General features: G+C 74.0%; 49 protein-coding genes, 2 pseudogenes and 1 riboswitch (2 of these 52 only partly in view). Of the genes and pseudogenes, 37 read left to right on the forward strand and 14 right to left on the reverse strand.

Going from position 1 to position 56,667, the window contains the following annotated elements:
* Positions 1–2,017, forward strand: partial view of a primosomal protein N' gene (locus ACZ3KJ_RS15765; RefSeq protein ID WP_467527322.1) — the 3' portion only. The gene continues 152 nt to the left of window position 1, outside the view; 2,017 of the gene's 2,169 nt are visible here — the last part of the coding sequence; its start codon lies off the left edge, out of view; its stop codon occupies positions 2,015–2,017.
* A gap of 178 nt (positions 2,018–2,195) precedes the next feature.
* Here the strand turns inward: ACZ3KJ_RS15765 and ACZ3KJ_RS15770 are convergent, their stop codons facing one another.
* Complete coding sequence (locus tag ACZ3KJ_RS15770) at positions 2,196–2,738, reverse strand: hypothetical protein (RefSeq protein ID WP_467527323.1); 543 nt, start codon at positions 2,736–2,738, stop codon at positions 2,196–2,198.
* Between the two features lie 694 nt (positions 2,739–3,432).
* Here ACZ3KJ_RS15770 and fmt point away from each other — a divergent pair.
* The 8 genes from fmt to ACZ3KJ_RS15810 all read left to right on the forward strand — a co-directional run bounded on the left by fmt (position 3,433) and on the right by ACZ3KJ_RS15810 (position 12,368).
* Positions 3,433–4,365 (forward strand): methionyl-tRNA formyltransferase, encoded by a 933-nt coding sequence (gene fmt, locus ACZ3KJ_RS15775; RefSeq protein WP_467527325.1) that lies wholly within the window; start codon positions 3,433–3,435, stop codon positions 4,363–4,365.
* Positions 4,366–4,441: 76 nt separating this feature from the next.
* The gene (locus ACZ3KJ_RS15780; RefSeq protein ID WP_467527327.1) at positions 4,442–5,866 is read left to right on the forward strand and encodes an RsmB/NOP family class I SAM-dependent RNA methyltransferase; all 1,425 of its coding nucleotides are present in this window, start codon (positions 4,442–4,444) and stop codon (positions 5,864–5,866) included.
* A gap of 429 nt (positions 5,867–6,295) precedes the next feature.
* On the forward strand, positions 6,296–6,982 hold the full coding sequence (rpe, locus tag ACZ3KJ_RS15785) for a ribulose-phosphate 3-epimerase (protein ID WP_467527329.1): 687 nt from the start codon (positions 6,296–6,298) through the stop codon (positions 6,980–6,982).
* 78 nt (positions 6,983–7,060) lie between these two features.
* Positions 7,061–8,104: a sugar-binding transcriptional regulator gene (locus ACZ3KJ_RS15790; RefSeq protein WP_389519549.1), complete on the forward strand. Its 1,044-nt coding sequence runs from the start codon at positions 7,061–7,063 to the stop codon at positions 8,102–8,104.
* 118 nt (positions 8,105–8,222) lie between these two features.
* On the forward strand, positions 8,223–8,528 hold the full coding sequence (locus ACZ3KJ_RS15795) for a barstar family protein (protein ID WP_389519547.1): 306 nt from the start codon (positions 8,223–8,225) through the stop codon (positions 8,526–8,528).
* Positions 8,529–8,659: 131 nt separating this feature from the next.
* Entirely contained in the window at positions 8,660–10,099 is a 1,440-nt protein-coding gene (locus ACZ3KJ_RS15800; RefSeq protein WP_467527445.1) for a GuaB1 family IMP dehydrogenase-related protein, read from the forward strand.
* 336 nt (positions 10,100–10,435) lie between these two features.
* Complete coding sequence (locus ACZ3KJ_RS15805) at positions 10,436–11,905, forward strand: amino acid permease (RefSeq protein ID WP_467527331.1); 1,470 nt, start codon at positions 10,436–10,438, stop codon at positions 11,903–11,905.
* 10 nt (positions 11,906–11,915) lie between these two features.
* The gene (locus ACZ3KJ_RS15810; RefSeq protein ID WP_401690953.1) at positions 11,916–12,368 is read left to right on the forward strand and encodes an Lrp/AsnC family transcriptional regulator; all 453 of its coding nucleotides are present in this window, start codon (positions 11,916–11,918) and stop codon (positions 12,366–12,368) included.
* A gap of 130 nt (positions 12,369–12,498) precedes the next feature.
* Here ACZ3KJ_RS15810 and ACZ3KJ_RS15815 read toward each other — a convergent pair whose 3' ends face one another.
* The gene (locus tag ACZ3KJ_RS15815) at positions 12,499–12,996 is read right to left on the reverse strand and encodes a hypothetical protein (RefSeq protein ID WP_467527333.1); all 498 of its coding nucleotides are present in this window, start codon (positions 12,994–12,996) and stop codon (positions 12,499–12,501) included.
* A gap of 93 nt (positions 12,997–13,089) precedes the next feature.
* Here ACZ3KJ_RS15815 and ACZ3KJ_RS15820 point away from each other — a divergent pair, with 93 nt between their 5' ends.
* From ACZ3KJ_RS15820 to ACZ3KJ_RS15830, 3 genes are all read left to right on the forward strand, one after another.
* Entirely contained in the window at positions 13,090–14,268 is a 1,179-nt protein-coding gene (locus ACZ3KJ_RS15820; RefSeq protein ID WP_467527335.1) for an MFS transporter, read from the forward strand.
* Positions 14,269–14,414: 146 nt separating this feature from the next.
* On the forward strand, positions 14,415–15,203 hold the full coding sequence (locus tag ACZ3KJ_RS15825) for a carbon-nitrogen hydrolase family protein (RefSeq protein ID WP_467527337.1): 789 nt from the start codon (positions 14,415–14,417) through the stop codon (positions 15,201–15,203).
* A gap of 48 nt (positions 15,204–15,251) precedes the next feature.
* The gene (locus ACZ3KJ_RS15830; RefSeq protein WP_467527339.1) at positions 15,252–16,964 is read left to right on the forward strand and encodes a flavin monoamine oxidase family protein; all 1,713 of its coding nucleotides are present in this window, start codon (positions 15,252–15,254) and stop codon (positions 16,962–16,964) included.
* Between the two features lie 6 nt (positions 16,965–16,970).
* Here ACZ3KJ_RS15830 and ACZ3KJ_RS15835 read toward each other — a convergent pair whose 3' ends face one another.
* The gene (locus ACZ3KJ_RS15835) at positions 16,971–17,687 is read right to left on the reverse strand and encodes a DUF5995 family protein (RefSeq protein WP_467527341.1); all 717 of its coding nucleotides are present in this window, start codon (positions 17,685–17,687) and stop codon (positions 16,971–16,973) included.
* A 142-nt stretch (positions 17,688–17,829) separates the two neighbouring features.
* Here ACZ3KJ_RS15835 and ACZ3KJ_RS15840 point away from each other — a divergent pair, with 142 nt between their 5' ends.
* Positions 17,830–18,975 carry a glycoside hydrolase family 6 protein gene (locus ACZ3KJ_RS15840; protein WP_467527447.1) on the forward strand — a complete coding sequence of 382 codons (1,146 nt, stop codon included), beginning with the start codon at positions 17,830–17,832 and terminating at the stop codon, positions 18,973–18,975.
* Here the strand turns inward: ACZ3KJ_RS15840 and ACZ3KJ_RS15845 are convergent.
* On the reverse strand, positions 18,957–20,375 hold the full coding sequence (locus tag ACZ3KJ_RS15845; RefSeq protein WP_467527342.1) for a uracil-xanthine permease family protein: 1,419 nt from the start codon (positions 20,373–20,375) through the stop codon (positions 18,957–18,959). The genes ACZ3KJ_RS15840 and ACZ3KJ_RS15845 overlap by 19 nt on opposite strands.
* 143 nt (positions 20,376–20,518) lie before the next feature.
* Between ACZ3KJ_RS15845 and ACZ3KJ_RS15850 the strand changes: the two genes are divergently transcribed.
* On the forward strand, positions 20,519–20,977 hold the full coding sequence (locus ACZ3KJ_RS15850) for an acyl-CoA thioesterase (RefSeq protein ID WP_467527344.1): 459 nt from the start codon (positions 20,519–20,521) through the stop codon (positions 20,975–20,977).
* On the opposite strand, the gene ACZ3KJ_RS15855 is transcribed toward ACZ3KJ_RS15850, so the two are convergent.
* Positions 20,937–22,145: an MFS transporter gene (locus ACZ3KJ_RS15855; protein WP_467527346.1), complete on the reverse strand. Its 1,209-nt coding sequence runs from the start codon at positions 22,143–22,145 to the stop codon at positions 20,937–20,939. The two genes, ACZ3KJ_RS15850 and ACZ3KJ_RS15855, sit on opposite strands and share 41 nt — an antisense overlap.
* 112 nt (positions 22,146–22,257) lie before the next feature.
* Here ACZ3KJ_RS15855 and ACZ3KJ_RS15860 point away from each other — a divergent pair, with 112 nt between their 5' ends.
* From ACZ3KJ_RS15860 to ACZ3KJ_RS15905, 10 genes are all read left to right on the forward strand, one after another.
* Entirely contained in the window at positions 22,258–23,523 is a 1,266-nt protein-coding gene (locus ACZ3KJ_RS15860) for an ROK family transcriptional regulator (protein ID WP_467527348.1), read from the forward strand.
* 257 nt (positions 23,524–23,780) lie between these two features.
* Positions 23,781–23,911: riboswitch (FMN riboswitch) on the forward strand.
* 148 nt (positions 23,912–24,059) lie between these two features.
* A complete protein-coding gene (locus tag ACZ3KJ_RS15865) occupies positions 24,060–24,665 on the forward strand; it encodes a riboflavin synthase (RefSeq protein WP_467527350.1) in 606 nt (201 codons plus the stop codon).
* Positions 24,662–25,306 carry a nicotinamide mononucleotide transporter family protein gene (locus ACZ3KJ_RS15870; RefSeq protein ID WP_467527352.1) on the forward strand — a complete coding sequence of 215 codons (645 nt, stop codon included), beginning with the start codon at positions 24,662–24,664 and terminating at the stop codon, positions 25,304–25,306. The genes ACZ3KJ_RS15865 and ACZ3KJ_RS15870 overlap by 4 nt, the downstream gene beginning before the upstream one ends.
* Positions 25,303–26,592, forward strand: a complete 1,290-nt coding sequence (locus ACZ3KJ_RS15875; RefSeq protein ID WP_467527354.1) for a bifunctional 3,4-dihydroxy-2-butanone-4-phosphate synthase/GTP cyclohydrolase II — start codon at positions 25,303–25,305, stop codon at positions 26,590–26,592. The genes ACZ3KJ_RS15870 and ACZ3KJ_RS15875 overlap by 4 nt, the downstream gene beginning before the upstream one ends.
* A 60-nt stretch (positions 26,593–26,652) precedes the next feature.
* Positions 26,653–27,138, forward strand: a complete 486-nt coding sequence (gene ribH, locus ACZ3KJ_RS15880; RefSeq protein WP_389519518.1) for a 6,7-dimethyl-8-ribityllumazine synthase — start codon at positions 26,653–26,655, stop codon at positions 27,136–27,138.
* A 34-nt stretch (positions 27,139–27,172) separates the two neighbouring features.
* Positions 27,173–27,445, forward strand: a complete 273-nt coding sequence (locus tag ACZ3KJ_RS15885) for a phosphoribosyl-ATP diphosphatase (protein WP_389519516.1) — start codon at positions 27,173–27,175, stop codon at positions 27,443–27,445.
* Positions 27,446–27,512: 67 nt separating this feature from the next.
* The gene (gene hisG, locus ACZ3KJ_RS15890; RefSeq protein ID WP_389519514.1) at positions 27,513–28,361 is read left to right on the forward strand and encodes an ATP phosphoribosyltransferase; all 849 of its coding nucleotides are present in this window, start codon (positions 27,513–27,515) and stop codon (positions 28,359–28,361) included.
* A gap of 14 nt (positions 28,362–28,375) precedes the next feature.
* Positions 28,376–28,831, forward strand: a complete 456-nt coding sequence (locus ACZ3KJ_RS15895) for a PH domain-containing protein (RefSeq protein WP_467527356.1) — start codon at positions 28,376–28,378, stop codon at positions 28,829–28,831.
* 200 nt (positions 28,832–29,031) lie between these two features.
* Entirely contained in the window at positions 29,032–30,357 is a 1,326-nt protein-coding gene (locus tag ACZ3KJ_RS15900; protein WP_389519510.1) for a hemolysin family protein, read from the forward strand.
* A complete protein-coding gene (locus ACZ3KJ_RS15905; protein ID WP_389519508.1) occupies positions 30,354–31,400 on the forward strand; it encodes a hemolysin family protein in 1,047 nt (348 codons plus the stop codon). Before ACZ3KJ_RS15900 ends, ACZ3KJ_RS15905 begins: the two co-directional genes overlap by 4 nt.
* A gap of 84 nt (positions 31,401–31,484) precedes the next feature.
* Here ACZ3KJ_RS15905 and ACZ3KJ_RS15910 read toward each other — a convergent pair whose 3' ends face one another.
* On the reverse strand, positions 31,485–33,350 hold the full coding sequence (locus ACZ3KJ_RS15910) for an AAA family ATPase (RefSeq protein ID WP_467527359.1): 1,866 nt from the start codon (positions 33,348–33,350) through the stop codon (positions 31,485–31,487).
* A 491-nt stretch (positions 33,351–33,841) separates the two neighbouring features.
* Positions 33,842–34,414 carry a uridine kinase family protein gene (locus ACZ3KJ_RS15915; RefSeq protein ID WP_467527449.1) on the reverse strand — a complete coding sequence of 191 codons (573 nt, stop codon included), beginning with the start codon at positions 34,412–34,414 and terminating at the stop codon, positions 33,842–33,844.
* 585 nt (positions 34,415–34,999) lie between these two features.
* Between ACZ3KJ_RS15915 and ACZ3KJ_RS15920 the strand changes: the two genes are divergently transcribed.
* From ACZ3KJ_RS15920 to ACZ3KJ_RS15935, 4 genes are all read left to right on the forward strand, one after another.
* Positions 35,000–36,484, forward strand: coding sequence for a peptidase C39 family protein (locus ACZ3KJ_RS15920; RefSeq protein WP_467527361.1), 1,485 nt, complete (start codon positions 35,000–35,002; stop codon positions 36,482–36,484).
* 118 nt (positions 36,485–36,602) lie between these two features.
* The gene (locus ACZ3KJ_RS15925; RefSeq protein WP_467527363.1) at positions 36,603–36,743 is read left to right on the forward strand and encodes an SCO1431 family membrane protein; all 141 of its coding nucleotides are present in this window, start codon (positions 36,603–36,605) and stop codon (positions 36,741–36,743) included.
* A 94-nt stretch (positions 36,744–36,837) separates the two neighbouring features.
* Complete coding sequence (locus ACZ3KJ_RS15930) at positions 36,838–37,497, forward strand: TetR/AcrR family transcriptional regulator (RefSeq protein ID WP_467527364.1); 660 nt, start codon at positions 36,838–36,840, stop codon at positions 37,495–37,497.
* 313 nt (positions 37,498–37,810) lie between these two features.
* A complete protein-coding gene (locus tag ACZ3KJ_RS15935) occupies positions 37,811–38,983 on the forward strand; it encodes an acyl-CoA dehydrogenase family protein (RefSeq protein ID WP_467527365.1) in 1,173 nt (390 codons plus the stop codon).
* Positions 38,984–39,527: 544 nt separating this feature from the next.
* Here the strand turns inward: ACZ3KJ_RS15935 and ACZ3KJ_RS15940 are convergent.
* Entirely contained in the window at positions 39,528–39,986 is a 459-nt protein-coding gene (locus ACZ3KJ_RS15940; RefSeq protein ID WP_467527366.1) for a hypothetical protein, read from the reverse strand.
* Positions 39,987–40,250: 264 nt separating this feature from the next.
* Here ACZ3KJ_RS15940 and ACZ3KJ_RS15945 point away from each other — a divergent pair, with 264 nt between their 5' ends.
* From ACZ3KJ_RS15945 to fxsA, 4 genes and pseudogenes are all read left to right on the forward strand, one after another.
* On the forward strand, positions 40,251–40,691 hold the full coding sequence (locus ACZ3KJ_RS15945) for an Lrp/AsnC family transcriptional regulator (RefSeq protein ID WP_385067172.1): 441 nt from the start codon (positions 40,251–40,253) through the stop codon (positions 40,689–40,691).
* A gap of 46 nt (positions 40,692–40,737) precedes the next feature.
* A complete protein-coding gene (locus ACZ3KJ_RS15950; RefSeq protein WP_467527369.1) occupies positions 40,738–42,351 on the forward strand; it encodes an amidohydrolase in 1,614 nt (537 codons plus the stop codon).
* A 583-nt stretch (positions 42,352–42,934) separates the two neighbouring features.
* Positions 42,935–43,723, forward strand: a pseudogene (locus tag ACZ3KJ_RS15955) (polyprenol monophosphomannose synthase); the annotation flags it as partial.
* A 364-nt stretch (positions 43,724–44,087) separates the two neighbouring features.
* Positions 44,088–44,654 carry an FxsA family membrane protein gene (gene fxsA / locus ACZ3KJ_RS15960; protein ID WP_467527370.1) on the forward strand — a complete coding sequence of 189 codons (567 nt, stop codon included), beginning with the start codon at positions 44,088–44,090 and terminating at the stop codon, positions 44,652–44,654.
* A 240-nt stretch (positions 44,655–44,894) separates the two neighbouring features.
* On the opposite strand, the gene ACZ3KJ_RS15965 is transcribed toward fxsA, so the two are convergent.
* The 4 genes from ACZ3KJ_RS15965 to yczE all read right to left on the reverse strand — a co-directional run bounded on the left by ACZ3KJ_RS15965 (position 44,895) and on the right by yczE (position 48,376).
* Positions 44,895–45,269 (reverse strand): RNA polymerase-binding protein RbpA, encoded by a 375-nt coding sequence (locus tag ACZ3KJ_RS15965; protein WP_010357981.1) that lies wholly within the window; start codon positions 45,267–45,269, stop codon positions 44,895–44,897.
* A gap of 278 nt (positions 45,270–45,547) precedes the next feature.
* Positions 45,548–46,891, reverse strand: coding sequence for an MFS transporter (locus ACZ3KJ_RS15970; RefSeq protein ID WP_467527372.1), 1,344 nt, complete (start codon positions 46,889–46,891; stop codon positions 45,548–45,550).
* A gap of 64 nt (positions 46,892–46,955) precedes the next feature.
* Positions 46,956–47,723, reverse strand: coding sequence for a glycerophosphodiester phosphodiesterase family protein (locus tag ACZ3KJ_RS15975; protein WP_389519488.1), 768 nt, complete (start codon positions 47,721–47,723; stop codon positions 46,956–46,958).
* Complete coding sequence (yczE, locus tag ACZ3KJ_RS15980; RefSeq protein ID WP_467527374.1) at positions 47,720–48,376, reverse strand: membrane protein YczE; 657 nt, start codon at positions 48,374–48,376, stop codon at positions 47,720–47,722. The genes ACZ3KJ_RS15975 and yczE overlap by 4 nt, the downstream gene beginning before the upstream one ends.
* Positions 48,377–48,480: 104 nt before the next feature.
* Here yczE and ACZ3KJ_RS15985 point away from each other — a divergent pair, with 104 nt between their 5' ends.
* Positions 48,481–49,998 (forward strand): SCO1417 family PLP biosynthesis transcription factor, encoded by a 1,518-nt coding sequence (locus ACZ3KJ_RS15985; protein WP_467527376.1) that lies wholly within the window; start codon positions 48,481–48,483, stop codon positions 49,996–49,998.
* A gap of 498 nt (positions 49,999–50,496) precedes the next feature.
* Here ACZ3KJ_RS15985 and ACZ3KJ_RS15990 read toward each other — a convergent pair whose 3' ends face one another.
* On the reverse strand, positions 50,497–52,065 hold the full coding sequence (locus ACZ3KJ_RS15990) for an ATP-binding cassette domain-containing protein (protein ID WP_467527378.1): 1,569 nt from the start codon (positions 52,063–52,065) through the stop codon (positions 50,497–50,499).
* A gap of 91 nt (positions 52,066–52,156) precedes the next feature.
* Positions 52,157–52,351, reverse strand: a complete 195-nt coding sequence (locus tag ACZ3KJ_RS15995) for a hypothetical protein (protein WP_385067198.1) — start codon at positions 52,349–52,351, stop codon at positions 52,157–52,159.
* Between the two features lie 262 nt (positions 52,352–52,613).
* Here ACZ3KJ_RS15995 and ACZ3KJ_RS16000 point away from each other — a divergent pair, with 262 nt between their 5' ends.
* The 4 genes and pseudogenes from ACZ3KJ_RS16000 to ACZ3KJ_RS16015 form a co-directional block, all read left to right on the forward strand.
* The gene (locus ACZ3KJ_RS16000) at positions 52,614–53,006 is read left to right on the forward strand and encodes an ankyrin repeat domain-containing protein (protein ID WP_467527380.1); all 393 of its coding nucleotides are present in this window, start codon (positions 52,614–52,616) and stop codon (positions 53,004–53,006) included.
* Positions 53,007–53,341: 335 nt separating this feature from the next.
* Positions 53,342–54,763, forward strand: coding sequence for a HEAT repeat domain-containing protein (locus ACZ3KJ_RS16005; protein WP_467527381.1), 1,422 nt, complete (start codon positions 53,342–53,344; stop codon positions 54,761–54,763).
* 170 nt (positions 54,764–54,933) lie between these two features.
* On the forward strand, positions 54,934–56,061 hold the full coding sequence (locus ACZ3KJ_RS16010; protein WP_467527383.1) for a glycosyltransferase family 4 protein: 1,128 nt from the start codon (positions 54,934–54,936) through the stop codon (positions 56,059–56,061).
* Positions 56,058–56,667 (forward strand): annotated as a pseudogene (locus ACZ3KJ_RS16015) (glycosyltransferase); its annotated part runs 530 nt beyond the window's last position; the annotation flags it as partial. The gene ACZ3KJ_RS16010 and the pseudogene ACZ3KJ_RS16015, both read left to right, overlap by 4 nt.

Consider the following 56,667-nt stretch of genomic DNA (forward strand, 5'->3'; position numbering starts at 1 on the left):
GCCGGTCGCCCGGGTGCTGGTCGACAAGGGGGTGCTGCACCTCGACCGGTACTTCGACTACGCGGTGCCGGCCGAGCTGGACGCCGACGCCCAGCCCGGTGTGCGCGTGCGGGTCCGGTTCGGCGCCGGGCGCGGGCGGGTGCGCGAGGGACGGCGTGAGGGCGGCGGGCTCGTCGACGGCTTCCTGGTCGAGCGGCTCGCCGAGTCGGACTACGCGGGGCCGCTGGCCGCCCTCGCCCAGGTGGTGTCGCCGGAGCGCGTCCTGAGCGCGGAGCTGCTCGGGCTGGCGCGGGCCGTCGCCGACCGGTACGCGGGGAGCCTGGCGGACGTGCTGCAACTGGCCGTGCCGCCGCGCAGCGCCCGGGCGGAGCAGCGGCCCTCGCCCGCGCCGCTGCCCCCGCCGCCGGCGCCGGAGACCGGGTCCTGGGCCCGCTACGAACACGGGGCCGCCTTCCTGGGGGCGCTGGCGTCCGGGGCGTCCCCGCGCGCCGTGTGGAACGCGCTGCCGGGGCCCGGCTGGAGCGAGGAGGTGGCGCGGGCCGTCGCCGCGACGCTGGCCTCCGGACGCGGCGCCCTCGTCGTCGTCCCGGACGGGCGGGCCGCCGCCCGGGTGGACGCCGCGCTGACCGGCGTGCTGGGGGAGGGACGGCACGCGCTCCTCACCGCCGACGCCGGGCCGGAGAAGCGGTACGGGCAGTGGCTCGCCGTGCGACGGGGTGCGGTCCGGGCGGTCGTCGGGACGCGGGCCGCCATGTTCGCCCCGGTGCGCGACCTCGGACTGCTGGTGATCTGGGACGACGGCGACGACAGCCACAGCGAGCAGCACGCGCCGCAGCCGCATGCGCGGGACGTGCTGCTGCTGCGGGCCGCCCAGGACGGGTGCGCCTTCCTGATGGGCGGATGGAGCTGCACCGTCGAGGGTGCGCAGCTCGTCCAGAGCGGCTGGGCGCGGCCGCTGGCCGCCGCGCGGGAGCAGGTGCGGCGGGCGGCGCCGCTGGTGCGGACCGTGGGGGACCAGGACCTCGCGCGGGACGAGGCCGCCCGGGCGGCCCGGTTGCCGACGCTCGCCTGGCAGGCCGTCCGGGAGGGACTGCGGCACGGGCCGGTGCTCGTCCAGGTGCCGCGGCGGGGGTACGTGCCGCGGATGGCGTGCGCCGCCTGCCGGGCGCCGGCGCGGTGCCGGCACTGCTCCGGCCCGCTGGAGGCGCGCGACGGCGGCGAGCTGTCGTGCGGGTGGTGCGGGCGGGAGGAGAGCGCCTGGCACTGCCCCGAGTGCGGGGGGTTCCGGCTGCGGGCGCAGGTCGTCGGGGCGCGGCGGACCGCCGAGGAACTGGGGCGGGCGTTCCCCGCCGTCCCCGTGCGCACGTCCGGGCGTGAGCAGGTGCTGGACACCGTGCCGGGGACGCCCGCGCTCGTCGTCAGCACCCCGGGCGCCGAGCCCGTCGCCGAGGGCGGCTACGCGGCGGCCCTGCTGCTGGACGGCTGGGCCATGCTCGGGCGGCCCGACCTGCGGGCCGGGGAGGACGCCCTGCGGCGGTGGATCGCGGCCGCCTCGCTGGTCCGGCCGCAGGGGGACGGCGGCACCGTGGTCGTCGTCGCCGAACCGACCCTGCGGCCGGTGCAGGCGCTGGTGCGCTGGGACCCGGTCGGGCACGCGGTGCGGGAACTCGCCGAGCGGGCCGAACTGGGATTCCCGCCGGTGTCCCGGATGGCGGCGGTGGCGGGCACGGGGGAGGCGGTGGCCGCGTTCCTGGACGCCGTGGAACTGCCCCCGGAGGCCGAGGTGCTGGGACCCGTCCCGCTGCCGGTCACCCCTGCGGGGCGGGCACGGCGGCCGGGGGCGCCGCCGCCCGGGGAGCAGTGGGAGAGGGCACTGGTCCGGGTGCCGCCGGGGCGGGGGTCCGCACTGGCCTCCGCGCTGAAGACCGCGCAGGCGGCCCGGATGGCCCGCGGCGGGAACGGGGGAGGCGCGTCGGCGGCGGTGTGGGTGCGGATCGACCCGCCCGACATCGGCTGACGGCACGGACGGGGACCGGCACGGACGGGGACCGGGTCGGACGGGGACCGGGCACGGACGGGGACCGGGCTCCTGGACGGCTCTCGATGGCGTACTGCCGTTGTCCCGGGGCGCGCCCGGATGCGCCGCTGCCCCCTCGGGAGCGGGCGCCGAGAGGGCAGCGGGGACGCGGCGTGCGTCAGCCGTTGCGCGGGCCGGGGAAGGCCGTCGGTCTGGCCTCGTCGCGCAGGGCGGGGCTGCCGGCCGTCGGCTGGGTCGGCATCGAACGGGCCGCGGGAACCGTCGGGACCGCCGGGATGCCGGTGCCCACGTTGACCGTACGGGTCCCCGACGGCTCCGTCGCTCGGTCGGCCTCCGTGGTGGCCTGGGCGCTGGCGCGGCGGGAGCCGTAACGGCGGTGGACGGCCTGTTTGGTGACGCCGAGCGCGGAGCCCACCGCGTCCCACGAGAAGCCGAGCGAGCGGTCGAAGTCGACCGCCGCGGTGACCAGGGTCTCGACGCTGTCCCGCAGTTCCTGCGCGAGGCGGACCGTGGGGGCGGGGGCGCGTCCGTAGACGACGAAGCCCGTGGACGGGCCGGAGCGGCGCGGGCGGTAGACGTTGCCCAACTGGGCGGTCAGGGTGCGCAGCGCGTCCACCTGCCGGCGGACCCGCTCGATGTCCCGCACCAACAAGTGCAGGCTGGCCCGGGCCTGGGCGTCGTGGGTTGCGTGGTCGGCCATGAACAAGCCTCTCGAACCGGCGTTGCGGAGATATGGGGCGGGCCGCCGCGGAGAGCGGTCCGGTGTGGTCAACTCTTTCTTGACCAACGCGGGTTCGCTCCGCTGGTCACGGTGTGGGGGCGTATGGGCATCTGCGTACGCCCCCGTCGCGGGGCCCGCGCGGTGCGGCCCCCGGCCTGCGCCGATCGGTCCCCGGCCTGCGCGGGATCGGTCCCCGTCCTGTGCTGGATCCGTCCCGGGCCTGCGCCGGATCGGTCCCGTCCTGCGGCGATCCATTCCATTCCGCGGTGACTGGTCACGTTCTGCGGTGACTGTTCCCGTTCTGCGGTGACCGGTCCCGTTCCGTGTCGATCGGTCCCCGTTCTGCGCCGACCGGTCCCGTCCCACGCCGAGCGGTCCCCGTTCCGCGCACGGCGGGCCCGCTCTCCGGTTCCGGGCACCGCACGGGCCGTTCCCCGCATGGGCCGTTCCCCGGCCGGACCGCTCCCGGGGAGGCCGCCCCTGGGAAGGCTCCGGGGAAGGCGGCACCGGGGAGGGCCGCTCCGGGGAAGGCCGCTCCGGGGAAGGCCGCTCCTTGGTAGGCGGCTCCAGCCCGCGGGCGTGGGTCCAGGGGGCGTCGCCGGTTCACGTTCCGCTTCCTGGTCATAAACTTGTGCGCTGCCCCGTACCCCGTCCGAGAGGCCCGTGCCCACCCATGAAGCTCGTCTTCGCCGGTACCCCCGAGGTCGCCGTCCCCGCGCTGGACGCCCTGATCGCCTCCGGGCGGCACGAAGTGGCCGCCGTCGTCACGCGGCCCGACGCTCCCGCGGGGCGGGGGCGCCGCCTGGTCGCGTCCCCCGTGGCGCAGCGCGCCGAGGAGGCCGGTATCGAGGTGCTGAAGCCGGCCCGGCCGCGGGAGCCGGAGTTCCTGGAGCGGCTGCGGGAGATCGCCCCGGACTGCTGCCCCGTCGTCGCCTACGGCGCCCTGCTGCCCAGGCCGGCCCTCGACATCCCGGCCCACGGCTGGGTCAACCTGCACTTCTCGCTGCTGCCCGCCTGGCGGGGGGCCGCGCCCGTGCAGCACGCCGTCATGGCGGGCGACGGGATCACCGGCGCCACCACCTTCCTCATCGAGGAGGGGCTGGACTCCGGGCCCGTCTACGGGACGGTGACGGAGGAGGTCCGTCCCACCGACACCAGCGGGGACCTGCTGACCCGGCTGGCGTTCGCGGGCGCCGGGCTGCTCGCCGCCACCATGGACGGCATCGAGGACGGCACGCTGAAGGCCGTACCGCAGCCGGCCGACGGCGTCACCCTCGCCCCGAAGATCACCGTCGAGGACGCGCGGGTCGACTGGAGCGCCCCGGCGCTGCGCGTGGACCGGGTGGTGCGCGGATGCACGCCGGCCCCCGGCGCCTGGACCACCTTCCGGGGCGAGCGGCTGAAGCTGGTCCAGGTGCGGCCGTCGCCGGGGCGCGACGACCTCGCCCCCGGCGCGCTCGCCGTCGGCAAGAACAGCGTGCACGTCGGCACCGGGTCGTACGCCGTCGAGCTGCTGTGGGTGCAGGCGCAGGGCAAGAAGCCGATGCGGGCGGCGGACTGGGCCCGCGGGGTGCGCATCGCGGACGGCGAGCGCGTCGGGGCGTGACGCTCCCGCACGGCTCCCGGCCCGCCCGACGTAGGCTGACAGCGTCGTCCTTCCTGCAATCCGGAGCACCTTTTTCGTGAGCGATCAGCCCCGCCGTCCCCGTTCCCGTCCCGCCGGCAAGCCCTACCGGCGGCCCCAGAAGGACCCCGTCCGCATCCTCGCCTTCGAGGCGCTGCGGGCCGTGGACGAGCGGGACGCGTACGCCAACCTCGTGCTGCCGCCGCTGCTGCGCAAGGCGCGCGAGGGCGGGGACTTCGACGGGCGGGACGCCGCGCTCGCCACCGAGCTGGTGTACGGGACGCTGCGGCGGCAGGGGACGTACGACGCGATCATCGCCGCGTGCGTCGACCGCCCCCTGCGGGAGGTCGACCCGCCGGTCCTCGACGTGCTCGGACTCGGGGCGCACCAATTGCTCGGGACGCGGATCCCGAGCCATGCCGCCGTCTCCGCCACCGTCGACCTGGCGCGGGTGGTGCTCGGCGACGGGCGGGCCAAGTTCGTCAACGCCGTGCTGCGCAAGATCGCCCAGCGCGACTTCGACGCGTGGGTCGAGCAGGTCGCCCCGCCCTACGACGACGATCCCGAGGACCACCTCGCCGTCGTCCACTCGCACCCGCGCTGGGTCGTCTCCGCGCTGTGGGACTCCCTAGGCGGCGGGCGGGCCGGCATCGAGGACCTGCTGGAGGCCGACAACGAGCGGCCCGAGGTGACGCTGGTCGCCCGGCCGGGCCGGGCCACGGTCGACGAGCTGCTGCGCGAGGAGGCCGCCGAACCGGGGCGCTGGTCGCCGTACGCGGTACGGCTCACCGAGGGCGGTGAGCCGGGCGCCGTCGACGCCGTACGGGAGGGCCGCGCGGGCGTGCAGGACGAGGGGAGCCAGCTCGTGGCGCTCGCGCTCGCCCACGCGCCGCTGGACGGACCCGACGAACGGTGGCTCGACGGCTGTGCGGGCCCCGGGGGCAAGGCCGCGCTGCTGGCGGCCCTCGCCGCCGAGCGGGGCGCCGTGCTGCTCGCCTCCGAGAAGCAGCCGCACCGGGCGGGGCTCGTGGCCCGCGCCCTCGACGGCAATCCGGGGCCGTACCAGGTGATCGCCGCGGACGGGACGCGCCCGCCGTGGCGTCCGGGGGCCTTCGACCGGGTGCTGGTGGACGTGCCCTGCACCGGGCTCGGCGCCCTGCGGCGGCGGCCCGAGGCGCGGTGGCGGCGCCGGCCGGAGGACCTCGACGGCTTCGCCCCGCTCCAGCGCGGGCTGCTGCGGACCGCGCTGGAGTCCGTACGGGTCGGGGGCGTCGTCGGGTACGCCACCTGCTCGCCCCACCTCGCGGAGACCCGGGCCGTGGTCTCCGACCTGCTCAAGCAGTACCCGCCGACCGAGCTGATCGACGCCCGCCCCCTGCTGCCGGGCGTGCCGGCCCTGGGCGACGGGCCCGACATCCAGCTGTGGCCGCATCTCCACGGCACCGACGCGATGTACCTGGCCCTGCTACGCCGCACCGGCTGACGCCCGCACGCCCCCGGAGCGAGCGCCGCCTCGGCCGAGGCCGGCATGCGGGGCGCCCACACGACATGGGGCTCGGCGCACTCGGGCAAGGGGCGCGGGGAACTGCGCGAGCAACCCCGAACGGCCCGCGCCGTCCGCACGACGGCCTCGGCCCGGGCCGGGATGCGGGGCGCCGCAGAGCACGGGGCGCGGCGTACCCGGCTGGGGGCGCGGGGAACTGCGCGAGCAACCCCGAACGGCCCGCGCCGTCCGCACGACGGCCTCGGCCCGGGCCGGGATGCGGGGCGCCGCAGAGCACGGGGCGCGGCGTACCCGGCTGGGGGCGCGGGGAACTGCGCGACCGGCCCCGGACGGCCCGCGCCGTCCATACCGCCCTCCGCCCCGGGGACCGATGCCACCCACCCCCGGAGGGCATGGCAGGCTTGGGGCATGGCCGCGCAGATCAACCCCAGCATCCTGTCCGCCGACTTCGCCCGCCTAGCGGACGAGGCCCGGGCGGTGGAGGGAGCCGACTGGCTCCACGTCGACGTCATGGACAACCATTTCGTCCCGAACCTCACCCTCGGCGTCCCGGTCGTAGAGTCACTGGCCCGCGCGACGGACACCCCGCTGGACTGCCATCTGATGATCGAGGCTCCCGATCGGTGGGCCCCGCAGTACGTCGAGGCGGGTGCCTCGTCCGTGACCTTCCACGTCGAGGCGGCCGCCGCGCCCGTGCGACTCGCCCGCGAGATCCGCGCGAAGGGCGCCCGCGCCTCCATGGCGCTCAGGCCCGCGACGCCGATCGAGCCGTACGAGGACCTGCTGCCCGAACTCGACATGCTGCTGATCATGACGGTCGAACCGGGTTTCGGCGGCCAGGCGTTCCTCGACATCATGCTGCCGAAGATCCGCCGCACCCGCGAGCTGATCAGCAAGCACGGCCTCCAGCTGTGGCTCCAGGTCGACGGCGGCGTCTCGGCCGCGACGATCGAGCAGTGCGCCGACGCGGGCGCGGACGTCTTCGTGGCCGGGTCCGCGGTGTACGGCGCCGAGGACCCGGCGGAGGCGGTCCGCGCCCTGCGCGCACAGGCGGAAGCGGCCACCGTCAAGGCCTCGTGGGCATGCGACCACTGAGCCACAGCTACGTGAACGGCTCTCATCAGGGCTGATCGAGTCCGCCGGATCTGCGAGGATGAACGGCGAATCCAGAGTGTGAACAGCAGTGAGGAGATCGCCGTGTCGGGTATGTCGGCGGGCCGGTCAGCCATGCGGATGGGACCCGCTGAGCTGGTGCAGGCGGCGGCCATGGCCCGCCGCTTCTACCTCGAGGGCAAATCCAAGATCCAGATCGCCGAGGAGTTCGGCGTCAGCCGCTTCAAGGTGGCCAGGGTCCTGGAAACCGCTCTCGAACGGGATCTCGTACGCATCGAGATCCGCGTGCCGGCCGAACTGGACGCCGAGCGCTCGGACGCGCTCCGCGCCCGCTACGGCCTTCGGCACGCCGTCGTGGTCGAGTCCCCGGCCGATGCCGAGGAGACGCCCGACCCGGAGAACCTGGGAGAAGTGGCCGCCGACCTGCTCGGCGAACTCGTGAACGAAGGTGATGTGCTGGGCCTGGCCTGGGGCCGTTCCACGATCCACATGGCGGCGGCGCTGGACCGGCTGCCGCCCTGCACGGTGGTGCAGCTGACGGGCGTGTACGACGCCGGGACCGCCGAGCGCGGCTCCGTCGAGGCCGTCCGCCGCGCCGCCCAGGTGTCCGGCGGCGACGCCCACCCCATCTACGCGCCGATGCTGCTGCCGGACGCGGCCACCGCGGCCGCGCTGCGGCACCAGACCGGGATCGCCCGGGCCTTCGAGTACTTCGACAAGGTCACGGTCGCCTGCGTCTCCATCGGCTCCTGGGAGCCGGGCATCTCCACGGTGCACGACATGCTCAGCGACGAGGAACGCTCGCACTACGCCTCGCTCGGCGTCGCCGCCGAGATGTCCGCGCACCTCTTCGACGGGGACGGCCGCAGGGTCGGGCGGGACCTGGGCGAGCGGTGCATCACCGTCAAGGCCGACCAGCTCCGCCGTATCCCCGAGGTCGTGGCGATCGCGGGCGGGCAGCGGAAGGCGGCCGCGATCGACGCGGTGCTGCGGTCCGGGCTCGTCACCAGCCTGGTGACGGACACCTCGGCCGCGGACTACCTGATGACGGCCGGGTCTCCGCCGAAACCGGCGCTCAACAGGGCGGACCCGGACGGGTCCTGACGGCGAGTCAGGACCCAGGGGGGTCTGTACCGGGGGAGTACCGGGGGGTCAGTACCGGGGGCGGCTGCCCTGCCGCCCCCGGACACCGGACAACACGACGCGTTCAGGCGGTGCCGAGATGACGGAACACGTACTCACGCTCGACCTCGACGGAATCGGCGGCAAGGCGGACCTGATGGACCGCTGCGCCCGCGACCTGGAGCTGCCCGACTGGTTCCCCCGCAACTGGGACGCCCTCGCCGACAGCCTCACCGGCCTCCCGGACCGGCCCGAGTCGGGGCCGGTCCTGGTCGTCGTACGCAACTGGCGGCCGTACGCGAAGGCGCAGCCGGACGAGTGGGAGATCGCGCAGGAGGTGTTCACGTCCGCGGTGGACCAGGCGCCCGCGCTCTCCGTGGTGCTCGCCCTCGGAGGAACCTCCTAAACGCCCCTGAGCTGCTTGGACGTTCTGTCCGGGCACCGCACCGCGGTCGTCATGGGACAATGAAGTACGTGCTTTTCCCCCTGACCGACCTGTCCGGGGGCCACCTCTGACCGACATGGGATGTGCAGCACGTGCGTTTCCTCAACGACATCCAGCCCGCCTACGACCTGACGTACGACGACGTCTTCATGGTGCCGAGCCGCAGCGCGGTCGGATCGCGTCAGGGCGTGGACCTCAGCTCCCCGGACGGCACGGGCACCACCATCCCGCTGGTCGTCGCCAACATGACCGCCGTCGCCGGCCGCCGCATGGCCGAGACCGTGGCCCGGCGCGGCGGACTCGTGGTGATCCCCCAGGACATCCCGATCGATGTCGTCACCGACGTCATCTCCTGGGTCAAGAGCCGCCACCTCGTGCTGGACACCCCGATCGTGCTCGCCCCGCACCAGACCGTCGCCGACGCGCTGGCCCTGCTGCCCAAGCGGGCGCACGAAGCGGGCGTCGTGGTGGACGAGGACCACCGGCCGGTCGGCGTCGTCACCGACCGGGACCTCACCGGCGTCGACCGTTTCACCCAGCTCTCCGAGGTCATGTCCCGGGACCTGCTGCTCATCGACGCGGACATAGAACCGCGCGAGGCCTTCAACAAGCTCGACGCGGCCAACCGGCGCTACGCCCCCGCCGTCGACGCGGACGGCAGGCTGGCCGGCATCCTCACCCGCAAGGGCGCCCTGCGCGCCACGCTGTACACGCCGGCCACCGACGAGCGGGGCCGGCTGCGGATCGCCGCCGCCGTCGGCATCAACGGCGACTTCGCGGCCAAGGCCAAGCTGCTGCTCGACGCGGGCGTCGACACGCTCGTCATCGACACGGCGCACGGCCACCAGGAGTCGATGATCAGCGCGATCAGGCTGGTCCGCGACCTCGACCCGCAGGTCCCGATCGTCGCCGGCAACATCGTCTCCGCCGAGGGCGTCAAGGACCTGATCGACGCGGGCGCCGACATCATCAAGGTCGGCGTCGGCCCCGGCGCCATGTGCACCACCCGCATGATGACCGGCGTCGGCCGCCCCCAGTTCTCCGCCGTCCTGGAGTGCGCCGCCGAGGCCCGCAGGTACGGCAGGCACGTATGGGCCGACGGCGGTGTCCGCCACCCCCGCGACGTCGCCATGGCCCTCGCGGCCGGCGCGTCCAACGTGATGATCGGCTCCTGGTTCGCCGGCACGTACGAGTCGCCGGGCGACCTCCAGCACGACGCGAGCGGCCGTGCCTACAAGGAGTCGTTCGGCATGGCGTCGGCGCGCGCCGTGCGCAACCGCACGTCCGAGGAGTCGGCGTACGACCGCGCCCGCAAGGGACTGTTCGAGGAGGGCATCTCCACCTCCCGCATGTTCCTGGACCCGGACCGCCCCGGCGTCGAGGACCTCATCGACTCGATCATCGCGGGCGTCCGCTCCTCCTGCACCTACGCCGGCGCCGCCTCCCTGGAGGAGTTCGCCGAGAAGGCCATCGTCGGCGTCCAGAGCGCCGCCGGCTACGCGGAGGGCAAGCCGCTGCACGCCAGCTGGTAGGTCCCACCGCACCGCGGGCCCACCGGGCCGGGCCGGGCCGGCGACGGCCGCGGGCCCGCCGTCGCCGGTCGCGCCCCCCGCCGCGTAGCCGCACCTCGACATCGCCCCGCGCGGGGCGCGTTCAGCCGGCCCGCAACGAACACGCGCCCCTGGCGCGATGAACGCAACAATCTTGCGTGTATGTGCAAGGTTGCTGCATTACGCCTGCGATGCCCCGGCTCGTAGGGTCATGCGCTGTACGTGGCGTGGCGGGGACCCCGCTCGGTGGGTCCCTGCCCAGGCAGGTGTGTCCCCGGTCCCCCTCGCGTCGAGAGGCAGCGACGAAGGAGTCAGCGCGTGCTCGACCAAGGCGCACCCCCGAAGGACCGCACCCAGGCCGCCCCGCCGTCCCCCGGGCTCGGCGCGCGCCTCATGCGGCGCAAGCCCGTGGAACGCCTGGTCGCCGAGGGGGGCCAGGGCGAGGGAGGGGCCCTGAGGCGCTCCCTGGGGCTGTGGCAGCTCACCATGATCAGCATCGGCGCGACGCTCGGCACGGGCATCTTCGTCGTCCTCGGGGAGGCGGTGCCGAAGGCCGGCCCGGCCGTCACCCTCTCCTTCGTGATCGCCGGACTGACGGCGCTCTTCTCGGCCCTCTCCTACGCCGAGCTGGCCGGCACCATCCCGGTCTCCGGCTCCTCGTACTCGTACGCCTACGCGACGATGGGCGAGCTGATCGCCTGGGTGTGCGGCTGGTGCCTGGTCCTGGAGTACGGCGTGTCGGTGGCCGCCGTGGCCGTCGGCTGGGGCGAGTACCTCAACGAACTCCTCGCCGGGACCGTCGGCGTCACCATCCCGGACGCGCTGTCCGCCCCGCCCGGCGACGGAGGCGTCTTCAACCTGCCCGCGCTGATCGTCGTCCTCCTCGCCATGGCCTTCCTGCTCGGCGGGGCCCGCGAGTCCGCCCGCGCCAACACCGTCATGGTCGTCGTGAAGATCGCCGCGCTGGTGCTGTTCTGCGCGATCGGCGTCCAGGGCTTCCGCTCCGGCAACTACGCGAACTTCATGCCGCTCGGCATGACGGGCGTCAGCGCCGCCGGGGCGACGCTCTTCTTCTCGTACATCGGCTTCGACGCCGCCTCCACCGCCGGGGAGGAGGCGAAGAACGCCCAGCGCGACCTGCCCCGCGCGATCATGCTGTCGCTCGTCATCGTGACGGCGCTGTACGTCCTCGTCGCCGCCGTCGCCGTCGGGGCCCGTCCCTGGGAGGGGTTCGCCGACTCCGAGGCCGCGCTCGCCCAGATCATGCGCGAGGTCACCGGGCAGACGTTCTGGGGCACGCTGCTGGCGTTCTGCGCCGTCATCGCCATCGCCAGCGTCGTCCTGACCGTGCTCTACGGCCAGACCCGCATCCTGTTCGCCATGTCCCGGGACGGGCTCGTGCCCAAGGTGTTCTCCCGCGTCCACCCCAGGACCGGCGCGCCCCGCGCCAACACGCTGATCGTGTCCCTGTTCTGCGGTGTCCTGGCCGCCGCCGTCCCGCTCGGCCGGCTCGCCGACGCCACCAGCATCGGCACCCTCTTCGCGTTCGCGCTGGTCAACGTGGCCGTCGTGGTGCTGCGCCGGACCCGGCCCGAGATGCCCCGCACCTTCCGCGTGCCGCTGTCGCCGGTGCTGCCCGCGCTCGGCTTCGCCTTCTGCGTGTGGATGACGGTCAGCCTGTCCGCCGTCACCTGGGTGGTCTTCGGGGTCTGGATGGCGGTGGGGCTCGTGGTCTACTTCCTGTACGGCCACCGCCGCTCCCGACTCGCCCCGTCCGAAGTGAAGTGAACCGCCCGCAGTGCTGAACGACCTCGACGAACGCATCGTGCACGCCCTGGCCGAGGACGCCCGCCGCTCCTACGCCGACATCGGGCAGCTGGTCGGCCTGTCCGCGCCCGCCGTCAAACGGCGGGTGGACCGGCTGCGCGCCACCGGCGCCATCACCGGGTTCACGGTGCGCGTCGACCCGGCGGCCCTCGGCTGGGAGACCGAGGGGTTCGTCGAGATCCACTGCCGCCGCAACACCTCGCCGGAGACCATCCAGCGGGGCCTGGAGCGCTACCAGGAGGTCGTCGCCGCCTCCACCGTCACCGGGGAGGCGGACGCGATCGCCCAGGTCTTCGCCGCCGACATGCGCCACTTCGAGCGGGTGCTGGAGCGGATCGCGGGGGAGCCGTTCGTGGAGCGCACGAAGTCCGTGCTGGTGCTCTCCCCGCTGCTGCGCCGTTTCTCGTCGGGCTCGCCCGCCTAGATCACCCGTCGGGCTCGCCCGCCTGGATCACTCGCCCGCCGGGACCGGCGGCTGCGGCCTGACGTCGCCTGATCGCGGGCCTTTGGCCCGGTGTCGCCCGCTCACAGGCCCTCCGCCCGGCGGCGCCCGCTCACAGGCCCTCCGCCCGGCGGCCGATCGACGACAGCAGCCGTCCGGTGAGGAGGGCGTGCGCGCCCGTGCGGAGGACGAGCAGCCGGTAGAGGGCGCCGCCCGGGCCGGGGAACCTGGCCCGGGTCTCCGCCCGCAGCCGGGTGCGGCCCGCGCCGGCCTCGTCGAGGCGGAAGACCAGGGCGTACGTCGAGAAGTGGTGCCGCCCCGTCAGGACCAGCTCCCGGACCGGGGTCGCGGCCTCCGCCCGGAAACCGGGCCACACCGAGCCCTCGGCCGGTGGCCGGGGACCGGACGCCGTCCGGTGCGGGCAGCCCACCAGGCGCGCGTACCCGGGGCCGAAGGCACCGTCCAGGACGTCACCGACGGCGCGCCAGACGGCGTCGGCGTCCGCCGCGACGAGCTCCGTCCGCTCGTCGACGTACGGCAGCGCGGTGATCTCCATCGAGTCCTCGTTCCCCTGCGCGGCGGGACCGGACCCGCCTACCATCAGATCCATGACCTGGCGACATTGATACACCCGCCGTGCCTCCCGAGGGCCGCCTCGGACGCCGTACCCCCGACGTCCGAACCGCCCGCCCGGGAAGGCCTCATGACACTCTCACCCGCGCCCGTGCCCGCCACCGGCGTCCGCCGGCTGACGGCCACGCTGTACGGCTACGCGTTCCTCGACGACTTCGTGCTGCTCTACCCGGTGTACGCGCTGCTCTTCGCCGACACCGGCCTCGCGCTCTGGCAGATCTCCTCCCTCTTCGCCCTCTGGTCGATCACCGGCGTACTGCTGGAGGTCCCCTCCGGCGTCTGGGCCGACGCCGTCTCGCGCCGGCTGCTGCTGTGGCTCGGCCCGTTGCTCACCGCCGTCGGCTTCGCCCTGTGGGTGGCCGTGCCCTCGTACGGGTCCTTCGCCCTCGGTTTCGTCCTGTGGGGCGCGGGCGGGGCGCTCGGCTCCGGTGCGCTGGAGGCGCTGGTGTACGACGAGCTGGACCGGCTCGGCGCCGCCGACCGGTACGCGCGGGTCATGGGCCGCTCACGCGCGGCACGACTGCTGGCCACCCTCGGCTCGGCGGGACTCGCCGGCCCCGTCCTGGCGACGGGCGGCCACACGGCCGTCGGCGCGGCGAGCGTCGCGGCCTGTCTGCTGGCCGCGGCGACGGCGGCCCGGTTCCCGGAGCACCGGACGCGGCCGGGGGCCGGCGCGGACGGCTGGGCGACGACCCTGCGCACCGGGCTCGCCGAAGTCCGCCGCGACCGCTCCGTACGCGGCGCCCTGCTGCTCGTCCCCGCCGTGGCCGCCGTGTGGGGAGCGCTCGACGAGTACACGCCCCTGCTCGTCCGCGACCTCGGGGTGCCCGAGGCGACGGTGCCGCACCTGGTCCTGCTGATCTGGGCCGGGGTCACGGTCGCGAGCCTGCTGACCGGACCGGCCGAACGCCTCGGCACGACCGGCCTCGCGGCCCTGCTCGCGGGCTCCGCACTCGCCCTGGCCGCGGGAGCCCTCGCCGGGAGCCCGGCCGGCATCGCCCTGGTGGGCCTCGCCTTCGGAGGCTTCCAGCTCGCCGAGGTCCTCGCCGACGTCCGGCTCCAGCACCGCCTCGACGCGTCCCGCCGGGCCACCCTCACCTCCGTCGCCGGCCTGGGCACCGAACTGGTCACGGTCGCCACGTTCGGCGCGTACGCGGTGCTCGGCGCACGAGCCGCCCACAGCACGGTCTTCGCGGTGCTGGCGGTGCCCTACCTCCTGACGGCACTGGTCCTGCGCGGCCGCCGCTGACCCGTGCAACGAATCGCCGCCGGCCCGCCGCCGCACGCAACGAACCGCTCACCGGAGCGCAACGGCTGCTCCTTGTCCGCCCTGGTCAGGCGCCCGTACCGTCTACGTGGCCCCCCGAACCCCCTCCGTACGGTGAGGAAACACCCATGCGCACCGCCCTGCTCCAGAGCTCCGGCCGCCCCGGCTCGGTCACCGGGAACCTCCAGGTTCTCGACGAGGCCGCGGGCCGGGCCGCCGCCGCGGGCGCCGGGCTGCTCGTCGCGCCGGAGATGTTCCTCACCGGGTACGCGATCGGCGACGACATCGCCCGCCTCGCCGAGCCCGCCGACGGCGACTCCGCGGACGCCGTCGCGGACATCGCGTCCCGGCACGGGCTGGCGCTCGCCTACGGCTACCCCGAGCGGGACGGCGGGACGGTCTACAACGCCGTCCAGCTGATCTCCGCCGACGGCACCCGCTTGGCCGGCTACCGCAAGACCCACCTCTTCGGCTGCTTCGAACGCGACCACTTCACGCCGGGCGAACAGCCGGTCGTCCAGGCCGAGCTGAACGGCCTCACCGTCGGCCTGGTGATCTGCTACGACGTCGAGTTCCCGGAGAACGTCCGCGCCCACGCCCTGGCCGGCACCGACCTGCTGGTGGTGCCGACGGCGCAGATGCACCCCTTCCAGTTCGTCGCCGAGTCGGTGATCCCGGTGCGCGCCTTCGAGAACCAGATGTACGTCGCGTACGTCAACCGGGTCGGCGCGGAGGGCGAGTTCGAGTTCGTCGGACTCTCCACCCTGGCCGGTCCCGACGGGGTCGCCCGCGCCCGCGCCGGACGCGGTGAGGAACTCGTCCTCGCCGACGCCGACCCCGCGTTCCTCGCCGCCTCCCGCGCGGCGAACCCGTACCTGCTGGACCGCCGCCCCGGCCTGTACGGGTCCCTGGTCTGACCCCCGATCCATCTCGCCTCTTCCCGTGCCGCAAGGAGTCCGTACCCCATGACGTCCACCGTGCCCAACGCCGTAGAGCACGCCGACGAGCGGCAGCCGCCGATCACCATGTTCGGCCCGGACTTCCCGTACGCCTACGACGACTTCCTCGCCCACCCGGCCGGGCTCGGCCAGGTCCCGGCGACCGAGCACGGCACCGAGGTGGCGGTCGTCGGCGGCGGCCTGTCCGGGATCGTGACCGCGTACGAGCTGATGAAGATGGGCCTGAGGCCCGTGGTCTACGAGGCCGACCGGATCGGCGGCCGGCTGCGGACCGTCGGCTTCGAGGGCTGCGACCCGTCCCTGACCGCCGAGATGGGCGCCATGCGCTTCCCGCCGTCGTCCACGGCGCTCCAGCACTACATCGACCTGGTGGGCCTTCGGACCCGGCCCTTCCCCAACCCGCTCGCCGAGGCGACCCCGTCGACCGTCGTCGACCTCAAGGGCGAGACCCACTACGCCGAGACGCCCGACGACCTCCCGCAGGTCTACCGCGACGTCGCCGACGCCTGGAACCGGTGCCTCGAAGAGGGCGCCGACTTCTCCGACATGAACCGCGCCCTGCGCGAGCGGGACGTGCCGCGCATCCGGGAGATCTGGGCGAGGCTCGTCGAGAAGCTCGACAACCAGACCTTCTACGGCTTCCTCTGCGACTCCGAGGCCTTCCGCTCCTTCCGCCACCGCGAGATCTTCGGCCAGGTCGGCTTCGGCACGGGCGGCTGGGACACCGACTTCCCGAACTCGATCCTGGAGATCCTGCGGGTCGTCTACACCGAGGCCGACGACCACCACCGCGGCATCGTCGGCGGCTCCCAGCAGCTCCCGCTGCGCCTGTGGGAGCGCGAGCCGGAGAAGATCGTGCACTGGCCGTACGGCACCTCGCTGGCCGCGCTGCACGAGGGCGGCCGGCCCCGCCCGGCGGTGACCCGGCTGAACCGCACCGCGGGCAACGGCATCACGGTGACCGACGCGAACGGCGACATCCGCACCTACCGGGCGGCCGTCTTCACCGCCCAGTCGTGGATGCTGCTGTCGAAGATCGCCTGCGACGACTCGCTCTTCCCGATCGACCACTGGACCGCGATCGAGCGGACCCACTACATGGAGAGCTCCAAGCTCTTCGTGCCGGTGGACCGGCCGTTCTGGCGGGACGAGGCCGTCGACGACCGGGGGAACCCGACCGGGCGTGACGTGATGTCGATGACGCTCACCGACCGCATGACCCGCGGCACCTACCTGCTCGACGACGGTCCCGACAAGCCGGCCGTGATCTGCCTGTCGTACACCTGGTGCGACGACAGCCTGAAGTGGCTGCCGCTGTCCGCGAACGAGCGGATGGAGGTCATGCTGAAGTCGCTCGGCGAGATCTACCCGAACGTCGACATCAGGAAGCACGTCATCGGCAACCCGGTGACGGTCTCCTGGGAGAACGAGCCGTACTTCATGGGGGCGTTCAAGGCCAACCTGCCCGGCCACTACCGCTACCAGCGGCGCCTGTTCACCCACTTCATGCAGGACCGGCTGCCCGAGGACAAGCGGGGCGTCTTCCTCGCCGGCGACGACATCTCCTGGACGGCCGGCTGGGCCGAGGGCGCCGTGCAGACCGCGCTGAACGCCGTCTGGGGGGTCATGCACCACTTCGGCGGATCGACGGACGCGGCCAACCCGGGTCCCGGCGACGTGTTCGACGAGATCGCGCCGGTGGAACTGCCGGAGGACTGACGGCGGTCACGCCGGCCGGGCGGGCAGCGGCGTCAGCAGCATGCGGCCCGCGAAGCCGACCGCCGCGTCGAGGCGGTCGGTGAACTCCTCGGCGAGATCCGGGAGCCGGCGCAGCGCCCACAGGGCGCGGGCCGCGGACCAGGTGGCGTCGCGGGCGCGCTCCAGGCTCCAGGCGCCGAGGAGGTGGGTGAGCGGGTCCGCGATCTGGAGCAGGTCGGGACCCGGCATCAGCTCTTCGCGGATCCGCTCCTCCAGCGCGACGAGGAGATCGCCCACGCGGTCGAACTCGTCCTCCAGGTCGGCCGGTTCGCAGCCGAGGCTACGACAGGCGTCCACGACGGCGAGCGCGAGGTCGTGGCCGATGTGCGCGTTGATGCCCGCGAGCGCGAACTGAAGCGGCCGTACGCCGGGATGGCGGCGGAGCTGGAACAGCGGGCGCCAGCAGGCCGGCGGACGACGGTCACCGGCGGCCGCGTCGACGGCCGCGAGGTAGCGCTCGGCGAAGCGTACGTCCAGCGTGATCGCGGCCCGCGCGTCCGGGAACCGGCCCGCCTCGATCCGCCGGCCGACCTCCTCCGTGACGGCGAGGTAGACCCGGTTGAAGACCGCGACCCCGTCCCGGGCCGGCAGGGCGGCGTCGAGGGCGCGCATCCGGCGGAGGACCCCGCCGAGGGCGGTGCCGGGAGTGTCCAGGGGTGGGGCGAACTGTTCCGAGTGCGGCATGGGGGAAGGGTGACAGCCCTAGGCTGGCCCGCGGGCCGACGGCACCGGTGCTTCCCCGGAACGGGGGAACGGGGCCGTCGCGCGGGAGGGGGAACAGCACGTGCGGTACTCGCGCGACGGGAAGACCGTCCGGCGGGGCGTCATGGTGGCCGTCGCCTCGGCGGTGGTCGCCCTGGCCACGGCGGCCGGGATGGTCACGGCGCTGGGCGACGCCGGTGACGGGGGCGGCGGACGGGACGCCGAACGGGCCCGGCCCCGGGCCGCCGCCCACGCGTCGACGCCGTCACCGGCGCCGCCCTCGCCGGTGTCCTCGCCCACCGTGTCCCGCTCCGCCTCGCCGCCCGCGCCGGCGCGGACCCCGGCCCCGGCGGTCCGGACGACGGCGTCCTCGGCCGCCGCCGCGGGCGGGCAGCGGCGGACCGCCGGCCTGTACGTCCACCCGGACTCCCAGGTACGCGACTGGCTCCGGGCCCACCCCGACGACGCGCGCCGGTCCGTCATCGAGTCCCGCGTCGCGAGCCGGCCGGCCGCGGTGTGGTTCGCCGACTACGCGCCCGCGACGATCACCTCCCGGGTCCGCGCGGTCACCTCGGGGGCGGCCGCCCAGGGCCGGGTGCCGGTCCTGGTGCCGTACGCGATCCCGGACCGCGACTGCGGCGGGGCCTCCGAGGGAGGGGCGCCCGACCTCGGCGCCTACGGCGCCTGGATCGACCGGTTCGCCGCCGGGCTCGGCTCGGGGGAGGTCGTGGTCGTCCTGGAGCCCGACTCGATCGCCCAGACCGACTGCCTGTCCGAGGCACAGCGGGCCGCCCGGTTCACCGCGCTGGCCCGGGCCGGCCGCGTCCTGACGGCGGCGAACCCGAGGGCGCGCGTCTACTACGACGCCGGACACTCGCACTGGCACGCCCCCGCGCACCAGGCCGCCCTGCTGCACCGGGCCGGGGCCGGCTCCGCCGCCTCGGCGGGGATCTTCAGCAACGTCTCCAACTTCCGCGCCACGGCCGACGAGATCGCCTACGACCGGCGGGTCCTCGACGCGCTCGGCGCCCTGGGCGGGCGCGCGGGCCTGGGCGCCGTGGTCGACACCAGCCGCAACGGCAACGGCCCGCCCGCCGACGGCCAGTGGTGCGACCCCGACGGGCGCAGGATCGGCCGCGCCCCCACCCTCGACACCGGCGAGGCCCGCGTCGACGCCTACCTCTGGGTGAAGCTCCCCGGCGAGTCCGACGGCTGCAAGGGGGCGCCGGGCGCCTTCAGCCCGTCGTACGCCTACGAACTCGCCCGCTGACCGCCGCCCGGCCGGTCCTGCGGCAGGTCCTCGGTGTCGTACGACGACGTGCCCTCGTCCAGCAGGGGCTCCTGCGGCTTGAGATGGGCGGGGGCGAAGGCGCGCAGGGAGTGGTAGCCGGTGATGACGACGAGGGTGCCGAGGGCGATGCCGCTGAGGGAGAAGGTGTCGGTGAACTCCATGGTGACGTTGCCGACGCCGATGATGATGCCCGCGGCGGCGGGGACCAGGTTGAGCGGGTTGCGCAGATCGACCCCCGCGGTGATCCAGATCTGCGCGCCGAGCAGGCCGATCATGCCGTACAGGATGACGGTGATGCCGCCGAGGACCCCGCCGGGGATCGCGGCCACCACCGCGCCGAACTTGGGGCAGACACCGAACAGCAGCGCGAAGCCGGCGGCGGCCCAGTAGGCGGCGGTGGAGTAGACCCGGGTCGCGGCCATCACGCCGATGTTCTCGGAGTACGTGGTGTTGGGCGGGCCGCCGACCGCGGTGGACAGCACCGAGCCGACGCCGTCGGCCGCGATCGCCGTGCCCAGCTTGTCGTCGAGCCGCTTGCCGGTCATCTCGCCGACCGCCTTGACGTGTCCCGCGTTCTCCGCGACCAGGGCGATGACGACCGGGAGCGCGACCAGGATCGCCGACCACTCGAAGGACGGGCCGTGGAAGGAGGGCAGGCCGATCCAGTCGGCCCGGTCGACGCCGGAGAGGTCGAGCCGCCAGTGGTCGGTGACCTTGCCGCTCGCGTCCGCGGCGTGGATCCGGCCGAAGACCTGGTCGAACAGCCAGGAGATGCCGTAGCCGAAGACCAGGCCCAGGAAGATCGCGATGCGGGACCAGAAACCGCGCAGGCAGACCACGGCCAGACCGGTGAACAGCATGACCAGCAGGGCCGTCCACTGGTCCTGCGGCCAGTAGGTGCTGGCGGTGACCGGGGCGAGGTTGAAGCCGATCAGCATCACGACCGCGCCCGTCACGATCGGCGGCATCGCGGCGTGGATGATCCGCGCGCCGAAGCGCTGCACGGCCAGTCCCACGAGGAACAGGGCCACGCCGACGACGAGGACCGCGCCGGTGACGGTGGCGCTCGTGCCGCCCTGCGCGCGGATGACGGCGGCGACGCCCACGAAGGACAGGGAGCAGCCGAGGTAGCTGGGCACCCGGCCGCGGGTGGCGAGGAGGAAGATGACGGTCGCGACGCCCGACATCATGATCGCCAGGTTGGGGTCGAGGCCCATCAGGACGGGGGCGACGAAACTCGCCCCGAACATGGCCACCACGTGCTGTGCGCCGAGCCCGACCGTACGGGGCCAGGAGAGCCGTTCGTCGGGGCGGACGACCGCGCCGGGCGCCGGCGTGCGTCCGTCGCCGTGCAGTTTCCAGCGGACGCCAAGATCCATGGTGCGGTTTCGCTTTCGTTCGTATGGTGCGGGTGCGCGGCCATTGTCGCGTGAAAACGGAGGGTGAGCGGCCGCTTAGGATGAGGACGGTTGTCCCGTACACCCATCCGTCCCCGCCGTCCCGCACCCCAGGAGCCCCACCCGTGACCGCCGAAGCCCCGACCGCCCCCGCCCTGTCGTACGGCCGGATGGTCCCCGTCACCGTCCACTTCGACGACCTGGACGCGCTCGGACTGCTGCACAACGCCCGCTACCCGCTGCTGGTCGAGCGCGCCTGGACCGAGCTGTGGCAGGGCCACGGGGTGCGCTTCGAGGGCGACTGGGCCGCGGCCGGGGACGCCTGCAACGCGGTCAGGGAACTGCGCGTCACCTACGAGGCCCCGGTGACCCGGCCGGGCGCGTACGCCGTCCACCTGTGGCTGGAACGGCTCGGCACCACCGGTCTGACCTACGGCTTCCGGTTCTGCTCGCCCGACGGCGCGGTGACGTACGCCCACGGCACCCGGGTCCTCGTCCGGCTGGACGCGGCGACCATGCGGCCGGCGCCGTGGAGCGCGACGCTCAGGGACGCGGGCCGGGAACTGCTGCGTCCGGCCGGCTGACCCGCGGCCGGTCGCGCTCGCCCGCGCGCAGGACCGTGGCGAACACCACCAGCCCGGCGACCAGCGTCGTCACCAGCGCGAACGACACCGTCAGACTGGTCGCCTGGGCCAGCCCGCCGATGGCGCTCGGCGCGATCAGTCCCGAGGTGTACGTGATCGTGGCGACGCCCGCGATGGCCTGACTCGGGTTGGGGCCGCTGCGGCCCGCCGCCGCGAAGCAGAGCGGGACGACGACGGCGATGCCCAGGCCCAGGAGCGCGAACCCGCCGATCGCGACGGCGGGATGGCCCGCCAGGACGATGAGCAGGCCGCCCGCGACGCCGAGGACGCCACCGGCGCGGACCGTCCGTACGGCCCCGTACCGGTCCACGACCCGGTCGCCGGCGATCCGCGCGAGCGCCATGGTGAGCGTGAAGCCCGTCGTGCACGCGGCGGCGAGCCCGGCCGAGGAGTCGAGCCGGTCGCGGAGGTAGACCGCCGACCAGTCCAGGCTCGCGCCCTCCGCGAACACCGCGCAGAAGCCCACGGCACCGATGAGCAGCGCCGACCTCGGCGGCAGGGCGAACCGCGGAGGCGGCTCCTCGTCCTCGGCGGGTTGCAGGTCGAGCACCCAGCCGCACGCCGCCACCCCCACCGCGGTCAGCACCGCCGCCGCCAGCAGGTGGTGCAGGCGGGCGTCCGAGCCGAGGTGCGCGGCGAGCGTCCCGCCGGCCGAGCCGAGCAGGGCGCCCGCGCTCCACATGCCGTGCAGACCGGACATGATCGACCGGCCGAGGCGGTTCTCGACCTCCACGCCGAGCGCGTTCATCGCCACGTCGGCCATGCCCGCCGCCGCGCCGTAGGTGAACAGGGCCAGGCACAGGGTCGCCAGGTTCGGCGCGAGGGACGGCAGGACCAGGGACAGCGTCCACAGGGCGATCAGTCCGCGCAGCGCGTTGCGGGCGCCGAACCGGTGGCTGAGGCGGCCGGCGAGCGGCATCGCGACCGACGCGCCGAACGCGGGGAAGGCGAGCGCGAGGCCGAGCTGACCGGCGCTGACCGAGGCGTGGTCCTGGATCCACGGCACCCGGGTGGCGAACGAGCCGGTGACCGCGCCGTGCACGGTGAACACGGCCGCCACGGCGTACCGGGCCCGCCTCACCTCGGGTCGGCCCTTCACGTCGCTCATCCTCCACCCTCCCTGATTCCCATCCGGAGCCGTAAACTATCAGGAACCCTGCCTGATAAATAGGGGGGGCGGCCGGCGTGACGTCCCGGCGCCCCGTGGGAGGATTCGCCGCATGCCCGCATCCCCGAGCACCGCCCGGGCCATCAACGACCGGCTCGCCCTGCGGTTGATGCAGGAGCGGGGCCCGCTGACGGCGGGGCAGCTCAAGCAGCTCACCGGCCTGTCCCGGCCCACCGTCGCCGACCTCGTCGAACGCCTCACCGCCTCCGGCCTGATCGCGGTCGCCGGCGAGGCCGGCGAACAGCGCCGCGGCCCGAACGCCAAGCTCTACGGCATCGTCGCCGACCGCGCCCACCTCGCCGCCCTGGACGTGCGCACCGAGGGCGTCGCGGTCCTCGTGTCCGACCTGGTCGGCCGGGTACGCGCCGAGGCGTCCGTGCCGATCGGCGGCGACACCGGCACCGGTCCCGCCGTGGAGCAGGCGGTGACGCTGGTCGAGCGGGCGGTCAAGGAGGCCGGCGCCGACCGGCTGCACACCGTCGGCATCGGCGCGCCCGGCCTGATCGACCCCGCCGGCGGCGAACTGCGCGACTCCCGCGGCCTGCCCGCCTGGCACCGCCGCCTGGTCGCCGCCCTCCAGGAACGGCTGCCCGAGGCCCGCGTCAGCATCGAGAACGAGACCAATCTCGCCGCCCTCGCCGAACAGCGCGAGGGCGCCGCCCGGGACCGCGACACCTTCGCCCTGCTCTGGCTCGGGCACGGCACGGGCGGCGCCGTCGTCCTCGACGGCGCCCTGCGCCGGGGCGCCTCCGGCGGCACCGGGGAGATCGGCTTCCTCCCCGTACCCGGCACGGGCGGCCTGCCCTCGGCGAAGGACAGCGAGGGCGGCTTCCACTCCCTGGCCGGATCGGCGGCGATCGTCGCGCTGGCGGGGGAGCACGGGCTGGGCGCGCGGCCCGAGGGCAGCGAACCGGCGGGGGCCGCGGTGGTACGGGCCGCGGTACGGGCGGTGGAGGAGGCCCGCGGCGACGGGGTGGACCGCGGGGACGGCGGGTGTCCCGCGTTGCCCCCCGCGGCGGTCCGGCCGGAGGTGCCCGCCCGTGTGGCCGCCGGCTTCCTCGACGCGCTCGCCGACCGCCTGGCCCTGGCAGCCGCCTGTGTCGTCGCCGTCCTCGACCCCGGGTGCGTCGTCCTCGGGGGCGAGATCGGGCAGGCCGGCGGGCAGGCGCTCGCGGGCCGGGTGGAGGAACGGCTGCGGCGGATGACCCCGCTGCCGGCCGAGGTCCGGCCGAGCGGCCTGGGCGGGGGCGCGGTGCTGCGCGGTGCGCTCCTCACGGCCAGGCAGTCCGCGCAGGAGGAACTGTTCGGCAGGCCGTGAGGGGCGAGCCGTCGGCGGCGCTGACGGGCAGGCCGCAGGGACCCTGACGGGCAGGCCGCAGGGACCCTGACGGGCAGGCCGTCGGAGCGGCGCCCCACAGCGGCACCCTCTTCCGAGGCGGGCGCTCCCGGCCCGTCCGGATCCCCCACGGTCCGCACTCCGTCCGAGACGTCCGCTTCCGCGGCCTGTGAGCCACCCCACACCGCCCGCCCCTCTGGACGACCATCGGGCGTGGCACACTGACCCTGTACCTAAAGCAGCGCACTCCGGGGTCGGTGAAATTCCGAACCGGCGGTTACAGTCCGCGACCCGGCCGCTTCCAGCGGCCGGTTGACCAGGTGAAATTCCTGGACCGACGGTTAAAGTCCGGATGGGAGGCAGTGCGCGGCGGGCGGGCATTCGTGCGCGCCGCCGTCTGTGCTCGTTCCGGTGGGACGAGTCCGTCCGGCGTCGCTCCCGGTGTCGTCGCCCGTACGTTCTGTCGTCATCGACAGGCCCCGGAGTCCGTGCCCTAACGAGGCAGGAGGACCCGGGAAGTGTTCACCGGAATCGTCGAAGAGCTGGGTGAGGTCACCGCCGTCGAGAACCTCGGCGACGCCTCCCGCTTCCGGCTGCGCGGACCCGTCGTCACCGAGGGCGCGAAGCACGGCGACTCCATCGCCGTGAACGGTGTCTGTCTCACCGTCGTCGACCACGAGGGCGACGAGTTCACCGCCGACGTCATGGCGGAGACCCTCAAGCGATCCAGCCTCGGCGCCCTCGGCGTCGGCGCCCGCGTCAACCTCGAACGGCCCACCGCCGTCGGCGCCCGCCTCGGCGGCCACATCGTGCAGGGCCACGTCGACGGCACCGGCCGGGTGCTGGAGCGCACGCCGTCCGAACACTGGGAGATCGTCAGGATCTCGCTCCCGGCCGACCTCGCCCGGTACGTCGTCGAGAAGGGCTCCATCACCGTCGACGGCATCAGCCTCACCGTCGTCGACGCCGGCGCCGACCACTTCACCGTCAGCCTCATCCCCACCACCCTCGCGCTGACCACCCTCGGCCTCAAGCAGCCCGGCGACCCGGTCAACCTCGAGGTCGACGTCGTCGCCAAGTACGTCGAGCGCCTGCTCGCGGCGGGCCAGGGGGTCACCCGGTGAACCAGCTGAACTCGGAGGCGTTCGTCCTCTTCGGCCAGCACATCCTCTGGTCGGACATGATCGGCAACATCCTCGGCCTGATCACCCTCGCCCTCGGCTGGCGCCGCTCCCTGTGGACCTGGCCGGTGCAGTTCCTCTCCGGACTCGTCCTCTTCGGAGCCTTCTACGGCCACCTGACCGGCAGCGCCGGCAAGCAGGTCGTCGTCATGGCCGTCGCCCTGTACGGCTGGTGGCAGTGGAACCGGAGCAAGGGGCGGGCCGCGGACGGCCAGATCACCCCCCGCTTCGCGACCTGGACCGAGCGCGCCGCCATGGTCGGCGCCGCCGCCGTCGGCACGGTCGCCGTCGCCCTCCTCTTCAAGGCCTACCCGTCCCTGTCGTGGGACCCCTGGCCGGACGCCTACATCTTCGTCGGCACCATCGTCGCCATGTACGCCCAGGCCCGCGGCATGGTCGAGTTCTGGTTCGCCTGGCTCCTCGTCGACCTCGTCGGCGTCCCTCTCAACTTCGCCAACGGCTACGCCTTCTCCGGCTTCGTCTACGTCATCTACGGCGCGCTCGTCCTGTGGGGCATGCGCGACTGGTGGCTGCGCTCCCGCAGGGGCCCGGCGCAGCCCGCTCTGGAAGGAGCGCCGGCATGAGCACCGCACCCGTCCTGTACCCCGCCGACGACATCGAGGACTTCGCCCTCGACCCGATCGAACAGGCCGTCGCCGACATCGCGGCCGGCCGCCCGGTCGTGGTCGTCGACGACGAGGACCGCGAGAACGAGGGCGACCTCGTCATCGCCGCCGAGAAGGCCACCCCCGAGATCGTCGCCTTCATGATGAGCGAGTGCCGCGGGCTGATCTGCGCCCCCATGGAGGGCGACGAACTCGACCGGCTCCGCCTCCCGCAGATGGTCGCCGACAACACCGAGTCGATGAAGACCGCCTTCACGGTCTCCGTCGACGCCACCGCCGCGCACGGCGTCACCACCGGCATCTCCGCCTCCGACCGCGCCACCACCCTCCAGCTGCTGGCGAGCGGCACCGCCGAGCCCACCGACCTCGTCCGCCCCGGCCACGTCTTCCCGCTGCGCGCCAGGCCAGGCGGCGTCCTCGTCCGCAACGGACACACCGAGGCCGCCGTCGACCTCGCCCGGCTCGCCGGACTGCGCCCGGCCGGCGCGATCGTCGAGATCGCCGGTGAGGACGGCCGCATGCTGCGCCTGCCCGAACTGGTCCCCTTCGCCCGCAAGCACGGCCTGACGATCATCTCCATCGAGGACCTGATCGCCTACCGCCGCAGCGCCGAGCCCACCGTCCGCCGCGAGGCCGCGACCCGCCTGCCCACCGCCCACGGCACCTTCACCGCGTACGGCTACCGCTCCACCGTCGACGGCGTCGAGCACGTCGCCCTCGTCCACGGCGACATCGGCGACGGCCGCGACGTCCTGGTCCGCGTCCACTCCGAATGCCTCACCGGCGACGTCTTCGCCTCCCAGCGCTGCGACTGCGGGCCCCAGCTCGACGCCGCCCTCCGGCGCATCCAGACCGAAGGACGGGGCGTGGTCGTCTACCTGCGCGGCCACGAGGGCCGCGGCATCGGCCTGCTCTCCAAACTGCGGGCCTACGAACTCCAGGAACAGGGCCACGACACCCTCGACGCCAACCTCGAACTCGGCCTGCCCGCCGACGCCCGCGACTACGCGGCCGGCGCCCAGATCCTCGCCGACCTCGGCGTACGCAGCGTCCGCCTGATGACCAACAACCCCGACAAGACGGACGCGCTGCTGCGCCACGGCGTCGAGGTCGGCGCACGCGAACCGATGCCCGTCCAGGCGGGCGAACACAACATCCGCTACCTGCGCACCAAGCGGGACCGGATGGGCCACGACCTGCCCTGGCTGGACACGGCCCCCGTGTCCCCCTGCGGCAACCAGTGACCACGGCACCACAGCACGACAGCACCACAGCACGACAGCACTACGGCACCGAGGAGAGACGTGAGCGGCAAGGGCGCACCGGAACTGTCCGTGGAGAACGTGGGCGACCTGCGGGTCGCCGTCATCGCGGCCCAGTGGCACGAGAAGGTGATGGACGGTCTGGTCGACGGCGCCCTGCGCGCCCTGCACGACCTGGGCATCGACGAACCGACCCTGCTGCGGGTCCCCGGCAGCTGGGAGCTCCCGGTCGTCGCCAAGGGCCTCGCGGGCCGCGGCTACGACGCGATCGTCGCCCTCGGCGTCGTCATCCGCGGCGGCACCCCCCACTTCGACTACGTGTGCCAGGGCGTCACCCAGGGCCTCACCCAGGTCAGCGTCGACACCGGCGTCCCCGTCGGCTTCGGACTGCTCACCTGCGACACCGAGGAACAGGCCCTCGACCGGGCCGGCCTCGACGGCTCCAGCGAGGACAAGGGACACGAGGCGGTGACGGCGGCGGTGGCGACCGCGGCCACCCTCCGCTCAGTATCCGAACCGTGGCGCTAGCCCGGCCGGCACACCGCGTAAAGTGGGCGGCACCATGTCCAAGAAGACGTTCGAGGAGCTCTTCACCGAGCTCCAGCAGAAGGCCGCCACCGGCGACCCCGCCACTTCCCGCACCGCCGAACTGGTCGAGAAGGGCGTCCATGCCATCGGCAAGAAGGTCGTCGAAGAGGCCGCCGAAGTCTGGATGGCCGCCGAGTACGAGGGCAAGGACGCGGCAGCCGAGGAGATCTCGCAGCTGCTGTACCACGTCCAGGTCATGATGGTCGCCCGCGGGATCTCCCTGGACGACGTCTACGCCCACCTCTGAGCCGCACCGCCCCCACCCGTCCCACCCGTTCTCCACGCATTCCGCCCGAACGAAGGAAGCTCGCCTCATGCTGCGCATCGCCGTCCCCAACAAGGGTTCCCTGTCAGGCCCTGCGGCGGAGATGCTGCATGAGGCCGGCTACCAGCAGCGCCGGGAGTCCAAGGAACTGCGGATCGTCGACCCGGAGAACGAGGTCGAGTTCTTCTACCTCCGCCCCCGCGACATCGCCATCTACGTGTCCTCCGGCCGCCTCGACATCGGCATCACCGGCCGCGACCTGCTCATCGACTCCGGCGCCAACGCCGAGGAGATCCTCCCGCTCGGCTTCGCCCGCTCCACCTTCCGCTACGCCACCAAGCCCGGCACCGCGAAGGGCGTCGAGGACCTCGGCGGCATGACCGTCGCCACCTCCTACGAGGGCATCGTCGCCAAGCACCTCGCCGACAACGGCATCGACGCCTCCGTCGTCCACCTGGACGGCGCCGTCGAGACCGCCATCGAACTCGGCGTCGCCGAGGTCATCGCGGACGTCGTCGAGACCGGCACCTCCCTGCGCAACGCGGGCCTGGAGGTCATCGGCGAGCCGATCATGAAGTCCGAGGCCGTCGTCATCCGCCGCACCGGCGCCGGCACCGACGAGCCCAAGGTCCAGCAGTTCCTCCGCCGTCTCCAGGGCGTCCTCGTCGCCCGGACGTACGTGATGATGGACTACGACTGCCGCGTCGAGCAGCTCGAGAAGGCCGTCGCCCTGACGCCGGGCCTGGAGTCGCCGACCGTCTCCCCGCTGCACAACGAGGGCTGGGTCGCCGTCCGCGCCATGGTCCCCGCCAAGGAGGCGCAGCGGATCATGGACGACCTGTACGACATCGGCGCCCGCGCCATCCTGACCACGGCGATCCACGCCTGCCGCCTCTGAGGTACCCGCCGACGATGTCCGACCTGCCCACCCTCCCCGTCACCTTCCGGCCGGGCCGCACCCGCGCGGTGCTGCTCACCGCCGGTGCCGTGATCTTCGTCGTGATCTCGGGCGTCTCGCTGCTCCTGGAGCAGCTCGGCCCCGGGGAGCGGCTCAGCTTCATCGTCACCGGCGCCCTCAGCTTCTGGGTGCTGGCCCAGCTGGCCCGCGTCAAGGTCGTCGCCGACGACTCCGGTGTCACCGTCGTGAACATCGCCAGCCGCAGGCACCTGGACTGGGCGGAGATCCTCCGGGTGAACCTCCGTCCGGGCGACGCCTGGGTGTTCCTCGACCTCAGCGACGGCACCAGCCTGCCCGCGCTCGGCATCCAGCCGGGCATCGCCAGGGAGCGCGCCATCGCCGACGCACGCGCCCTGCGGAGCCTCGTCGAGGCCCGCTCCCTGCGCGACCCCGGGCAAGATCAGGGCTGACTCGGGGTCGTCCACCCTGCCGCACGGGCCCGTGTCTTGATTAATCTGGTGGCGGAGACGTTTCCCCGACGTCTCCGCCCCTGTCGTGCCGGGCCCGGCGCACAGGGGTTCCTGCTACCCGAGGAGTGACCCTCTCAGGCGATGGACGGTTCGTCCTGTAGTACCTGCGCCGCCCCCTCCCCAGCGGAGGCGGCGGTTTCATGACCATCCCCCTGCTGCTCCTGGCAGCCGCGTTCCTGCTGATCCTGGCCAACGGCTTCTTCGTCGCCGCCGAGTTCGGCCTCGTCACCGTCGAGCGACCGGAGGCCGAGAAGGCCGCCGCCGACGGCGACCGACGAGCCCGCACGGTCGTCGAGTCGCTCAAGGAGCTGTCCTTCCAGCTCTCCGGCACCCAGCTCGGCATCACCATCACCTCCCTCGTCGTCGGCATGCTCGCCGAACCCGCGCTGGCCGAGCTGCTGCACGGCCCGATCACCGCGACCGGCATCCCCGAGGGCGCGGTCTCCGGTGTCGCCGTCGCGGTCGGCATGCTGCTGGCCTCCGCCGTGCAGATGGTGATCGGCGAACTCGTGCCCAAGAACTGGGCGGTGTCCAGGCCCCTCCAGGTCGCGCGCTTCGTCGCCGGCCCGCAGTACGCCTTCGCCCGCCTCTTCCGGCCGGTCATCGCCGGCCTCAACGCCGTCGCCAACCGGCTCGTGCGGGCCCTGGGCGTCGAGCCCGCCGAGGAACTGGCCTCCGCCCGCACCCCCGGCGAACTCGTCTCCCTGGCCCGGCACTCCGCGCAGGCCGGCGCCCTCGAACAGGACACGGCCGACCTCTTCGTCCGCACCCTGTCCCTGGCCGAGCTCACCGCCCAGCACGTCATGACCCCGCGCGTGAAGGTCAGCGCCCTTCAGGCGTCGGCCACCGCCGAGGACGTGGTCAACCTGACCCGCGCCACCGGCCTGTCCCGCTTCCCCGTCTACCACGAGAAGATCGACGAGATCGTCGGCATGGTCCACCTCAAGGACGCCCTCGCCGTCCCCGTCCACGAACGGCTGCGCACCCCCGTCGGCCGGATCGCCCGCCCGGCGCTGCTCGTCCCCGAGACGCTGCCCGTCCGGCCCCTGCTGGCCCGGCTGCGCAGCGAGCAGCCCATCGCCGTCGTCGTCGACGAGTACGGCGGCACGGCCGGCGTGGTCACCCTGGAGGACATCGTCGAGGAGATCGTCGGCGAGGTCCGCGACGAGCACGACGGCGCGGACACCCCGGAACTGGCCGCCGTGCCGCCCGAGGACGGCCGGCCCGCCTGGGACGTCGACGGCAGCTGCCGTGTCGACACCCTGCTGCGGATAGGCCTCGACGTGCCCGAGGGGCCCTACGAGACGGTCGCCGGACTCGTCGCCGACCTGCTGGGCCGCATCCCGGCCGTCGGAGACCGGGCCGAGCTGCCCGGCTGGCGCCTGTCGGTACGCCGCGTCGGCCACTACCGGGCCGAGCGGGTCCGCCTCGTGCGCACCGGGGCCGTCGTGGAGGCCGCCCGATGAGCGTCCTCCAACTCGCCCTCGCCGCTCTCCTCGTGCTCGCGAACGGCTTCTTCGTCGGCGCCGAGTTCGCCCTGGTGTCGGTCCGCCGCAGCCAGATCGAGCCACTCGGCACCGCCCGCGCCCGCCAGGTCCTGCACGGACTGGAGCGCCTGCCCCAGATGATGGCCGCCGCCCAGTTCGGCATCACCGTCTGCTCCCTCACCCTGGGCGCGGTCGCCGAACCCACGGTCGCGCACCTGCTGGAGCCCGTCTTCGAGTGGGTCCACCTCCCGCACGGGATGATCCACCCGCTGGGCTACGTCATCGCCCTCGCCGCCGTGGTCTTCTTCCACCTCGTCATCGGCGAGATGGTCCCGAAGAACCTCGCCATGGCGGCCCCGGAGAAGGCCGCGCTGTGGCTCGGCCCGGGGCTGGTCGCCTTCGCCCGGCTGTGCCGTCCGATCACGGTCGCCCTCGGCGCCTGCGCCCAGGGCATCCTGCGCCTCTTCGACGTCGAGCCCAAGGACGAGGTGGAGGCCGTCTTCACCAGCGAACAGCTCAACCGGCTGGTGGAGGACTCCGGCCAGGCCGGTCTGCTCGACCCCGAGGAGCAGGAGCGGCTGGAGGACGCGCTGGAACTCGGCTCCCGGCCGGTCACGGACGTGCTGCTGCGGCGGGAGTCGCTGGTGACGGTCAGTCCGTCGGTCACCCCCGGCGAGATCGTCGACCTCACCGCCCGCACCGGCTACTCCCGCTTCCCCGTCGCCGCGGAGAACGGCGCCTTCATGGGCTACCTGCACGTGAAGGACGTCCTGGACCTGGAGCACTCCGACCGGGCGGTGCCGCAGCAGGTGTGGCGCTCCATGACGACCCTCCGGGCGGACCTGCCCCTCGACGACGCGCTGACGGTCATGCGCCGGGCGGCGACCCATCTGGCGCAGGTCGCCGACGCCTCGGGCAAGGTGCTCGGCCTGGTCGCCCTGGAGGACGTACTGGAACTGCTCGTCGGCGAGGTGCGGGATCCGGCCCACCGGGACGTGCCCGAGGTGGTGATGGCCTCGTAGCCCTCACGCGCGGGCGTGCCGCTTCCGGCGGCGCGCCCGCGCCACGGGCCGGGCGGCCGACAGGGCCTACGGGGCCTACGGGGCCTACAGGGCCGACGGATCCTGCGGTCCCCGGCCCGACAGCACCTCCCCGTACGCCTGCATCAGGTCCGGCAGCCGCAGCGTCGACAGATCGTCCCGGGTGAGGGCCCCGGGATACACCGACAGTCGCAGGTCCCGGTAGGCGCAGCTCTTCTCGTACAGAGTCCGCAGGAACCGCCCGTTGCCCAGCTCGTCGATCCAGCCCTGCTCCACCACGTGCCCGGCGATCGACCGCAGCTCGTCCAGGGCCTCCTCGTCCCACACGTCACCGTTCTCCGCGGCGAGGACCTCGCCGATCGAGGTGAGTTCCAGGGGCCGGTACGACGGGAAGTCGACCCGGGTCGTGAAGCGGGACGACAGCCCGGGGTTCGCGGCCAGCAGACGGTCCATGCCCTCCGGATAGCCGGCCAGGATCACCACCAGGTGGTCCCGGTTGTCCTCGGCCCGTTTCAGCAGCACCTGGAGCGCCTCGTCGCCGTACGCGTCGCCCTTGCCGTAGCCGGAGTTGGACAGGGAGTACGCCTCGTCGACGAAGAGGACACCGCCCAGCGCGGAGTCGATCAGCTCATTGGCCTTCACCGCCGTCTGGCCGAGGTACTCGCCGACCAGATCGGCCCGCTGGGCCTCCACGAGGTGGTCGCCGCCGAGGAGGCCGAGGGCGTAGAAGACGCGGCCCAGGATGCGGGCCACCGTGGTCTTGCCGGTGCCGGAGGGGCCGGAGAAGACGAAATGGCGCTTGGGCGGCTGGACCGGGAGACCCTGCCCGGCTCTCAGCCGGGCCATGTTCAACTGCGCCGACAACGCCTTGACCTGGCGCTTGACCGGCTCCAGGCCCACCATGCGCTCCAGTTCGGCGAGCGCCTCCTCCAGGAGGACGGGGTCGGTGGGCCCGGCGGGCAGCACCGAGGGCACCAGCGTCCGCTCGCGCACCGCCGGGCCGGTCACCGAGGGGAGGGGGCCGACGGGCGGCAGGTCACCGGGTTCGGTGAGCTTCAGGTCCCGTCCTTCGGTGCCGAAGAGCGGGTCGAGGACGTCGGGCCCGTCACCGGTGTCCTGGCCGGCACCGGTGAGGGTGATCGGGGCGAGGTCGCCCGGATCGTCGTAGCCGTCGCCCTCGGCGATCGCGGCGAGCCGGGCCGCGGTGTCCATGAAGGCGGGGTCGACGCGGTGGACGGCGCGGTACAGGGGGAGGGCGGCGGCCGAGCGGCCGGTGCCCTCGTGGGCGCGGGCCAGCCAGTAGCGCAGTTCCTTGCGCTGCGGCTGCTCGCTGCGGCAGCGCATCAGCGCCGTCGACAGCAGCGGCTCGGCCTGCCCGTACATCTCCAGCCGGACCCGGGCCATGCCGCCGAACAGGCCGGCCTCGATGCCGAGCAGCGGGTCGTCGGCCAGCGGGTCGGTGTGCCGGACCAACTGCTCCCAGTCCTTGACCAGGTAGGCGCGGCAGGCGTGCAGGAAGCGGACCTGCTGGTCGGTGTCGACGGGCGGGAGCCCGGCGAGCGCGCGGTCCAGTTCGGGCACGTGCCGGCCGTCCAGCCAGTGCGAGGCGTGCGCGAGCAGCAGGTCGCGGGGGCTTTCGAGTACCGGTTGCACCCACCAGCCCAGCCAGTACCAGGAGTTGAGGGTGCGTCGGTGCCGGGTGCGCTGTTCGCCGAAGCGGTCGCGGTGCCGGAACATCCTCAGCAGCGCGGTCGTCGTGTCGACGCGCAGCGCGTGCAGCCCGAGCCAGCCGTCGGCCATGCCGGGATCGATCCGCACCGCGGTGCGGAACTCCTCCTCCGCCTGTGGATACGCGCCCATCGTGTAGGCGTCCACGCCTCGCAGCCAGGCGAGGTCGGCCGGGGCCTCGGGGCCCCGCGTGCCGAAGTCCATCACGTCCCCCACAAACCGTGCCCCCGTCGGTATGCCGCCGGGCCGTCGCCCACCGGCCGCCTTGGTCGAACCGCTGTGCCGCGGACCGGAGTTGCAAGGTGCGCGCAGCAGCTGTCCGTAGGTCGCACCGAGGGCATCGTACCTGCGGGGGCGTCGCCCGCCGAAGGGTGCCGCACAGGACGTTTGGCGTGGTGGGGGCAGAAGGGGCGCACCTGGGCACGGTGACCCTGGGTGAGCGAACGGCGCCGCGCGGCGGTCGTCCGGGGCGGAGAACGCCGGACGAGGGCAGAACGAAGCCCCCGATCACGGGGGAACAACCGGGGGCTTCGCGTCCTGGGGCGGCTTGGATTGCCGCACATTGAGAACGTAAGTCCTGTACGGGCCGCCGGTCAAGCAGCGTCGGAGCACTTGGCGAAGTTCGCACGCACGACCCCTTCACAGGTTCACCACATCGCGGGCGGTCCCTCACCCTGTGTGACGGTGTGGTGCGCTCAGCGCGTTCCCATAGGCCCCGGCAGCATCTCGTACCCCTCCTGCACCTGCCGCACCACGGTGTCGGCGTACGGTCTCGACGGGTCTTCGGCGAAATGACGTTCCTCGGCCCGGACCCATCCGTCCCAGAAGTCCCGCTGTTCCTCCCCGTCCCGTGCACGCCCCCGCGCCCAGGCCTCCTCGCGGGGCACCTCCATCCACAGCAGGTGCGCCAGGTGCGGCCGCAGGACGCGGCGGCCCGCGCCGACGCCCTCGACCAGGACCACCGGGGCGGCCCGGAGCGGGCGGGGCGGGCCGAAGCGGCGGGCGTGCCAGTCGTAGGGCGTGTAGCGGGCCGTCCCGCCGGTGCGGAGGGGGGTGATCACCTGGGTCAGCAGACGTCCGGTCCAGGAGAAGGGTTCGTCGTGGCTCGCGATGTCGTCCAGATGGAGAACGGGCGCGTCGCCCAGCGCCTTCGCCAGACGCCCGGCGAACGTGGACTTCCCCGAACCGGCGTGCCCGTCGACGCCGATCAGACGGACCGGGCCGCAGGACGGGGGCAGCCGGCGGAGCCGGGAGGCGAGCTGGTGGATGGCGGGTCCTGGTGATTCGGGGGGTGCCCCGGGCGGGCTCGGGCGGTGCCGCCCGGGGCCGCGCGTGGGGTGGGGGTCTGCGGCGGGCCAGTCTAGTGCGGTAGGGGGACCGTCGGGCGGTCGTCGCGCCGGCGACCCGGTCCGGGGCGGGCCGGGTGCGGTTCGGGTGCGGTCCGCGGGCGGGCCAGGGGGGCGATGCGACGTCCTGGCGCCGGCAGTGGCGTCGGGCGTGGGCCGCCGGTGCGGCGCCCGCCCGGGTGCCGTCAGTGGTCCGGACCCGTGGCGCCGGGCGTGGCACGGGCGTCGGTGCTGGCCGACCCGGCCGCCTGCGGCCATAGTGGGCGCACACCGCGCACCGCACACCGCGCACCGCGCACCGCGCACCGCACACCGCGCACCGCGCACCGCGCACCGCACACCGCGCACCGCACACCGCGCACCGCGCACCGCACACCGCACATCGCACACCCGCACATCGCACACCGCACACCCGCACACCGCGCACCCGCACACCGCACCCGACCTGATCCGACCCGGTCTGATCTGATCCGCCCCGACCCGCGAGACCCTGGGAGTCGTTCGCCCATGAGCCAAGCCGAACAGCCGTCCAGCGGAGCGGAGCAGCGCTCCGGCGGAATCGACCAGTGCCCCGCGGCGTCCGACCGGCCCACCCGCAGGACCGTCCTCGCCGCCGCGGTCGCCGCGGCCGTCGCGGGGGGCTCGGCCCCGGCGGCCGCCGACACCGCGGGCACCGAGGCGGCCGGCACCGAGGGCCCCGGCACGGTCGGCACGGCCGGCCCCGGGACGGCCGCCACCGCGGGAGCCGGAGGGGCCGCCGGCCGGCCCGTCGACCACCGTTCCTGGACGACCCTCGCCGACTGGAGCTCCGGAACCGCCCGGGGGACCCGGACGGTCGCGGGGACCCGGCCCGGCGTCGCCATCGGCACCCCCGTCGGCACCGCCGACTACACCGACCCGCACACCGGCACCACCGCCGCCTGGGAGTACGCGACCTGGACCTCCCCGGTCCACCGGCTCACCGTCCCCGCGACCGAGGCGATCGCGTCCTGGAACGCCGGCACCCCGGGCGGCACCTGGCTCCAGGCCGAACTGCGGGCCACCTACTCCGACGGCACGGACACCCCCTGGTACGTCATGGGGCGGTGGGCGTCCGGCGACCAGGACATCCGGCGGACCTCCGTCGACGGCCAGAGCGACGGCAGGAGCGCCGTCTGGACGGACACACTGGCCGTCGACGACGCCTCCACCGGCCTGCGCCTCACGTCGTACCGCCTCCGGCTGACCCTCTACCGCAGGCCCGGTACGCAGCTCACCCCGACCGTGTGGCGGCTGGGCGCGATGGGCTCCGACGTCCCCGACCGCTTCACCGTCCCGGCCTCCGTGCCCGGCGCGGCCGGGGAGCTGAGCGTGCCGCGGTACTCCCAGGAGATCCACACGGGCCAGTACCCCGAGTACGACAACGGCGGCGAGGCCTGGTGCAGCCCCACCTCGTCCCAGATGATCATCGAGTACTGGGGCGGCCGCCTCACCCCCGAGCAGCTCGCCTGGGTCGACCCCGCGTACGCCGACCCACAGGTGTGCCACGCCGCCCGGTCCACGTACGACCACCAGTACGCGGGCTGCGGCAACTGGCCGTTCAACGCGGCCTACGCGGCCACCTTCGAGGACCTCCAGGGCGTGGTGACCCGGCTCGCCTCCCTCACCGACCTGGAGACGCTGATCGCCGCCGGCATCCCGGCCATGACCTCCCAGTCCTTCCTGAAGGGGGAGCTGACGGGCGCCGGGTACGGCACCTCCGGCCACCTGATGACCGTCATCGGGTTCACCGCGGAGGGCGACGTGATCGCCAACGACCCGGCCTCGCCGAGCAACGCGGCGGTGCGGCGCGTCTACCGTCGCCGCGAGTTCGAGAACGTCTGGCTGCGCACCAAGCGGTACGACGCGAGCGGCACGGTCGTCTCCGGCACCGGAGGCGTCTGCTACCTCTACTTCCCGGCGCGTCCGACCGCGCGCCAGCGCACGGCGCTCGCTGCGGTCGGGGTGCTGTGAACCGGGCACACGGCGGGAACGCGCCCCCGCCGTGTGAGCAAGCTCTCGACCGCAAAAGCCCTGACCGGTGGCAAGGTGGACAGTCCGGACCCTGTACGCCCGACCTCAGCGAGACACCATGACCGCACACGCAGCCACCGCCCCCCGTACCCGCACCGGCGGTCCCGGGGACGACGGGCCGAAGATCCTCGAACATGTCATGGGGTGGGTCCTCGTCGCCGTCGTGGCCATGTTCGTGACCCAGCTCGGACTGCTCTGACGCGGTGTCCGCGATCTCCCGCGCTGTGATCTGACCCACCGTTCGACCTGACATACTGACGTCGTCCCGCCGACCGTTGAGACCAGGGTCGACCTTGAACATCAGTCACCAGCGTGCCGGTGCCCGTCCCCAGGCGCGCGGCACCGAGCGCTCACTGGCGCGTCGCGCCGAACTCATCGCCATCGGGCGGAAGTTGTTCGCCGACACGTCCTACGACGCGCTCTCGATGGACGACATCGCCCGGCAGGCGCACGTCGCCAAGGGGCTGATCTACTACTACTTCCAGTCCAAGCGCGGCTACTACCTGGCGATCATCCAGGACTCCGTCGCGGACCTGGTCTCCTTCGCCGCGAGCGGCCTGGAACTGCCCCAGGTGGACCGGGTGCACCGCACCGTCGACGGCTATCTGCGCTTCGCGGAGCACCACCAGGCCGCCTACCGCACGATCGTCAGCGGCGGTGTCGGCTTCGACACCGAGGTGCACGCCATCCGGGACGGGGTGCGCGAGGCGATCGTGGCGACCATCGCCGAGGGCGCGTACGGCCGCAGCGACATTCCGCCGCTGCCCCGGATGGGCCTGCTCTCCTGGGTGTGCAGCGTGGAGGGCGCCACCCTCGACTGGATCGACCGCCCCGAGCTCTCCCGCGAGGTCATGGGCGACCTCCTGGTGAAGACCCTGGGCGGCGCCCTGCGCGCCGTCGAGGAGCTGGACCCCGCCTTCCCGGCGCCGGAACCGGCGCGCCGGGACTCCTGACCCGCCCCCGGGGCGGAGGCTCGTGGTCCTCCGCCCCGGGTGCCCTCGCGGGTCCGGCCAGCCGATGGCCCTGATCGGCTCACGGCCCGCCGGGTCGCGTACGCCGATGGGCATGAACGCGAGAACGCGGTGCCGGTGAGCCTAGGAGGACTAGACCAGTCCGGTCAATGGTGCGGACCAATCTCGCCGCCTTCCGGCCGTGCGGGCGGTGGGCTCGGCGGGCATACTCGCAGCGCCCGGCCTCCGCCGGCCGCCGCCGCCCGTGCGGCGCGGGGCGAAGGTCTCCGGTGGGCCCAGGGAGGAGAGTGCCGCCATGACCGACCGCTCCCCGCCGCCGGTGGACCGCCTCCTGCCCACGGAGGAGGCCCGCGACCTGCTCGCCCTCGTCCGGGACATCGCCGGCCGCGAGATCGTCCCGACGGCCGCCGCGGAGGAGGCCGCCGGGCACTTCCCGCGCCCGCTGTTCACCCTCCTGTCGGAGGCGGGGCTCCTGGGCCTGCCGTACGAGCCCGCGTACGGGGGCGGCGGCCAGCCCTACGAGGTCTACCTCCAGGCCGTGGAGGAGCTGGCCGCGGCCCGGCTCACCGTCGGGCTCGGCGTCAGCGTCCACACCCTGGCCGCCTTTCCGGTCGCCGCCCACGGCACCGAGGCCCAGCGGGCCGCGCACCTGCCCGGGATGCTCGGCGGCGGGCGGCTCGGCGCCTACTGCCTGTCCGAGCCGTCCTCCGGTTCGGACGCGGCCTCGCTGCGGACCAGGGCGGTGCGCGACGGCGACGAGTGGCGGATCACCGGCACCAAGGCCTGGGTCACCCACGGCGGCGTCGCGGACTTCTACACCGTCCTGGCGCGTACCGGCGGCGCGGGCCCGCGGGGGATCACCGCGTTCCTGGTCCCCGGTGACGCCGAAGGCCTGACCGCCGCGCCGCCGGAGCGGAAGATGGGGCTGCGGGGCTCGCCCACCGCCCAGCTCCACTTCGACGGCGTACGGGTCCCCGACGCGCGCCGCATCGGCGACGAGGGGCAGGGCTTCGCGATCGCCCTGGCCGCGCTGGACTCCGGGCGGCTCGGCATCGCGGCCTGCGCGGTCGGGGTCGCCCGGGCGGCCCTCGACGAGGCGGTCGTGTACGCCGGGCGGCGGCGGCAGTTCGGGCGGCCGATCGCCGACTTCCAGGGACTGCGCTTCCTGCTCGCCGACATGGCGACCCGGATCGAGGCGGGCCGGGCCCTGTACCTGGCGGCGGCGCGGCTGCGGGACGCCGGCCGGCCGTTCGCGCCGCAGGCGGCCATGGCCAAGCTGCACTGCACCGACGCCGCGATGCAGGTCACCACCGACGCCGTCCAGGTCCTCGGCGGCTACGGCTACACCGCGGACTTCCCCGTCGAGCGCTACCTGCGGGAAGCCAAGGTCCTACAGATCGTCGAGGGCACGAACCAGATCCAGCGCATGGTCATCGCCCGTCACCTAGTGGGTCCGCAGACCCGCTGAACTGGCCCGGACGCACCAGTGGGGCCGCCAGGCGCGCCCACTCCGGGTCGTGCCGGCCCGGCAGGGTGCGGCCCCGGTCGGCCCAGGCGCGCATCACGGCACGGTAGATCGGCGGGTCCGGCAGGGGCGGCGGAACCGATTCTGCCGACGCCGGGACGTAGAGCTGGCGGTGACGCCCGGGCGCTGTCGAGTAGGTGAGGACCATACCGGGGCAACGCGCGGGCGCGAGTCCGGGTCACCGGACCGGCCGGTCGGGCGTGAGTTCGGAGGGTGCCCCGGGCTCCGTCGCGGCGGGGCGGGGCCGGTGGGGGCATCGGTTCGGGGCCGGCCGTCCTCTGGTGCGTTCCCGCCGCCGTCGACGAGGTTGACGGGCCGTCAAGTCTCCTGGTGCGCATTCACTCGGCCGGTCATGCGCCGTCAGGCTCGCTCGGCCGGTCGTCCTGCACCGGTCCTGCACCACGGCATCCTCGGGCCACGGCGGACCAGGACCATGGTGCAGGGCAGTCGACGAAGAAGGCGGGCCGGCTCCGGCCGGGCGGGAGGCTCAGGCGGCGTGGCGGCGCACCGTCGGCACGCGCATCGGGCGCGAGCCCGGGCCGCCGACGTGCGAGAAGGGCTGCATGCGCCAGTCCAGGCCCTGCGGGAGCGTCAGCAGCAGGGCGGTGTCCTGCTCCTGGGGCTCGACGGACTCGTCCGCGGGGCGCGCCTCGGCCGCCGTGCGGCCGGTACCGGCGCAGACCGTGAGCCCGAACGGGTTCCACGGCGAGGCGCACAGCGCGTGCTCCGGCAGGATCTCCTCGTCCGCCAGCAGCGCGATGGGCTGCGCGCAGTCCGGGCAGATCACCCGGTACATCTCGAAGGTGTCGTACGCGTCGAACTCCTCGCCTGCGTCGGCGAGTTCGGCGTCGAAGACGTCGGGTTCGACGCCCTCCGGCTCGAGTTCGACGACGACGGGCTGGAACCGCTTGGGCGCGGTACGACCAGGGCGCTTAAGACTCTGCATGGGATTCTCCCCCTCGGGCTGGGCCGTGAAGGCGCTGCGGCCTCGACCACAGCAAGCACTTCCCAGACCGTCTCGGGGGTAATCACGAGAACATCACGAAGCCCGGGCGGGGCTTGTGGCGTTCGTCACATGCCGCGCGCAGATGCCCGAGCGAACCGGTCGATCGGGGCGGCCCGCACCTGACCTCCGGTCACATCACGAACCCGTATGACCTGGGCTGCATAGGTATACGAGGAGATCGCGTGCCCTGTAAGTTCTTGCGCCATGGAGGAGCTGGACCGACAAATCGTGCAGCTGCTCGTCAAGGACGGGCGGATGAGTTACACCGATCTGGGCAAGGCCACGGGCCTGTCCACCTCGGCCGTGCACCAGCGGGTGCGTCGGCTCGAACAGCGCGGCGTCATCCGCGGATACGCGGCCGTCGTCGACTCCGAGGCCGTCGGGCTGCCCCTGACCGCGTTCATCTCGGTGAAACCCTTCGACCCCAGCGCCCCCGACGACATCGCCGACCGTCTCTCCGGCGTGCCGGAGATCGAGGCCTGCCACAGCGTGGCCGGCGACGAGAACTACATCCTGAAGGTGCGCGTGGCCACCCCGCACGAACTCGAGGAACTGCTGGGCCGGCTCCGGGCGCTCGCGGGCGTCTCGACGCGGACCACGGTCGTCCTGTCCACTCCGTACGAGGCCCGGCCGCCGAGGATCTGAGGGGTCCGCGTGCCGGGCGGCCCGGGCGGGGCGCGACACTGTGTCCATGAGTGAGCGCACCCCCGAGCCGAAGACCGTCCTGCTCCGCCGAGGAGAGGTCCACAGCCCCGCCGCCCCGTTCGCGACCGCGATGGTCGTCGAGCGCGGCCAGGTCGCCTGGGTCGGTTCCGAGGGTGCGGCGGACGCCTTCGCCGACGGCGTCGACGAGGTGGTCGACCTGGACGGCGCCCTGGTCACCCCCGCGTTCACCGACGCCCACGTCCACACCACCGCCACCGGCCTCGCCCTGACCGGCCTGGACCTGTCGGCCGCGCCCTCCCTGGAGGCGGCCCTGGCCCGGGTACGGGACTTCGCCGCGGCCCACCCGCAGGACAAGGTGCTGCTCGGCCACGGCTGGGACGCCTCCCGCTGGCCCGGCGGCCGCCCGCCGACGCGCGCGGAACTGGACGAGGCCACGGGCGGCCGTCCCCTCTACCTCTCCCGGATCGACGTCCACTCCGCGGTCGTCACCACGGCCCTGCTGGACCTGACCCCGGACCTCGGCCGGACGGACCTTCCGCCGGACCGCCCGCTCACCGCCGACGACCACCACACCGTACGCGCCGCGGCGTTCGCGGCCGTGACGGCCCGGCAGCGCACCGACGCCCAGCGCGCCGCCCTCGCCCACGCCGTCTCCCTCGGGATCGGCTCGGTCCACGAGTGCGCGGGCCCCGAGATCTCCTCCGAGGACGACTTCACCGGACTGCTGCGGCTCGCCGCCGAGGAACCCGGCCCGCGGGTCGTCGGCTACTGGGCCGAACGGGACGTGGACAAGGCCCGCGAACTCGGCGCCGTCGGCGCGGCCGGCGACCTCTTCGTCGACGGCGCCCTCGGCTCCCACACCGCCTGTCTCCACACCCCGTACGCCGACGCGGCCCACACCGGCCGCGCCTACCTGAGCGCCCCCGAGATCGCCGCACACGTCGTGGCCTGCACCGAGGCCGGCCTCCAGGCGGGCTTCCACGCCATCGGCGACGCCGCCGTCTCCGCCGTCGTGGAGGGCGTGCGCGCCGCCGCCGACGCGCTCGGCCCGGCCCGGGTGCGTGCCGCCCGCCACCGGGTCGAGCACGCCGAGATGCTCAGCCCGGAGACGATCGCCGGCTTCGCCGAACTCGGTCTGACGGCCTCCGTCCAGCCCGCCTTCGACGCCCTGTGGGGCGGCGAGGACGGCATGTACGCCCGGCGCCTGGGCGCCGACCGGGCCCGCACGCTGAACCCGTTCGCCGCCCTGCTGCGCGTCGGTGTCCCCCTCGCGTTCGGCTCCGACAGCCCGGTCACGCCCCTCGACCCGTGGGGCACGGTCCGCGCCGCCGCCTTCCACCGCACGCCCGAGCACCGTGTCTCCGTGCGCGCCGCCTTCACCGCCCACACCCGCGGGGGCTGGCGGGCGGTCGGACGCGACGACGCGGGCGTGCTGGTGCCGGGCGCGCCGGCGGACTACGCGGTGTGGCGCACGGAGGAACTGGTCGTGCAGGCCCCGGACGACCGGGTGGCCCGCTGGTCCACCGACCCCCGCTCCGGAACCCCCGGCCTGCCCGACCTGACCCCGGGCTCCGACCTGCCCGTCTGCCTGCGCACGGTGGTCGGGGGGCGGACGGTCTACGTACGGCCGGGGGAGTGATCCGCCGGGACGGCGGGCGGAGGATCACCCGTCCGCCCGCCCTCCGGCGATCTTGCCGCTGACCAGCGCATTGATCGAAGACCCGCAGGTCGAACGGCTGTTGACAGGCGACGGCGGGGGGCCGATAGGTTCGGCGAGTCCACCACCGGACGCCCCGCTGGGGAACGTCCGCTCACTCGCCGGGGCGCCGCTGGGTCAGGGACGGTCCGCCGCACCGGCGTACCGCCACTGGGAGCCAGGCTCAGCGCCCGCGTCGTGGCGAGGGACCGTTCCGGCCGGTAAGGGAGGTGTGACCCGGATGGGGCCCGGGCGCTCAGTAGACAACGGCTTTCGGTCGACCCGCAGCCAGCGGGTCCCAGGTCGGCCCGAAGAGCGCCGGGCCCCCATCCGCAGCACCCCGGACCACCCCCGTCCGCAGTGCACCGGGCCACTCCCGCCCGCAGTAGCCTCGTACATACAAGCCCAAAAGCGCGTACATACCCCGCTTATCTGAAAACGACACCACCATACGAACGTCCCGTCACGTCGGCGCAGGCGGCGGCCACTATGGTGGTCCCCTGCGTACGGACACGAAGGGGCAGCAGTGAACGACGGCGACGCGACCCGCGCGGCACAGGACCGTGGGAGGCAGTTCGGTCCGCTCGGCAAGGCCTTGGTGATCATCCCGACCTACAACGAGGCCGAGAACATCAAGACCATCGTCGGCCGGGTGCGCGAGGCTGTCCCCGAGGCCCACGTCCTCGTGGCCGACGACAACAGCCCCGACGGCACCGGCAAGCTCGCCGACGAGCTGGCCGCCGCCGACGAGCAGGTCCGGGTGCTGCACCGCAAGGGCAAGGAAGGACTCGGCGCCGCCTACCTCGCGGGTTTCCGCTGGGGACTGGAGCACGGCTACGGCGTGCTGATCGAGATGGACGCCGACGGCTCGCACCAGCCCGAGGAACTGCCCCGTCTGCTGACCGCCCTGAAGGGTGCCGACCTCGTCCTGGGCTCCCGCTGGGTGCCGGGCGGCCGCGTCGTGAACTGGCCCAGGTCCCGCGAGATCATCTCCCGCGGCGGCAGCCTCTACTCGCGCCTGGCCCTGGACCTGCCCCTGCGGGACATCACCGGCGGGTACCGCGCCTTCCGCCGCGAGACCCTGGAGGGCCTCGGACTCGACGAGGTCGCCTCCCAGGGCTACTGCTTCCAGGTCGACCTCGCCCGCCGCGCGGTCAAGGCCGGCTTCCACGTGGTCGAGGTGCCCATCACCTTCGTCGAGCGGGAACTCGGTGACTCCAAGATGAGCCGCGACATCCTCGTCGAGGCTCTGTGGCGGGTCACGGCGTGGGGCGTGGGCGAGCGGGTCGGCAAGATCGCGGGCAAGGGGGAGCGGCAGGAGCAGCAGGAGCAGCCTGCGCCGGCCGACGCTCCGCCGGCCGACGGCGCGTCGTCGGCCGGCTCGGCTTCCGCGGGTGCGTCGTCCGCCGGCTCGGCTTCCGTGGGTGCGGGGTCCGAGGTCCCGGCGTCCGGGGCATCGGTGTCCGGGAGTGAGGCCTCCGGGGAACCGGGGTCCGAGGTGCCGGCTTCCGGGGGATCGGCTTCCGGCCGTCCGGCTGCCGCCGTGCCCACGCCCGCTCCCGAGTCGGCGTCGCCGTCGTCGTCCGAGTCGCCGTCGCGGCCGTCGTCGTCCGAGTCGCACAGCGACGACTGATCGTCCTCTTACGCTCCGCTGAGCCGGGCCCAGGCACACTGGGTCCATGACGACTGGCGCTTCGACCCCCTTCCACCCGGCCCGGCCCCGACGCTCCCGCCTGCGGACGGCACTGCCGCTGGGCGTGGCCGCGTGGCTGGTGCTGGAGATCTGGCTGCTGACCGTGGTCGCGGGCGCGGCCGGCGGAGCCACGGTCTTCCTGCTGCTGGTCGCCGGGCTGGTCCTCGGCTCGGTGGTCATCAAGCGGGCCGGCCGCCGCGCCTTCCAGAACCTCAACGAGGCGCTCCAGCGCGGCACGCCCCCGTCCCGGGGCGGCAACGGCCTGATGATGCTCGGCGGTCTGCTGCTGATGCTCCCCGGCCTGATCTCCGACGCCCTCGGCCTGCTCCTGCTGCTCCTGCCGGTCCAGAAGGCCGTCGGGCGCTCGGCGGAGCGCATGGTGGACCGCAAGCTCCGGGAGGCCGGCCCCGGCTCCCTGGGCGACGCCTTCCAGCAGGCCCGGATGCGCCGCCCCGACGGGAAGGTGGTCCAGGGCGAGGTGATCAGGGACGACGAGCGCGGGAGCGACGCGGGCGACGCGGGCGCGGGTCCGCGTCCGCCGCTGACACGCTGACCGCCGGGCGATCGCCGACGTGTGATCGCAGACATGGGATCGCAGACATGGGATCGCCGTCAGGTGATCGTCGGCTCCGGACGGGCCGGTTCCGAAAGGGCCGGTCCGTCCGGGCGTACGCGCTGTACGACCCCGCGCCCGCGCCCGGACGCACCACGACCGCGGGCGCCGTACGTCTCTCACGTACGGCGCCCGCGGTCATGTCACGTGCGCTGGTGGCCTGGTCCCAGCCCCGCGGGACTACGCCGACTTGCGGCTGTCGCGGGGATGGACCGCGAGGTTCATCGCCCCCGACCGCAGAACGGCCAGCCGCTCCTCGAGGACCTCTTCGAGTTCCTCGCGGGTCCGCCGCTCCATCAGCATGTCCCAGTGCGTACGCGCGGGCTTGGCCTTCTTCTCCTCAGGGCCGTCGCCGTCCACGAGGAGTGCCTGGGCCCCGCAGACCTTGCACTCCCACTCCGGCGGGATCTCCGCCTCGACCGAGAAGGGCATCTCGAAGCGATGCCCCTTCTCGCATGCGTACTCCACGGCCTGGCGCGGGGCCAGGTCGATGCCGCGGTCCGTCTCGTAGCTGGTCACCACGAGGCGCGTGCCGCGAAGAGCTCGCTCACTCATGAATCGTGCCTCCCGGGCTTGTCGCCCACAGGACAGGTGTCGCTGTCGTCGTCATCCGGTCAACGTCCGGTCGGCGGTAAAGATTCCCGTTCCGAGTCCCGTTCCGGGTCATGCGTCGCCGTCGTAGCCGCAGCCTTGTCAACCAGTGCAGTACCCACCGGCGCCCGGTTTGTCACATCTGAAAGGAGATGTCACCCAGCGTTTCGGCATCTTTGACGCGCAGTAACGGTACGCCTGGCAGGCCAAACGCGTACACTACCGCCCTTTCGCCCGGAGTGCTAAATCCTTTCCGGTACCGGGTTCCCCGCGTCCCCGATCGCCCGTCGCACCGGGACCCGCGCGAGCAGCGCGAACCCGAGGACGAAGAAGATCACCAACGAGATGATCGCGTCACGGTAGCTCCCGGTCAGCTGGTAGGTGAGCCCGAACAGCAGCGGCCCCAGCCAGCTCATCCCGCGGTCGCTCACCTCGTACGCGGAGAAGTACTCGGCCTCCTTGCCGGGCGGTACGAGATGGGAGAACAGGGAGCGGGACAGCGCCTGGCTGCCGCCCAGCACCAGGCCGATCGCCGCCGCCAGCAGGAAGAAGCCCACCGGCACGCCGGCCGGCAGGAAGTATCCGGCGCCCAGTGTGAGCGTCCACGCCGCCAGCGAGCCGAGGATCGTGCGCTTCGCGCCGTACCGGCGGGCCAGGCGGCCCATCGCCAGGGCGCCCACGACGGCCAGCACCTGCACCAGCAGGACGGCGCCGATGAGGGTGGACTGGCCGAGGCCGAGTTCCTCGGAGCCGTAGATCGAGGCCTGGGAGATCACCGTCTGGATGCCGTCGTTGTAGACGAGGTAGGCGAGGAGGAACGCGAGGGTCAGGGGGTGGCGGCGCATGTCCCGGACGGTCGCCGCGAGCTGCCGCAGGCCGGGGGCGGTCGCCTCGCGGGCGGCCGTCGGCCGGTCGCGCAGTCTGCGCAGCGGGACGAGGGCGAAGCCGCCCCACCACAGGCCGGCCGAGGCCAGGCAGATGCGGACGGCCGTCGACTCGGAGACGCCCAGCGCGTCGTGGCCGAGGTACAGCCCCAGGTTCACCACCAGGACCAGTGAGCCCGCCGCGTACCCGAACGCCCAGCCGCGCGAGGAGACCGCGTCGCGTTCCTCGGGCGGGGCGATCTGGGGCAGATAGGAGTTGTAGAGCATCATCGCCACGGACTGGGCCGCGTTCGCGACGACCAGCAGCGCGCCGCCCAGCAGATAGCGGTCGCCGGAGAGGAAGAACATGCCCGTCGTGGCCGCGGCGCCCACGTACGCGGCGGCCCCCAGCAGGGGCTTCTTGCGGCCCGTGCGGTCGGCCGCCGCGCCCACCAGCGGCATCACCAGCACGGCCACGATCACCGACAGGGACACCGAGTACGCGAAGAACGAGCCCGCGCGGACCGGTATGCCCAGCGGATGCACGTACCCGCCGGCGTCCGCGGCGTCCTCCGCGACCGCGGTCAGATACGGTCCGAGGAACACGGTGAGCACGCTCGTCGAGTAGACGGAGCAGGCCCAGTCGTAGAAGTACCAGCCGCGCTGTTCGCGCCGCCGCCCCACGGCGTCGTCGGCCGCCGTCCGCACGGTGTCGGTGTCCACCCGTGCCCTCGCTTCCCCGCTGAGAGTGGCCGCGCGAGGGACGCTGACCGCGGTACGGCCGGGGTCAGACCCAGACGCCCCGGTCCTCCATGACCTTGCGCAGTGTGTCGATGTGATCGGTCATGATGCCATCGACTCCCAGGTCCAGGAGCCGGTGCATGCGATCCGCTTCGTTGATCGTCCACACGTGCACCTGCAACCCGCGCGCGTGGGCGGCGCGCACGAAGCGGCGGTCGACGACCTGGATGCCCGACTGCGTCTCGGGCACCTGCGCGGCCACCGCCGACCGGCGCAGCGCGGCGGGCACCCCCCAGGACCGCAGCCGCAGGTTGAGCACGCCCCGGGTGCCGTACGACGTCGCCAGGCGCGGACCGGCCAGCCGCTGGGCCCGCAGCACCCGGGCCTCGGAGAAGGAGCCGACGCACACCCGGTCCCACGCGCCCGCCCGCCCGATCAGGTTGAGCAGGGGGTGGAGGGCCGACTCGGCCTTGACGTCCACGTTCCAGCGCACCTCGGGGAAGGTCTCCAGGAGCTCCTCGAAGAGCGGGACCGGTTCCCTGCCGCCCACGCGCGCGTGCCGGACGTCCGCCCAGGGCAGGTCGGCGATCCGGCCCGCGCCGTCGGTCACCCGGTCCAGCGTCGCGTCGTGGAAGGCGACGAGCCGGCCGTCGCGCGTGGCGTGCACATCGGTCTCGATGTAGCGGTAGCCCGTCGCGACCGCCTGCCGGAACTGCGCAGCGGTGTTCTCCAGACCGTCCGCGGCCCCGCCGCGGTGCGCGAACGGGATCGGCCCGGGATGGTCGAGGTAGGGGTGGCGTACGAGGGTGCTCACGGACGAAGTATCGCCCCCCGGGGTGACCCGGTGGCAACGACCGTGCTGCCTGCGGATGCCGGGGGAACGGCGAACACCCGCAGGAAGAGCTGGGCGAGCGGGCCGATCGACACCGCGTACAGCAGCGTGCCGACGCCGACCGTGCCGCCGAGGACGACACCGGTCACCACGACCGCCGCTTCGACGGCCGTGCGCATCAGCCGGATCGAACGGCCGGTGCGCCGGTGCAGACCGGTCATCAGCCCGTCCCGCGGCCCCGGTCCGAAGCGGGCCGCGATGTAGAGGCCGGTGGCCGCGCCGTTGAGGACGATGCCGGCCACCAGGAGCGCCACGCCGGCGGTCAGGCCGTGCGCCTCGGGGACGAGCGCGAGCGTGCCGTCCATGGCGAGGCCCACCACGAAGACGTTGGAGACGGTGCCGAGGCCCGGGCGCTGGCGCAGCGGTATCCACAGCAGCAGCACCCCGGCTCCCACCAGGATCGACACGGCCCCGATCGACAGACCGGTCAGCTCGGCCAGTCCCTGGTGCAGCACGTTCCAGGGCTCCAGCCCCAGGCCGGCCCGGACGAGGAGGGCGGAACTGGCGCCGTAGAGCGCCAGTCCGACGTAGAGCTGGAGCAGTCGGCGGATGAGGCCGCCCTGCGGCGGTGGCACGGACAACGGGACCCCCTGTGGTGGTAGTGGACTGACTCATGACACTCTGTGGCGTGGAAGGAAGAGTCATCCATGGCCAATTCGGGGAAGGTGGACTGATAACCATGGCGCAGTGGACCTCGGCGGTGGGGGCCGCGCAGCTCGCGCGGCTGCTCATGTCCCAGCAGGACCGTCCGGCGGGCCCCGGTACGCGCCGCCCGCCCGCCTACCGCGCGCTGGCCGACGGCATCCGCCTGCTGGTGCTGGAGGGGCGCGTTCCCGTCGCCGCCCGGCTGCCCGCCGAGCGGGAACTGGCGCTGGCGCTGTCCGTGAGCCGTACGACCGTCGCCGCCGCCTACGAGGCGCTGCGCGCGGAGGGCTTCCTGGAGTCCCGGCGCGGAGCCGGCAGCTGGACGGCCGTCCCGGCCGGGAACCCGCTGCCCGCGCGCGGCCTCGAACCCCTGCCACCTGAGGCCCTCGGCTCGATGATCGACCTGGGCTGCGCGGCCCTGCCGGCGCCCGAGCCCTGGCTCACCCGCGCCGTGCAGGGCGCGCTGGAGGAACTGCCGCCGTACGCGCACACGCACGGCGACTACCCGGCGGGCCTGCCCGCCCTGCGGGCGATGATCGCCGAGCGCTACACCGCGCGCGGGATCCCCACGATGCCCGAGCAGATCATGGTGACGACCGGGGCGATGGGCGCGATCGACGCCATCTGCCATCTGTTCGCCGGGCGCGGTGAGCGCATCGCGGTCGAGTCGCCGTCCTACGCCAACATCCTCCAGCTCATGCGGGAGGCGGGCGCCCGGCTGGTGCCCGTCGCCATGGCCGAGGGGCTCGCCGGGTGGGACCTGGACCGCTGGCGCCAGGTGCTGCGCGAGGCCGCGCCGCGGATGGCCTACGTCGTCGCCGACTTCCACAACCCGACCGGCGCGCTCGCCGACGAGGAGCAGCGCCGCCGGCTGGTCGAGGCGGCCCGGTCGGCGGGGACCGTGCTCGTCGCCGACGAGACGATGAGCGAGCTGTGGCTCGACGCGGACGCCGAGGACGCCGAGGGCGCCGGGATGCCGCGGCCGGTGTGCGGCTTCGACCCGGCCGGCTCGACGGTGATCACCGTCGGGTCGGCCAGCAAGGCCTTCTGGGCCGGGATGCGCATCGGATGGGTCCGGGCGGCTCCGGACGTCATCCGCAGCCTGGTCGCGGCCCGCGCCTACGCCGACCTGGGCACGCCGGTGCTGGAACAGCTGGCGGTGAACTGGCTCTTCAGCACGGGCGGCTGGGAGCAGGCCGTGGAGCTGCGGCGCCGCCAGGCCCGCGGCAACCGGGACGCGCTGATCGCCGCGGTGCGGCGGGAACTGCCCGACTGGGAGTTCGCGGTGCCCAGCGGAGGGCTGACGCTGTGGGTGCGCGCCGGGGGCCTGTCCGGGTCCCGGCTCGCCGAGGCGGGGGAGCGGGTGGGGGTGCGGGTGCCCTCCGGGCCGCGCTTCGGCGTCGACGGCGCCTTCGAGGGATACGTGCGGCTGCCGTTCACCGTGGGGGGCGCGGTCGCCGAGGAGGCGGCGGCACGGCTGGCCGCGGCGGCGCGGATCGTGGAGAGCGGGGGGACCGTGGGAGCTGAGGGCCCGCGCACGTTCGTCGCCTAGTCGGGCCCAGTCGGCGCTTGTCCGGCGCCCGGCCCCGGCGCCCGGCCGACCGGGCGTCGGCCTGTGCTCCGGCTGCGGAGCCGGGGCGGGCCGCCGCGTCGTGGTCGGTTGCCGCGGAGCCGGCGGGGAGTGGCTGGCCGACGGCGGTCGGTTGCTGCGGTGCCGGGGAGTGGCTGAGGGGTGCGCGGTTGCTGCGGTGCCGGGGAGTGGCTGGGCGGCGGCGGTCGTTGCTTCTGTGCCGGGGAGTGGCTGGGCGGCGGCGGTCGTTGCTTCTGGGCCGGGGAGCGGCTGGGCGGCGGCGGTCGTTGCTTCTGTGCCGGGGAGCGGCTGAGGGGTGGGCGGTCGCTTCGGTGCCGGGCGGTGTCCGGGCTGTGGTCGGCCGTCCGGGTTCCGGGAGGGCCGGGAAGTGGCCGGCCGCTTCGTCGCCCGAGGGGCTGGGTGGGTGCGGTCGACTGCCTCGGCTTCGGGGCCTCGGTCGCTGTCGGGTGTTTCCCTTCCCTACGAGCCCTCGGCGGCCATGGCCTCGGCCGGGACCGGCGGTGTCTCGTCGTCCGCCGGGGTCGAACGGGGCGGCAGCAGGTCCAGCACCGCCTGGCGGTGCGCGTCGCTGGTCGCGTCGTCGTACGGGTCCGGCGTCGCCGGCACCTGGAGGCGGTGCACCGGTCCGCTGCCCAGCCGGGCGTAGCCGCGGCCCGGCGGGACGTGGTCGACGGGGGTGGTGTGCGGGCGGGCGCCCAGGACCGACTCCACGAGGGCGGCCGACGCCGGCCCGAGGACGACCCGCGCGCGCGTGTGCTGCCGTACGGCGTCGCCGAGGGCCTCCAGGCTGTCGAGCTGTTCGGCCACGACCACCGTGACATGGGCCGCGCGGCCGTGCCGGAGAGGGGCCTCGAGGAAGGCCCGTGGATCCTTGCGGCCCTCCGCCTCGGCGAGGTGCGTGAACGCCGTGGGACGGTCGAGGAGGAGCCACAGGGGGCGCTTGGTGTCGTCCGGCGGCGGGTTGCCCTCCTGGCGGGCGCTGTTCGCGGCGACGAGCCGGCGTTCGGTCTCCTGCGCCGCCCACTCCAGGCCGGCCAGCACCCCGGCCAGCCCGACCTCGACGCCCAGGACGCCGTCCCGGCCGGTCAGGCAGGCGTACTCACCGGTCCCGCCGCCGTCCACGACGAGGACGTCGCCGTACCGGAGGGCCTGGAGGGCGATGGAGCGGAGCAGGGTGGAGGTGCCGCTGCCGGGCTGGCCGGTCACCAGCAGGTGCGGCTCGGTGGAGCGCAGGCCGGTGCGCCAGACGACCGGCGGGACGTCACGGAGTTCCCCGCCGAAGCCGAGGGGGAGCGTGCGCGGGACCTGGGAGGGGTCGGTGAAGCCCAGGACGGTCTCGCCCGGCGCCGTCACGAAGCGCTGGGCGGCGATGTCGGTGGGGAGCGGGTGGAGGACCGTCACGGTGAGCGTGTTGCCCTCCTCGTCCCAGTGGAAGTGGTACTCGCGGCCCCGGCCGGACTTGGCCGCCAGCAGGTGCTCGATCCGGGCGCGCTCCTCGGCCTCGCCGTCCGGGAAATACGCCGGGTAGGCGACCTCCAGGTGGGTGACACGGCCCGAGCCGTCGAACTCGTACGACGGGAAGGCCTTCTCCCACTCGCCGCCATGGGCGTAGAGGGGAGAAGGGTCCTCCTCCGTCGAGAAGTACGGGACCAGAGCCTCGTACAGCGCCTGGAGTCGCTGGGTCTGCGACTCGTCAGGGCCTTCGGGAGCCGGTGGGGTGCGGTCCCGGCCCTGCCAGGCCGCCGCCGCCATCAGCGTGACGACGGCGAGCAGCGGGCCGTACGGCACCAGGGCCACGACCAGGATCACCGAGGCCGCCAGGCACAGCAGCGGCCCGCGCTTGTCCCTCGGCGTCTCGGCCCATCTGCGCCGCCCGGCAGAGGCCAGCCGGCGCAGACCGCGGGAGATCGTGATCAGCGGATGGAGGACGTCGGTGGCACTGTCGGCCGCCGTCCGGGCCAGCTCCCGGCTCCGGGCGAGCTGCGCGCTGCCGGTGCTCAGGATGCGGGGGAGGGGGCGCCGGGCCACTGCGGTCTCCTGGAGGTGCGTACGGATGGTGGGGGTGCCCCCGGGACGGAGCTTGTCGGAGTCCTGGGGGAGGACAGCCGGACGGGCGGCGTCAGAACTTGATGCCGCCGAGCAGGCTCGCCAGGCTCTCGCCGCCCGCCTTGATGCTCGGCGCGATGGCCGTACTGGCCAGGTAGAAGCCGAACAGGGCGCAGACCAGGGCGTGCGACGCCTTGAGCCCGTCCTTGCGGGAGAAGAGGAAGACGATGATGCCGAGCAGGACCACGCCTGAGATGGACAGGATCATGTGAGTTCTCCTGGTTCGCGGGGACAGTCACCATGAGTACTTCCAGGATCACAGGATGTATCCATACGATTAAAGGTGCAAATGGGTGAAAACCGATTGTTTTCCCCCTGATGGCGGAACCTGCGAAGGGCCCTCTGAGCAGGCGAGTTGCGTCGAACGGGTCCTGTGGTGATCTTTGCCTTCGACGGGTCCCGTCATGTGCCCGTCGAGCCAGTACCCTGGCGATTCACCTGAACGGCTGCAACGAGAGGCGGTCCGGCCGATGAGCGAAGCCCCCGACCCCGAGGTCGTGGAGCTGGCGACCAAGATCTTCGATCTGGCTCGCCGGGGACAGACCGAGGCGCTCGTGGCGTACGTCGACGCGGGCGTTCCGGCCAACCTCACCAACGACCGCGGCGACACCCTCGTGATGCTCGCCGCCTACCACGGCCACGCCGACGCGGTGCGGGCACTGCTGGCCCGCGGCGCCGACGCCGACCGCATCAACGACCGAGGTCAGACGCCGCTCGCCGGGGCCGCCTTCAAGGGCGAGACGGAGGTCGTCAGGGCCCTCCTGGAGGCCGGCGCCGATCCGGCGGCAGGCACCCCCTCGGCCGTCGACACGGCCCGGATGTTCGCGCGCACGGAGCTGCTCGAACTGTTCGGCGCCCAGTGACGCCGAACACTCCAGAGCGGCCCTGAACAGCCAGGACACAGGTTTTGGGCAGGTAGATCGACGACCACGGGGGAGGCGGTACGGGGCCGCCGGAAATTTCGGTCGCGGCGGGTTGAGCTGCCGGGTCATCATGACGACGTGATTCACGGACGCGATGGCCGGGCAGGTGTCGCCGCACCGCGCGGGCCGTGATGCGGCCCGCATGGGCCACCGACGAGAGGCAGAGGAAGATGGCTTACAGCAAGCAGGAAACGGCGGGCGCCCCGACGTGTTGTCACGCGGCCAGGTAATGCACGTCCCCGGTTGCGTCGACGCTTGATGTGAGGCTGTTTCCCATGTTCGATCCGGTCATAGCGCCCAGCGGTACGCTGCTCGGCCTGCTCCAGCGGGGCCGCGGCGACGGCACACTGCACGCGCTCACCGCTCCCCGCCCCGAGGCGCTCGCGGCACTGAACCACTGTGTGCTGCGCGACCCCCGCCACGACTGGCAGGTGGAGAACCGCTCCCTGTACTACGCCCGCCTCTACCTCGACCTCGGCGGCGACCTGGGCGAGATCGAGGCGCATCTCTTCGACGTCGAGGACGCCTTCGACACCGACGAGTCCCGCACCGGCCTCGCCCTGGCCGTCCTGGGCCACCTCGCCTCCTACGGCAGGCGGGACGCCCTCGGGCTGCTCCGCAGGTACGCGGCCTCGGGGTCCAACTGGGCCTGGGCCCTGGACGAGCTCGCCCTGCGCGACGACGACGCCGGCCTGCGCGCCCTGGCCGCGCCCGTGCTCGCCCGGTTCGCCACCGACGCCGAGGGCGAGGCCGAGCTGGCCGCCGCCGTCCGGGACGCCTTCGAGCCCCGGCCCTGGCGGCTGTGGGCCGAGGACCCCCGTGAGTACGTCTCCACGCGCGTGCGTGCCGCCCGGGAAGCCGGCTGCTTCGACCGCTGGCAGCGGCAGATGAGCCCCACCGGCCCCCGCCCCGGCTGGAGCGTGCAGGCCGTCTTCGAGTGGGCCCAGCAGGGCGTCGAACGCGGAGCCGCGCTCCATGTGCCCGCCGCCCGCTGCCTCACCGCCGTGGCCGGGCCCGACGACCGGCCCGAGATCGTGCGGGCGGCCCGGGACGGCTCCGAGGGGGCCCGGTGCACCGCCCTGCGCTACCTCGCCGACAGCGAGGATCCCGACGCCCTGGGCCTGATCGAGGCCGCCGTGGCCACCGGCTCGGCGGTCGTCGTGGAGGCAGCCGTCGACGCCTTCGAACGCATGCGCGGTGCCGCCGCCGTCGACCGGGCCCGCGGCTGGGCGCACCGGCCCGACGCCCTGGGTGCCGCCGCGGGCCGCGTGCTGGCCTGCCGGGGCGGCACCCGCGACAGCGACCTCGTCCTCGCCGCCCTGCGCGAGGCCGTCCGCGGCGAGGGCTGCGACGCGCCCACCCTGTGGACCCTCGTCGACGGCGCCGGGCGCCTCGGCATCGTCTGCGCGGCCCCCGTGCTGCGCCATATCTACCGGGAGACGGCGTCCTCCCATCTCCGCGGGCGCTGCGCGCGCGCCCTCGCCGCCACCGACCCCTCCTTCGCCACCGGCTTCGCCGTCGAGTGCCTGTGGGACTGCGAGGAGACCACCCGCGAGATCGCCGCCCGGCACGCCGAGACCGGTGACGCCCGGGTCGTCGAACGGCTGCGCCGGCTCGCCGCCGACCCGGCCGAGGAGGCGGAGGTCCAGACGGCCGTCCGCAGCCGGATCGGACCGGACGCGACGTCCGCCATGTGAACCCCCGGGCCGAGCCATGCCCGCCGGGTGAACACGGGGTGACCTCCCGGACGGGCGGGCATGGACACCGCCCGACCTGCGAGGGCGCGCAGCGCAACGCTCACGGGACGTTTGTCGTTCGGACAGATCCACTTTGACGCGGCCACGTTCAGCGCGGCGACAACACCGGTATGCGTGTCGTCATCGTGACCGAATCCTTTCCCCCCGACGTGAACGGCGTGGCCCACTGCGCGCTCCAGACCGCCCGGCACCTCGCAGACCGCGGTCACCTCCCGCTCGTCGTCGCGCCGGCCACCGCGGCCGGCAGCGGGCCCGACGCCCAGGCGCCCTGCCCCGTCGTCCGTGTGCCCTCCCTCCCGCTCCCGGGCTACCCCCAGGTCCGCGTCGCCCTCCCCAGCCGACGCGTCGCCGCCGCCATCGCCGACCACCGCGCCGACCTGGTCCACCTGGCCAGCCCCTTCGTCCTCGGCGTCCGCGGCATGGCGGCCGCCTCCCGGCTCGGCATCCCGGCCGTCGCCGTCTACCAGACCGACCTGGCCGGATACGCCCGCACCTACATGGGCGCCGGGGAGGCCGCGGCCTGGCGGCGGATCCGGTCCGTCCACGCCGCCGCCGACCTCACGCTCGCCCCCTCCAGCGCGGCCCTGCGCGACCTGGAGACGCACGGCGTGCCCCGGGTCAGACTGTGGGCGCGGGGCGTGGACACGGCCCGCTTCCGCCCCGCGCACCGTGACGAGGCACTGCGCCGGGCCCTCGCCCCGAACGGCGAGGTGATCGTCGGCTACGTCGGGCGGCTCGCTCCCGAGAAGCAGGTCGAACTGCTGTCCGGGGTGTGCGGCCTGGACGGCGTACGGGTCGTGGTGGTGGGCGACGGCCCCAGCGGGCCCGGGCTCGCCGAGGCCCTGCCCGGCGCGGTCTTCCTGGGGCGGCGCACCGGCGACGACCTCGCCCGCGTCTTCGCCTCGCTGGACGTCTTCGCCCACACCGGTCCCTTCGAGACGTTCTGCCAGACCGTCCAGGAGGCCATGGCCAGCGGCGTGGCGGTGGTCGCCCCCGCCGCGGGCGGACCGCTGGACCTGGTCGACCACGGACGCACCGGCCTGCTCGTCCCGCCGCGCGACGCCGCCGCCGTGCGCGACGCGGTGCGCGCCCTCGCCGCCGACCCCGCGCGGCGGGCCGCGTACGGAGCGGCCGGCCGGGCCACGGTGGAGGGCCGCACCTGGGCCGCCGTCGGCGACCAGCTGATCGGCCACTACACGGACGTGCTCGCCGCGCGCCGGCCGGTGGTGGCGGCATGAGCGGAGGGACGCACCGACCGCTGCGGATCGTCCGGCTCGCCAACTTCGTCGCGCCCGCGTCGGGCGGGCTGCGCACGGCGCTGCGCGAACTCGGCAAGGGCTACCGCGCCGCCGGACACCAACCGGTCCTGATCGTGCCGGGCGGACGGGAGGACGACCGGGAGACCGAGCAGGGCCGGGTGATCACCCTCCCCGGACCGCTGCTGCCCGGCACCGGCGGCTACCGGGTCCTCACCGGCAAGCGGCGCGTCGCCCGTCTCCTGGAGGAGCTCGCGCCCGACCGCCTGGAGGTCTCCGACCGCACGACGCTGCGCTGGACCGGCAAGTGGGCGCGCCGCGCGCGCGTGCCCGCCGTGATGGTCTCCCACGAGACCGCGGACGGCGTGCTGCGCACCTGGGGCGTGCCGCAGGAGACGGCGCGCCGGGCCGCCGACGCGCTCAACCTCCGCACCGCGCACACCTACGCGCGCGTGGTGTGCACCACCGAGTTCGCCGAGCGGGAGTTCGTGCGGATCGGCGTCCGCAACGTGGTGCGCGCACCGCTCGGCGTCGACCTGGCCGAACGGCACCCCGCGCTGCGCGATCCCCGGCTGCGGGGGCGCTACG

This window comes from Streptomyces sp. NPDC003248 (assembly GCF_055563235.1).

Coding starts and splice junctions, on each gene's coding strand:
- ACZ3KJ_RS15770 (WP_467527323.1), bottom strand. CDS start 2,738: ATGGCCGACCACGCAACCCACGACGCCCAGGCCCGGGCCAGCCTGCAC.
- fmt (WP_467527325.1), top strand. CDS start 3,433: ATGAAGCTCGTCTTCGCCGGTACCCCCGAGGTCGCCGTCCCCGCGCTG.
- rpe (WP_467527329.1), top strand. CDS start 6,296: ATGGCCGCGCAGATCAACCCCAGCATCCTGTCCGCCGACTTCGCCCGC.
- ACZ3KJ_RS15795 (WP_389519547.1), top strand. CDS start 8,223: ATGACGGAACACGTACTCACGCTCGACCTCGACGGAATCGGCGGCAAG.
- ACZ3KJ_RS15815 (WP_467527333.1), bottom strand. CDS start 12,996: ATGGATCTGATGGTAGGCGGGTCCGGTCCCGCCGCGCAGGGGAACGAG.
- ACZ3KJ_RS15820 (WP_467527335.1), top strand. CDS start 13,090: ATGACACTCTCACCCGCGCCCGTGCCCGCCACCGGCGTCCGCCGGCTG.
- ACZ3KJ_RS15825 (WP_467527337.1), top strand. CDS start 14,415: ATGCGCACCGCCCTGCTCCAGAGCTCCGGCCGCCCCGGCTCGGTCACC.
- ACZ3KJ_RS15830 (WP_467527339.1), top strand. CDS start 15,252: ATGACGTCCACCGTGCCCAACGCCGTAGAGCACGCCGACGAGCGGCAG.
- ACZ3KJ_RS15835 (WP_467527341.1), bottom strand. CDS start 17,687: ATGCCGCACTCGGAACAGTTCGCCCCACCCCTGGACACTCCCGGCACC.
- ACZ3KJ_RS15840 (WP_467527447.1), top strand. CDS start 17,830: ATGGTGGCCGTCGCCTCGGCGGTGGTCGCCCTGGCCACGGCGGCCGGG.
- ACZ3KJ_RS15845 (WP_467527342.1), bottom strand. CDS start 20,375: ATGGATCTTGGCGTCCGCTGGAAACTGCACGGCGACGGACGCACGCCG.
- ACZ3KJ_RS15855 (WP_467527346.1), bottom strand. CDS start 22,145: ATGAGCGACGTGAAGGGCCGACCCGAGGTGAGGCGGGCCCGGTACGCC.
- ACZ3KJ_RS15860 (WP_467527348.1), top strand. CDS start 22,258: ATGCCCGCATCCCCGAGCACCGCCCGGGCCATCAACGACCGGCTCGCC.
- ACZ3KJ_RS15875 (WP_467527354.1), top strand. CDS start 25,303: ATGAGCACCGCACCCGTCCTGTACCCCGCCGACGACATCGAGGACTTC.
- ACZ3KJ_RS15885 (WP_389519516.1), top strand. CDS start 27,173: ATGTCCAAGAAGACGTTCGAGGAGCTCTTCACCGAGCTCCAGCAGAAG.
- hisG (WP_389519514.1), top strand. CDS start 27,513: ATGCTGCGCATCGCCGTCCCCAACAAGGGTTCCCTGTCAGGCCCTGCG.
- ACZ3KJ_RS15895 (WP_467527356.1), top strand. CDS start 28,376: ATGTCCGACCTGCCCACCCTCCCCGTCACCTTCCGGCCGGGCCGCACC.
- ACZ3KJ_RS15900 (WP_389519510.1), top strand. CDS start 29,032: ATGACCATCCCCCTGCTGCTCCTGGCAGCCGCGTTCCTGCTGATCCTG.
- ACZ3KJ_RS15905 (WP_389519508.1), top strand. CDS start 30,354: ATGAGCGTCCTCCAACTCGCCCTCGCCGCTCTCCTCGTGCTCGCGAAC.
- ACZ3KJ_RS15910 (WP_467527359.1), bottom strand. CDS start 33,350: ATGGACTTCGGCACGCGGGGCCCCGAGGCCCCGGCCGACCTCGCCTGG.
- ACZ3KJ_RS15920 (WP_467527361.1), top strand. CDS start 35,000: ATGAGCCAAGCCGAACAGCCGTCCAGCGGAGCGGAGCAGCGCTCCGGC.
- ACZ3KJ_RS15925 (WP_467527363.1), top strand. CDS start 36,603: ATGACCGCACACGCAGCCACCGCCCCCCGTACCCGCACCGGCGGTCCC.
- ACZ3KJ_RS15935 (WP_467527365.1), top strand. CDS start 37,811: ATGACCGACCGCTCCCCGCCGCCGGTGGACCGCCTCCTGCCCACGGAG.
- ACZ3KJ_RS15940 (WP_467527366.1), bottom strand. CDS start 39,986: ATGCAGAGTCTTAAGCGCCCTGGTCGTACCGCGCCCAAGCGGTTCCAG.
- ACZ3KJ_RS15945 (WP_385067172.1), top strand. CDS start 40,251: ATGGAGGAGCTGGACCGACAAATCGTGCAGCTGCTCGTCAAGGACGGG.
- ACZ3KJ_RS15950 (WP_467527369.1), top strand. CDS start 40,738: ATGAGTGAGCGCACCCCCGAGCCGAAGACCGTCCTGCTCCGCCGAGGA.
- fxsA (WP_467527370.1), top strand. CDS start 44,088: ATGACGACTGGCGCTTCGACCCCCTTCCACCCGGCCCGGCCCCGACGC.
- ACZ3KJ_RS15965 (WP_010357981.1), bottom strand. CDS start 45,269: ATGAGTGAGCGAGCTCTTCGCGGCACGCGCCTCGTGGTGACCAGCTAC.
- ACZ3KJ_RS15985 (WP_467527376.1), top strand. CDS start 48,481: ATGGCGCAGTGGACCTCGGCGGTGGGGGCCGCGCAGCTCGCGCGGCTG.
- ACZ3KJ_RS15995 (WP_385067198.1), bottom strand. CDS start 52,351: ATGATCCTGTCCATCTCAGGCGTGGTCCTGCTCGGCATCATCGTCTTC.
- ACZ3KJ_RS16000 (WP_467527380.1), top strand. CDS start 52,614: ATGAGCGAAGCCCCCGACCCCGAGGTCGTGGAGCTGGCGACCAAGATC.
- ACZ3KJ_RS16005 (WP_467527381.1), top strand. CDS start 53,342: ATGTTCGATCCGGTCATAGCGCCCAGCGGTACGCTGCTCGGCCTGCTC.
- ACZ3KJ_RS16010 (WP_467527383.1), top strand. CDS start 54,934: ATGCGTGTCGTCATCGTGACCGAATCCTTTCCCCCCGACGTGAACGGC.